Origin of the sequence: Paenibacillus alginolyticus DSM 5050 = NBRC 15375 (assembly GCF_000422905.1) — a bacterium.
GTDB lineage: Bacteria > Bacillota > Bacilli > Paenibacillales > NBRC-103111 > Paenibacillus_E > Paenibacillus_E alginolyticus.
Genome location: NZ_AUGY01000066.1, coordinates 1 through 48,013 on the forward strand (window position 1 = coordinate 1; position 48,013 = coordinate 48,013).

General features: G+C 43.9%; 59 protein-coding genes. 7 read left to right on the forward strand and 52 right to left on the reverse strand.

The annotated features are described in order from the left end of the window. Positions 1-332, forward strand: a 332-nt coding sequence (locus tag G519_RS0125665) for a transposase (RefSeq protein WP_029197129.1), incomplete at its 5' end; no start/stop codon positions are given. Here the strand turns inward: G519_RS0125665 and G519_RS0125670 are convergent. The 35 genes from G519_RS0125670 to G519_RS0125840 form a co-directional block, all read right to left on the reverse strand. Then, positions 329-640 carry a hypothetical protein gene (locus G519_RS0125670; protein WP_154669614.1) on the reverse strand — a complete coding sequence of 104 codons (312 nt, stop codon included), beginning with the start codon at positions 638-640 and terminating at the stop codon, positions 329-331. The genes G519_RS0125665 and G519_RS0125670 overlap by 4 nt on opposite strands. 216 nt (positions 641-856) lie before the next feature. Further along, on the reverse strand, positions 857-1,342 hold the full coding sequence (locus tag G519_RS0125675) for an NUDIX hydrolase (protein WP_244280221.1): 486 nt from the start codon (positions 1,340-1,342) through the stop codon (positions 857-859). Between the two features lie 33 nt (positions 1,343-1,375). Beyond that, a complete protein-coding gene (locus G519_RS0125680) occupies positions 1,376-2,176 on the reverse strand; it encodes an ExeA family protein (RefSeq protein WP_029197132.1) in 801 nt (266 codons plus the stop codon). After that, a complete protein-coding gene (locus G519_RS0125685) occupies positions 2,169-3,521 on the reverse strand; it encodes a DDE-type integrase/transposase/recombinase (protein WP_029197133.1) in 1,353 nt (450 codons plus the stop codon). Before G519_RS0125685 ends, G519_RS0125680 begins: the two co-directional genes overlap by 8 nt. Positions 3,522-3,545: 24 nt before the next feature. Continuing rightward, complete coding sequence (locus G519_RS49280) at positions 3,546-4,103, reverse strand: DUF6431 domain-containing protein (protein ID WP_084160343.1); 558 nt, start codon at positions 4,101-4,103, stop codon at positions 3,546-3,548. A 213-nt stretch (positions 4,104-4,316) separates the two neighbouring features. Continuing rightward, positions 4,317-4,952 carry an NUDIX domain-containing protein gene (locus G519_RS47805; protein WP_051253684.1) on the reverse strand — a complete coding sequence of 212 codons (636 nt, stop codon included), beginning with the start codon at positions 4,950-4,952 and terminating at the stop codon, positions 4,317-4,319. A gap of 464 nt (positions 4,953-5,416) precedes the next feature. Continuing rightward, entirely contained in the window at positions 5,417-5,833 is a 417-nt protein-coding gene (locus G519_RS0125700) for a NucA/NucB deoxyribonuclease domain-containing protein (RefSeq protein ID WP_029197135.1), read from the reverse strand. A 20-nt stretch (positions 5,834-5,853) separates the two neighbouring features. After that, positions 5,854-6,345 carry an SMI1/KNR4 family protein gene (locus G519_RS52395; RefSeq protein ID WP_051253685.1) on the reverse strand — a complete coding sequence of 164 codons (492 nt, stop codon included), beginning with the start codon at positions 6,343-6,345 and terminating at the stop codon, positions 5,854-5,856. 78 nt (positions 6,346-6,423) lie between these two features. After that, positions 6,424-6,627, reverse strand: a complete 204-nt coding sequence (locus tag G519_RS52400; protein ID WP_029197136.1) for a site-specific integrase — start codon at positions 6,625-6,627, stop codon at positions 6,424-6,426. A 178-nt stretch (positions 6,628-6,805) separates the two neighbouring features. Then, on the reverse strand, positions 6,806-7,600 hold the full coding sequence (gene spo0A / locus G519_RS0125715) for a sporulation transcription factor Spo0A (RefSeq protein WP_029197137.1): 795 nt from the start codon (positions 7,598-7,600) through the stop codon (positions 6,806-6,808). A 234-nt stretch (positions 7,601-7,834) separates the two neighbouring features. After that, complete coding sequence (gene spoIVB / locus G519_RS0125720) at positions 7,835-9,175, reverse strand: SpoIVB peptidase (protein ID WP_029197138.1); 1,341 nt, start codon at positions 9,173-9,175, stop codon at positions 7,835-7,837. Between the two features lie 118 nt (positions 9,176-9,293). Next, positions 9,294-11,021: a DNA repair protein RecN gene (gene recN / locus G519_RS0125725; protein ID WP_029197139.1), complete on the reverse strand. Its 1,728-nt coding sequence runs from the start codon at positions 11,019-11,021 to the stop codon at positions 9,294-9,296. Positions 11,022-11,036: 15 nt separating this feature from the next. Then, on the reverse strand, positions 11,037-11,486 hold the full coding sequence (ahrC, locus tag G519_RS0125730) for a transcriptional regulator AhrC/ArgR (protein WP_029197140.1): 450 nt from the start codon (positions 11,484-11,486) through the stop codon (positions 11,037-11,039). Positions 11,487-11,488: 2 nt separating this feature from the next. Then, positions 11,489-11,941, reverse strand: coding sequence for a hypothetical protein (locus G519_RS0125735; RefSeq protein ID WP_029197141.1), 453 nt, complete (start codon positions 11,939-11,941; stop codon positions 11,489-11,491). A gap of 140 nt (positions 11,942-12,081) precedes the next feature. Next, on the reverse strand, positions 12,082-12,915 hold the full coding sequence (locus G519_RS0125740; RefSeq protein WP_029197142.1) for a TlyA family RNA methyltransferase: 834 nt from the start codon (positions 12,913-12,915) through the stop codon (positions 12,082-12,084). A gap of 37 nt (positions 12,916-12,952) precedes the next feature. After that, the gene (gene dxs / locus G519_RS0125745; protein WP_029197143.1) at positions 12,953-14,839 is read right to left on the reverse strand and encodes a 1-deoxy-D-xylulose-5-phosphate synthase; all 1,887 of its coding nucleotides are present in this window, start codon (positions 14,837-14,839) and stop codon (positions 12,953-12,955) included. A gap of 114 nt (positions 14,840-14,953) precedes the next feature. Beyond that, positions 14,954-15,811, reverse strand: coding sequence for a polyprenyl synthetase family protein (locus tag G519_RS0125750; RefSeq protein WP_051253688.1), 858 nt, complete (start codon positions 15,809-15,811; stop codon positions 14,954-14,956). 49 nt (positions 15,812-15,860) lie between these two features. Further along, a complete protein-coding gene (xseB, locus tag G519_RS0125755; RefSeq protein WP_029197145.1) occupies positions 15,861-16,115 on the reverse strand; it encodes an exodeoxyribonuclease VII small subunit in 255 nt (84 codons plus the stop codon). Beyond that, entirely contained in the window at positions 16,102-17,472 is a 1,371-nt protein-coding gene (gene xseA / locus G519_RS0125760; protein WP_036633760.1) for an exodeoxyribonuclease VII large subunit, read from the reverse strand. Before xseA ends, xseB begins: the two co-directional genes overlap by 14 nt. An 8-nt stretch (positions 17,473-17,480) precedes the next feature. Next, entirely contained in the window at positions 17,481-18,347 is an 867-nt protein-coding gene (gene folD / locus G519_RS0125765) for a bifunctional methylenetetrahydrofolate dehydrogenase/methenyltetrahydrofolate cyclohydrolase FolD (RefSeq protein ID WP_029197147.1), read from the reverse strand. A 70-nt stretch (positions 18,348-18,417) separates the two neighbouring features. After that, positions 18,418-18,876, reverse strand: a complete 459-nt coding sequence (gene nusB / locus G519_RS0125770; protein ID WP_029197148.1) for a transcription antitermination factor NusB — start codon at positions 18,874-18,876, stop codon at positions 18,418-18,420. 142 nt (positions 18,877-19,018) lie between these two features. Beyond that, a complete protein-coding gene (locus tag G519_RS0125775) occupies positions 19,019-19,246 on the reverse strand; it encodes a DUF2273 domain-containing protein (protein WP_029197149.1) in 228 nt (75 codons plus the stop codon). Between the two features lie 14 nt (positions 19,247-19,260). Beyond that, positions 19,261-19,821 (reverse strand): alkaline shock response membrane anchor protein AmaP, encoded by a 561-nt coding sequence (gene amaP, locus G519_RS0125780; RefSeq protein ID WP_029197150.1) that lies wholly within the window; start codon positions 19,819-19,821, stop codon positions 19,261-19,263. A gap of 87 nt (positions 19,822-19,908) precedes the next feature. Beyond that, entirely contained in the window at positions 19,909-20,322 is a 414-nt protein-coding gene (locus G519_RS0125785) for an Asp23/Gls24 family envelope stress response protein (RefSeq protein WP_029197151.1), read from the reverse strand. A 128-nt stretch (positions 20,323-20,450) separates the two neighbouring features. Beyond that, the gene (gene accC / locus G519_RS0125790; RefSeq protein ID WP_029197152.1) at positions 20,451-21,809 is read right to left on the reverse strand and encodes an acetyl-CoA carboxylase biotin carboxylase subunit; all 1,359 of its coding nucleotides are present in this window, start codon (positions 21,807-21,809) and stop codon (positions 20,451-20,453) included. 104 nt (positions 21,810-21,913) lie between these two features. Further along, complete coding sequence (accB, locus tag G519_RS0125795) at positions 21,914-22,411, reverse strand: acetyl-CoA carboxylase biotin carboxyl carrier protein (protein ID WP_029197153.1); 498 nt, start codon at positions 22,409-22,411, stop codon at positions 21,914-21,916. Positions 22,412-22,567: 156 nt separating this feature from the next. Continuing rightward, positions 22,568-23,314: a SpoIIIAH-like family protein gene (locus G519_RS0125800; protein WP_029197154.1), complete on the reverse strand. Its 747-nt coding sequence runs from the start codon at positions 23,312-23,314 to the stop codon at positions 22,568-22,570. Positions 23,315-23,349: 35 nt separating this feature from the next. Continuing rightward, entirely contained in the window at positions 23,350-23,988 is a 639-nt protein-coding gene (gene spoIIIAG / locus G519_RS0125805) for a stage III sporulation protein AG (protein WP_029197155.1), read from the reverse strand. Between the two features lie 4 nt (positions 23,989-23,992). Further along, positions 23,993-24,742: a stage III sporulation protein AF gene (gene spoIIIAF, locus G519_RS47815; protein WP_051253686.1), complete on the reverse strand. Its 750-nt coding sequence runs from the start codon at positions 24,740-24,742 to the stop codon at positions 23,993-23,995. 12 nt (positions 24,743-24,754) lie between these two features. Next, a complete protein-coding gene (spoIIIAE, locus tag G519_RS0125815; protein ID WP_036633761.1) occupies positions 24,755-25,954 on the reverse strand; it encodes a stage III sporulation protein AE in 1,200 nt (399 codons plus the stop codon). 23 nt (positions 25,955-25,977) lie between these two features. Then, on the reverse strand, positions 25,978-26,367 hold the full coding sequence (spoIIIAD, locus tag G519_RS0125820; RefSeq protein WP_029197157.1) for a stage III sporulation protein AD: 390 nt from the start codon (positions 26,365-26,367) through the stop codon (positions 25,978-25,980). Between the two features lie 10 nt (positions 26,368-26,377). Next, positions 26,378-26,581 (reverse strand): stage III sporulation protein AC, encoded by a 204-nt coding sequence (spoIIIAC, locus tag G519_RS0125825; RefSeq protein ID WP_029197158.1) that lies wholly within the window; start codon positions 26,579-26,581, stop codon positions 26,378-26,380. Positions 26,582-26,643: 62 nt separating this feature from the next. Continuing rightward, a complete protein-coding gene (gene spoIIIAB / locus G519_RS0125830; protein ID WP_029197159.1) occupies positions 26,644-27,162 on the reverse strand; it encodes a stage III sporulation protein SpoIIIAB in 519 nt (172 codons plus the stop codon). A gap of 6 nt (positions 27,163-27,168) precedes the next feature. Continuing rightward, entirely contained in the window at positions 27,169-28,152 is a 984-nt protein-coding gene (gene spoIIIAA, locus G519_RS0125835) for a stage III sporulation protein AA (RefSeq protein ID WP_029197160.1), read from the reverse strand. 72 nt (positions 28,153-28,224) lie between these two features. Then, entirely contained in the window at positions 28,225-28,488 is a 264-nt protein-coding gene (locus G519_RS0125840; RefSeq protein ID WP_029197161.1) for a YqhV family protein, read from the reverse strand. A 335-nt stretch (positions 28,489-28,823) separates the two neighbouring features. Here G519_RS0125840 and comA point away from each other — a divergent pair, with 335 nt between their 5' ends. From comA to G519_RS0125855, 3 genes are all read left to right on the forward strand, one after another. Further along, the gene (comA, locus tag G519_RS0125845) at positions 28,824-29,627 is read left to right on the forward strand and encodes a phosphosulfolactate synthase (protein WP_029197162.1); all 804 of its coding nucleotides are present in this window, start codon (positions 28,824-28,826) and stop codon (positions 29,625-29,627) included. 3 nt (positions 29,628-29,630) lie between these two features. Beyond that, positions 29,631-30,350 (forward strand): 2-phosphosulfolactate phosphatase, encoded by a 720-nt coding sequence (locus G519_RS0125850; protein ID WP_029197163.1) that lies wholly within the window; start codon positions 29,631-29,633, stop codon positions 30,348-30,350. 76 nt (positions 30,351-30,426) lie between these two features. Beyond that, entirely contained in the window at positions 30,427-30,891 is a 465-nt protein-coding gene (locus G519_RS0125855) for a DUF441 domain-containing protein (RefSeq protein WP_029197164.1), read from the forward strand. An 8-nt stretch (positions 30,892-30,899) separates the two neighbouring features. Here the strand turns inward: G519_RS0125855 and G519_RS0125860 are convergent, their stop codons facing one another. The 5 genes from G519_RS0125860 to G519_RS0125880 form a co-directional block, all read right to left on the reverse strand. Beyond that, positions 30,900-32,156, reverse strand: a complete 1,257-nt coding sequence (locus G519_RS0125860) for an aspartate kinase (RefSeq protein ID WP_029197165.1) — start codon at positions 32,154-32,156, stop codon at positions 30,900-30,902. 137 nt (positions 32,157-32,293) lie between these two features. After that, positions 32,294-32,857, reverse strand: coding sequence for an elongation factor P (gene efp, locus G519_RS0125865; protein WP_029197166.1), 564 nt, complete (start codon positions 32,855-32,857; stop codon positions 32,294-32,296). 15 nt (positions 32,858-32,872) lie between these two features. Next, the gene (locus G519_RS0125870) at positions 32,873-33,946 is read right to left on the reverse strand and encodes a M24 family metallopeptidase (RefSeq protein ID WP_029197167.1); all 1,074 of its coding nucleotides are present in this window, start codon (positions 33,944-33,946) and stop codon (positions 32,873-32,875) included. Between the two features lie 18 nt (positions 33,947-33,964). Beyond that, positions 33,965-34,396 carry a type II 3-dehydroquinate dehydratase gene (gene aroQ, locus G519_RS0125875; protein WP_029197168.1) on the reverse strand — a complete coding sequence of 144 codons (432 nt, stop codon included), beginning with the start codon at positions 34,394-34,396 and terminating at the stop codon, positions 33,965-33,967. A gap of 79 nt (positions 34,397-34,475) precedes the next feature. Continuing rightward, complete coding sequence (locus G519_RS0125880; protein ID WP_036633762.1) at positions 34,476-34,967, reverse strand: YqhR family membrane protein; 492 nt, start codon at positions 34,965-34,967, stop codon at positions 34,476-34,478. A 201-nt stretch (positions 34,968-35,168) separates the two neighbouring features. Here G519_RS0125880 and G519_RS0125885 point away from each other — a divergent pair, with 201 nt between their 5' ends. Beyond that, positions 35,169-36,062, forward strand: a complete 894-nt coding sequence (locus G519_RS0125885) for a DUF1385 domain-containing protein (protein ID WP_051253689.1) — start codon at positions 35,169-35,171, stop codon at positions 36,060-36,062. Continuing rightward, the gene (locus G519_RS0125890; RefSeq protein WP_029197171.1) at positions 36,059-36,316 is read left to right on the forward strand and encodes a hypothetical protein; all 258 of its coding nucleotides are present in this window, start codon (positions 36,059-36,061) and stop codon (positions 36,314-36,316) included. The genes G519_RS0125885 and G519_RS0125890 overlap by 4 nt, the downstream gene beginning before the upstream one ends. 15 nt (positions 36,317-36,331) lie before the next feature. On the opposite strand, the gene G519_RS0125895 is transcribed toward G519_RS0125890, so the two are convergent. Further along, positions 36,332-37,291: a patatin-like phospholipase family protein gene (locus tag G519_RS0125895; RefSeq protein ID WP_029197172.1), complete on the reverse strand. Its 960-nt coding sequence runs from the start codon at positions 37,289-37,291 to the stop codon at positions 36,332-36,334. Positions 37,292-37,404: 113 nt separating this feature from the next. Next, positions 37,405-37,830 carry a transcriptional regulator MntR gene (gene mntR, locus G519_RS0125900; RefSeq protein ID WP_029197173.1) on the reverse strand — a complete coding sequence of 142 codons (426 nt, stop codon included), beginning with the start codon at positions 37,828-37,830 and terminating at the stop codon, positions 37,405-37,407. A gap of 163 nt (positions 37,831-37,993) precedes the next feature. On the opposite strand from mntR, the gene splB reads away from it, so the two are divergent. Beyond that, positions 37,994-39,055, forward strand: coding sequence for a spore photoproduct lyase (splB, locus tag G519_RS0125905; RefSeq protein ID WP_029197174.1), 1,062 nt, complete (start codon positions 37,994-37,996; stop codon positions 39,053-39,055). Here the strand turns inward: splB and G519_RS0125910 are convergent, their stop codons facing one another. The 10 genes from G519_RS0125910 to G519_RS47820 all read right to left on the reverse strand — a co-directional run bounded on the left by G519_RS0125910 (position 39,056) and on the right by G519_RS47820 (position 47,759). Then, positions 39,056-39,769, reverse strand: coding sequence for a cytochrome c biogenesis CcdA family protein (locus G519_RS0125910; RefSeq protein WP_029197175.1), 714 nt, complete (start codon positions 39,767-39,769; stop codon positions 39,056-39,058). It lies immediately after the preceding gene. A 1-nt stretch (position 39,770) separates the two neighbouring features. Further along, the gene (locus tag G519_RS0125915) at positions 39,771-40,571 is read right to left on the reverse strand and encodes a metal ABC transporter permease (protein ID WP_029197176.1); all 801 of its coding nucleotides are present in this window, start codon (positions 40,569-40,571) and stop codon (positions 39,771-39,773) included. 54 nt (positions 40,572-40,625) lie between these two features. Continuing rightward, complete coding sequence (locus G519_RS0125920) at positions 40,626-41,405, reverse strand: metal ABC transporter ATP-binding protein (RefSeq protein ID WP_029197177.1); 780 nt, start codon at positions 41,403-41,405, stop codon at positions 40,626-40,628. A gap of 41 nt (positions 41,406-41,446) precedes the next feature. Further along, the gene (locus G519_RS0125925) at positions 41,447-42,367 is read right to left on the reverse strand and encodes a metal ABC transporter substrate-binding protein (protein WP_029197178.1); all 921 of its coding nucleotides are present in this window, start codon (positions 42,365-42,367) and stop codon (positions 41,447-41,449) included. 164 nt (positions 42,368-42,531) lie between these two features. After that, a complete protein-coding gene (locus G519_RS0125930; protein ID WP_029197179.1) occupies positions 42,532-42,960 on the reverse strand; it encodes a hypothetical protein in 429 nt (142 codons plus the stop codon). A 125-nt stretch (positions 42,961-43,085) separates the two neighbouring features. Next, positions 43,086-43,979: an IS3 family transposase gene (locus G519_RS0125935; RefSeq protein ID WP_084160342.1), complete on the reverse strand. Its 894-nt coding sequence runs from the start codon at positions 43,977-43,979 to the stop codon at positions 43,086-43,088. Continuing rightward, positions 43,949-44,251 (reverse strand): helix-turn-helix domain-containing protein, encoded by a 303-nt coding sequence (locus G519_RS0125940; protein WP_029197181.1) that lies wholly within the window; start codon positions 44,249-44,251, stop codon positions 43,949-43,951. Before G519_RS0125940 ends, G519_RS0125935 begins: the two co-directional genes overlap by 31 nt. A gap of 112 nt (positions 44,252-44,363) precedes the next feature. Beyond that, entirely contained in the window at positions 44,364-46,361 is a 1,998-nt protein-coding gene (gene metG / locus G519_RS0125945) for a methionine--tRNA ligase (RefSeq protein WP_029197182.1), read from the reverse strand. 370 nt (positions 46,362-46,731) lie between these two features. Continuing rightward, positions 46,732-46,980, reverse strand: coding sequence for a membrane protein insertion efficiency factor YidD (yidD, locus tag G519_RS49285; protein ID WP_082562511.1), 249 nt, complete (start codon positions 46,978-46,980; stop codon positions 46,732-46,734). Between the two features lie 89 nt (positions 46,981-47,069). Next, the gene (locus tag G519_RS47820) at positions 47,070-47,759 is read right to left on the reverse strand and encodes a transposase (protein WP_051253687.1); all 690 of its coding nucleotides are present in this window, start codon (positions 47,757-47,759) and stop codon (positions 47,070-47,072) included. Positions 47,760-48,013 lie beyond the last annotated feature (254 nt).

The window sequence follows — 48,013 nt, forward strand, 5'->3', positions numbered from 1 at the left end:
CGCTTCTACGAAATGTTTGGGAATGGAAAGAAACCTTTACCGCTTGGTATGATTATTCTCCGAATGTCGAAGTCGCAACGCATGGTTTTAATCGTTGGCTTGAGCAGGGTGAACAAATCGCTCACACAGCTGTCAAAAGTGCGCTGAAAACGATGCGTAACTGGCAGGACGAAATCCTCAATTACCACCATTGCCGTTGGACAAATGCTACTGTAGAAGGTCGTCATAACCGTATTAAAGCATTTCAACGACGTCATTATTTCTTGCGTAACCCAGATCGATACAAAGCGGGCATTTTAGTTGAATGTAATCTTCATCGACTTTCAAGCTAAATATTCAAGCACTGATTTTGAGGTTGAGCCTCAAAATTCTTGGAGAATTCGGTACGATATGGTGGAATTATTTCTTTCCCATACCTCCAAGCATTTTGTTCTCCAATAAATTTAAATTCAAGTTCAGGATAATCATTCTCCATTCTTACAGAGTGCCTGTCCTGATTCTTTTTATAATCCAAGTAATGTCCCAATTCATGATATATGCACACTTCAAAGAATTCCTCGTCAGATAGATGTTTTAGTGGGCTATTTTCTTTCATTTTCTCTAGAGAAGCTAGGTTATATTTAATAACATTATCTTTCAAATGATACGCCATAGAAAAAGTATGTTCGTGTTCCTCTAGTAATTTACAAGAATTATTTGTATGAATACTAATCGTATCTTGTATAAGATTTAGAAAAAAAGAGCTTATGATAAATATTCTATTCACCTCATTAGATCAATTTATTACAATTATATTTATATAATTGAAGTTGGTCACAATGCTGCCCCACCTCATCAGCTAAATAAAATCCATGTTTTATGTAATGTCTTTAAGCAGTTCAGTTAAGCCATTAGGATATAAAATCTTATGTCCATGTTCAAAATCATCAACAGGTATCCATTTAGCGTATGTAGTCTTATTACCTTCAATAACTTTGAAATGTTCTTCCTCATATAAATTGGGGTCATTAAATTCAACAAGGTATAATTGAGTTATTTCATGTCCTATGTTCTCTTCGATCTTGAAAATGTTCTCAATACATTTGATATAACTTTTAATTGTTATTTCGATGCCAAGTTCCTCTTGAAATTCTCTTACAAGTGTCTCTTGCGAGTGTTCCCCAAGTTCGATTGTTCCACCTATTGGTCTATAATATAAACCATTTCCTTTTGAATAGATTCCTGATTGTTCTTCAACAAGTATTTGTTTGTTGCAAGTAACTATTCCTAAAGTATTAGTGTTAGTGCTAAGCCATACTGTCCGCCAACTGACGGCGTATGCTGTCCTTAACCTGACGGACAAGCTGTCCATTCAATGGTTTGAAAAAAGGGAGAATCATGAACATTCTCCCTGGATGACGCGTTTGACCATGTGATCATCGATGATGCGATGACCGTTCTGAGCGCCGTAGATTAAACTGTGTGTACAAACTTTGTTGACGAGTCTTGCAGAACCGCTAGAAAACCTATATATATCCTCAATCGCTCCATCCGAGAAGATCTCATTCTCAGCCCCAGCATACGTCAAATGTCGCTTTATATAATCCCCGACCTGTGCCCGATCATAATGCGGAAGCTTGCATTGTAAGTCGATCCGTTGCCTGATCGCAGCGTAAGCTTGAAGCCCTATCCGATCCCAAAGTTCACTTTGCCCCACCAAGATAAGCGTCATCGGACTTTGTGCATCCATTTTGAAATTCAACAAGAAACGAACCTCTTCAAGCATTTCACGGTCCAGTAAATGAGCTTCATCGACTACTACGACAGGCTGCAATTGATGAATGCCTCGCATGAGCTCAATTTCCCGATGTAACTGCCTTTTAGCGTCACCGCGATAAAATTTGGACTCACATCCGAGTTGTTCGAGTAAGCCTTTATAGAAATGCCGAGGCGTCAGCTTCGAATCTGACAGATAGAGCACCTTGTACTTGGCTTGATCCAAAACTTCCGTGAAGCGGCGAATGGTCGTTGTTTTGCCCGTTCCACAGTCGCCCGTCACAACGGCAAACCACTGTCTTTGGGCCGCATATTCCAGTCTGCCTAACGTTTCTTCGAGTACGACCGATTGATACAGTTCGCTTGTTGGGATATCCCTTGAAAATGGTGAATGCCGGAGCCCATAGAATGTCTCAAACATGATCCTGCTCCTTCCGCACGGCACGGTAGGACACAGCAGGTGCTTGCTGCTCTTTGCGCTGTTCATTACGCGTTTCGGCAGCATCCAGTAGTCTTGACGATGAAGCAGGCGACGGTCCTAGATGTTCCGGTAATGTAGGGCGTTTCCCCGCTCTTTCACCAATGACAAGTTCCCGCACATGCCATGGTGGATGCGCTTCGTACTCAATGGTCAGCTCCGTTATATCTGCTGGATCGAAGATGACTTCGACCGTGCAGCCGATGAACGGAAGGCCAACTTCGTACTTTCGATCCATGAAGCTGATGCAACCTGACTTGTCTACTTTTCGCGATTCACAATGCAAGAACGCATTCGTCAGTACGTCCGGGTCCACGAAGCGTAGCGCCTTCTTGTCGCTGCGAAACGTCGTTTCTGGACTTTGTTTGTTCACTAGTGCTGAATGAGGTTTGTACTGGTAGCACTCGCTGAGCCATACCTGAAACAGCTCATTAAGCCGCTCGAGCGTCTTCGGTTTCTCGAGCGTAGCTTCACTTAAAAAGCTATCTACAACGCGATTAAATCGTTCCACTTTGCCCGTTGCTTCAGGCGAATAAGGCTTAGCGAATACAAGCCTAATACCGAGTTTGGAACAAGCTCGCGTCATCCACTTCGTTCGGTATTGCTTCCCGTTGTCGAAGTACACCGCCTCGGGTACGCCATATTTCTGAATAGCGCTACGGAAACAGTCCTCGATGATGGATTTGTCCATGACGGGGTAGAACTCACCGTGCAGCATAAAACGCGTAGCGTCGTCCACGAAAGTAACCAGAAACACTTGCTTCATCGCTCCACCTGGACCAATGGGCAGATACGGACCGTACTTGATGTCTGAATGCCACAACCGATTGCGATGGCGCTGCTGAAAGCGCCTTGAAGCCACACCTGAGTCTGCATACATGCGCATATGGCGGCTACTGTAACCGCGCTGCGTGAGTTTTTCTTGCAGCGTGCTGCGCTTAATCTCACCTGGTGCAATGCGGCCTTCCCATTCCAAAATCTGAATGATTTGAGCGACACTGCGGCCCGGTACTTCACGACGCAGTAGAATAGCCTGCTCCATAAGCGGCTCTGCAATAACGGCTTCAGATGGTTGTCTTCCCTTACTCATTGGCTTCAGTCCGCCGAAGCCTTCTTGCCGATAGCGTTCTAAATAGCGACGTAGCGTCCTCTCAGAAAGGCCCGTTTGCTCGCAAATTTGTGCTTTTAGCTCCTTGGCCTTCGCGGGATCCAGTCCTTCTGCCAGTAGCGGTGACAACAGTTGCACCCGCTGAGCGGCAATCTCTTCCGCTTTCTGCTTATCTTTCATTCATGCTCATCTCCTTTTGCTAGACTACGAACTGAGTCTACCAAAAGCACCCGTGGACAAGAATGCAGAACGGGTATGTAGCCATAAATTCACATTGGCAATGGGACGGACAACTCTAGCCAGCCATCCAGGCGCATCGCCAACGATTTGTCCAATTCTCTGGTGTGTAGACAATGAAGGGGTGGACGAAACCTCCAAGGGTTGTTGATGAAAACGAACTGCGATCGAGGAAAGAGCGCCACACCAGTAAGTTGCTAGTTCGTTGTACCAGCTTTTCCAGCGGTACAACGTAGAGTCGTCTGCTGCAACAACAGCTGCATCCGTATCCTCTGAAACCACATCTTCCACACAAGTAGATTCGTAACGCTTGTAAGGAACCAAACAATCTGGTAGTTCATGATGGATCTTACAACAACCAGTACAGCGTAATCTTCGAAGAGATAACACCTTGGCTTCTCCGGTAGCATTCCTACTGATTCGTTTCCGACTACCAATGACCTGGAGCTCTTCCCCACAACAGGGGGAGGGAACCACTTCCGCACACCTAACAAAAAACGCCGGTGATCTTCTCAACCAGCACATAATTTGATACAATGACCATGTTATTTTTTTGTGAGAGGATGTCTCCGGTGAACCTGCGTCAACAGGTACACGTTTTATGGAGGCATCCTTTTCCTTTACTATGATACGGTCATTATATTCGTCAATCCGTGGACAGGCAATTCCGTCAGCTTTTGTGCATTATGATTCAGCGGCAACAGTATTAGCACGTGGATACAAATCACTTTCACTCCTTTAAATAAACAAGTAATTTAAATCACTTGTAACATATTTAAGCCACTCATATTGTGGAGACATAATCTCAGGTAACTTATCAAGTGGCGACCAAAATAATTTAAACAGATGATTATCTGCTTCCTGTGTCCATTGGTTAAGATTACATTCTGTATGTAAGTGGTAAAAATGTCTTTCAACTGTTGAAGCTAAATCTGTTTCCTCCACCCAACCTGTTATTTGATATGTTGTGTAGCTTGGCTCTGGATATTTATCTCCTTCTATATAGGAAATTTGTATAAACTCTCCATGCTTGCGTTCATGTTGGACAGCTGTCCCCCTTCTAATTTCAGCCCAATTAAAACTTGATAACTCTGGTCTTGAATAGACCCTAGCATTTTGATATATAACGTACTTATCGTCTGAAAGATTTATCTCTTGTTTTCCTATGTGGATACATGTAAGAAACTCATTTAACCCTGTTTCTTCAAAAGCTTCACGCAAGGCGGATTGTTTGAAATCCTCATTCATCTCAACAGTTCCTGCTGGAAATTGAATACCTGCATTTGGATGCTGAATAAGAAGCAATTCAATCTTCGCATCTTTTTCCCTAGTGATAAAACAAGTGACCTTGCCTAAAACGTTTCGTTGTATCATTCTTTTCCTCCAAAACTAGATACTTATTCTATTAACTTATTTGTTTAGGACTCATATGCGCTACCTCATACAAGTCATTTTCTTACTTCATAATGACTATCAAAATGGTAATGATGACTGATTGGGAAAAAGCGATTATCAAATCATTTCTCCAATATGTCTTAGCAAATGGACTGAACAATCTAAAAAGTAGAAAACTGCAAATGAAAATGCTTAGCCAAGTAAAAATTAAACCATTAACGATAGACAGATAGGGTTCTCTCCTTCAACGCCTAGTCCACACAAACACCAAAACGGAAATCCCAATAGCTGCAAACAATATCGCAATAATTCTCTGCATCACGAAATATGATTTGGTGGTTAGCTTTCCAACCTTGTGTGGTCTTCCATAATGCATATGGAGCAATCGCCCTTAGATCTATCCTTTTAAAGATAGCTTACCTGTTAAAATTCACTTAGCTATTCTACTTCACTACAATCTTTACTTTCTTTCCATCCTCAAACTTCTCTAACTGATTTGCAATATAGGAACCTGCACCACGATTATCAGCAGGAGTTACATACTCAATATCTGCACCTTTACCACCTTCAGCACACATTGCCATAGGATACTCGTCACGATCATAGCCCTTCTTAGTTGGCACACCCTTCAAGGATTCTTTTCGGTTTTCATCTGCGCCCTTACGGTCAATTGTACAGATATTTGATTTACCATGTTCTTCTGCTGCTTTTATATGTGCAGCGGTTTCTGGGAATCTATCGCTTGGAACGATTATTGTAGCTACAACTGAGCCATCTGTGGATTTAACTTGTGCGAAATAGTAAAATGTTACTGATAAAAGAATTATTGCTACTAGGAATGAGTATATTCTCTTTGTCATTAATTAGTCCTCACATGATGTTATTTAGTTGCCTTAAAATCGAAATCACCACTATCAAAAACAAATTCAGCATCATTTCCTTCAAAATTACAAACAAGATATTCAAACCATTGTTTATAACTCGCAGCTAAAACTTCTCGTTCTGCTGAATCGTGCCACATACTTATGATTTGACCTTCCGTACCTTTTGCAGTTGGTGCTAAATCAAGACAATGATGGTCTCCACATCCATTATATGTTAAAGGTATCCACGATTGTTGCCACCACACATTTGTAATCCCCTCTTGAGATTCAACATCCCACTCGTTAAATGTCCCTTTATCACTTAGTTCCTTCCAAACGTTCCACTCGTCAAAGATGCGTTGTGTAGATAGCAATTCCCATCCTGCAATAAGCCATTGGGAATCACCCTTTTGACCATTATGTATTTTTTTTGCTAATTCACGCTCAATCTCAAACAAATAGTTGAAGAATACCTTGATGTTACGTACATAATTAGCGATTGTTGTCATTGACACTGGCTTGTTGAAATCAGTTCTTCGATCGGGATAATTAATTTGTTTTCCACTTTCACGAACTACAACAGTATACTACCCACGCTCTTTGACGAATTTGATGTAGTGTCTAATGTGGGCGGTCTGGACTTTAGTTGCTTCAATGATCTTGAAATGCTCTTGAAGATACGAAAGAAATAATTTTAGGGATTGTTCATAACTTGCCAACGTCTTCTTTGACAAGTTTTTTGATGAGCAATAGAGCATGAAACTTTCCAAATGAAACTCAATGTTTGTCATAAAATAAAAAATTCCTCCTGTTCAGTGAGTTTTAATGCAACCCAATGAATAGAAAGAATTAGTTGGTTAGCCACAAAAAGTTTATTGGCTTTCAAAAGCTATTAGTTGGTATATCCGTCTAGGCTGGATTCCATTTCCAAAACCCCAAATCCCTTACATGACAAAGATTCTAACCCTCTCAAGAAACCTTATGCTCGATGCGAAGCTTATCAGCAACCATTGCGATGAACTCCGAATTGGTCGGTTTGGACTTCGAGATGTTAATCGTATACCCGAAGATAAATGAGATGGAATCAATGTTGCCGCGCGTCCAAGCGACTTCAATCGCATGACGAATGGCACGCTCAACGCGGCTAGGTGTAGTCTTGTACTTCTCAGCAATAGCTGGGTAAAGGGTTTTGGTGATCGCACCAAGGATTTCGATATTATTGTAGACCATCGTGATCGCTTCGCGAAGATATTGATATCCTTTAATATGCGCAGGAACGCCGATTTCATGTATGATGCTAGTGATATTAGCATCTAAGTTCTTACCTTTAGGCATATGTACAATATTTGCACGTGTCGTTGAAGTCGTTGCGGATGCTTGATTGTTGCCAACAAGCTGGCGAATACGGTTCGTTAACGTTTCCATATCAAAAGGCTTGAGAATGTAGTAAGAGGCTCCAAGTTGCACAGCTTTTTGAGTGATATTTTCTTGCCCAAAAGCGGTTAGCATGATGATTTTCGGTTGTGTGGGAAGATTCATCTCACGCATTTTTTCAAGTACACCCAGGCCATCCAAGTGAGGCATAATAATATCTAAAATGAGTACATCCGGCAATTCACGTTGTTGTTCAAGAAAACGAAGAACTTCGTTGCCATTGTACGCCACTCCTACAATTTCCATATCCTCTTGCTCACCAATGAACTCTGATAATAAATGGGTAAACTCACGATTGTCATCTGCTAGTAACACTTGAATTTTTTGCAACTTAAAATCCTCCTTTAGCTACTCAAACAAGTTGGTATTTTCTCTCTTAAGTAAAGGTATTCGACACCCCAACTTAAATTCCTTCTGTCGAATATTATTTTTCTTTTCTTTTAATTCACTTTCTTATATAATTATAAATTTATCTTCTATTTCCAACATTCTTCGACAAATTCATTGTAAATCGTGTTTTTCCTTGTAGAATGAGGTTAAGATAAAATAAAGAATCAAAGGCTGTTAACTCGCCTTTGATTCTTTGTAAGAGGCTCCTGAAGAAGGTCTAAGGATAATACCTGAGTCCTGAAGCATCCACTCTATGAAACAACCGTAACCACTTGTAGGATCATTTACAAATACGTGAGTAACGGCTCCGATTAACTTGCCATTCTGGATAATGGGGCTGCCACTCATTCCTTGCACAATACCACCTGTCTTATCTAACAATCGTGGATCTGTGATTTTAATGACCATCCCTTTTGTTCCTGGAATGTCTTGTTTGGACACATGGACGACTTGAATGTCAAATTTCTCGACCTTCTGTCCTTCCACGACCGTATAAATTTGAGCAGGGCCTTCTTTCACTTCTTCTGCAAAAGCAACAGGTATGGCTTCCTTATCCAGGCTGTGGTCAGGAGCAGCATACATTTTTCCAAAAATACCGAATGCTGTGTTTCTTTCAATATTACCAATGACTTTACTATCTTTGTACAAGGTAGCATGTTTCTCGCCGGGATCTCCATTATGGCTCTTGGAAATAGAGGTCACATTCGAATACACTATATCGCCGTCACCAACGATAATTGGCGTTTGGGTATCCATATCTGTGATAACATGTCCAAGTGCCCCGTAGACGCCTTGATCGGGTGCGTAGAAGGTTAGAGTACCAACACCCGCCGCTGAATCTCGAATGTACAAACCTAAGCGATAGGACTTATCTACGACGTCATAGACAGGCTGCAGCTTAACAAGAATCTCTTCATTGTTACGAAGGATTTTTAGCTCCAGCGGTGTTTTGCTTTCTCCGGATTTGGCGACAAGATCAGCAACTTTACTAACATCCTTGGAGTCTTTGCCATTGATCTTAGTAATTAAATCACCAACTTGAATTTTCGCTTCTTCACCTGGTGAAACTTTTTGGTCTTGGGCAACAGTTACTAAATGATGACCTACAACCAAAATACCGGCAGACTTAATTTTCACTCCGATTGTCTGACCACCTGGGATAACTTTCAAATCCGGTACGACATTGACTTTAACGGTCTTGATGGGGATTGCACCGAACAGCTTGAGCTTCATTTCTGTTTGCCCAGAGTGATCGGATTGCAAAGAGATGGGTTCTTTCAAATTAACTTGAAATGAGTGCTTGGCATTGCCATTAACCTTTACAATATCCGTATCTTTTACCGTGACTTGGGCGTTGACCGGCATTGTTAGTTGGAGCTGCTTCCCCTGACCGCTGAATAAGCGAAGTTCCTGGGGGAAGGAGGCAAAGCTTTGAAAAGGCGGAGACAAACTTACCATACAAACGAAGAAGACGAGCAGGAGTCCGAACAATCTTTTTCTTTTGCTGGATTGCAATATCTTCACGCTCCTTCACACTTCCTTGAGCCCTGACGATTGTCGTCGTCAAATGCGTACCTATAAGTTAACCCCACTCTCTTCGTTTTATAACTGAAAATGCTGACTATCTATACTTTCATGCCCTTGCTTTCTTATTTCTTGCCATGGCAAGCATTTCCCCTGCATGATGCAGGGTGGTTTCCGTCACTTCGACACCCCCGAGCATTCTCGCTAATTCCTCAATTCGTCCAGAATCAGGCATATCTTGAACTCGCGTAAATGTACGTTCTTGATCTACTTCTTTACGAATGTAGAAATGAACATCTGCGAAGCTAGCCACTTGAGGTAAATGCGTAATCGAGAAAACTTGGCAGTTTGTCGACAATGCGGATATTTTTTCTGCAATAGCTTGCGCCGCGCGGCCGCTTACACCTGTATCTACTTCGTCGAAAACCAGCACAGGAATTTGATCAATGCGTGCAAATATGGTTTTCATTGCGAGCATAATACGAGAGAGCTCGCCGCCTGAAGCAATTTTACTAAGACCGCGTAAAGGCTCTCCAGGATTGGGTGCCATGAGAAACTCAATTTGGTCGATCCCTTGCCGTGAGTAGCGTACTTTGTTGCCTTCAACAAGAATGCCGCGTTCGTCAAGTATTTGTTCCACTTGTACACGGAACTGCGTGCGTTCCATCTGCAGATCGCGAAGTTCATGCTCAATTTGATTTGCAAGCTGTTCAGCAATCCCTTTGCGCAAATTGGAAAGATCCAACGCCGCTACCCCCAACTGCTTTTCCTCAACCGCAAGCTTGTCTTCTAAATTACGAATATGCTCATCTTTATTTTCAATAGTATCGACTTCACTTTTAATTTTATCCAAATAAACGAGTATTTCTTTAATATTCTCTCCATATTTTCGCCTTAGAGACGTGATCATATCTAATCTTTGTTCAATAAAATCCAAACGCGAAGGGTTAAACTCAATACCATCTCGGTAGTCACGCAGTTGATAAGCAGCGTCTTCCATTTGATAATAAGCGGATTGCGCCTGCTCGAGAAGTGGACTTAGCTTCGTTGGATCCAGTTGAACGATATCCTGCAGTCTGGAAACCGCCTTGCCGGCAGCATCTAAGCCACGGTTCGTTGCATAGAGAAAATCATAAGCCTCAGAAGAGCTTTGAAATAGTTTCTCCGCGTTAGCCAGCTTTCGCTTTTCTTCGATTAACGTCTCATCTTCTCCGACTTTGAGCTTTGCAGCCGAAATCTCATCGATTTGAAAACGATATAAATCTAGCATTTGAAGCGCCTGTTTGCTTGTTTCTTGAAGATCTCGCAGCTCTTTTTGCAGCTTCATATATTGATCATAGCTAGCTTGATAGCTTTTCTTTGCAGCCACAACTTCGGAATCTCCGAATAAATCGAGAGAATCAATATGTTCATCCACATTCAACAGGGATTGATGCTCGTGCTGACCATGAATATTAACCAGCCACTCCCCTGTTTGGCGAAGCATCGTCAAGTTAACAAGTTGACCATTAATTCGGCTGGAGCTTTTGCCTGATGCGGTGATTTCTCTACGAATGACCAAATGCTCACTCGCATCTGCACTTATACCGAGCTCTGTAAGCGTATGCCAAACTGGATGCGTGGGCGGTAATTCGAACATCGCTTCAATCTCTGCCTTGTCCGCGCCATAGCGTACCAGCTCCGAAGATCCTCTCCCCCCAACAATGAGTGTTAAGGCATCGATAATGATGGATTTACCTGCACCAGTTTCTCCTGTTAAGACATGAAAACCTGCTTTGAAACGAATATGTACATGTTCAATTACAGCCAAATTACGAATCGAAAGTTCTGTAAGCATGTGCTCCTCCTGAAATTAAGATAGTAATGACATGACTTCATCCACAAAAGTTAGGCTATTCTCTTTGCCGCGGCAAATCACAAGAATGGTATCATCTCCGCAAATCGTTCCCATAACACCGTTCCACTCCAGATTATCAATAAGTGCGCATATCGTGTTCGCGGTGCCTGGCAAACATTTCATAACGACAAGATTGTCGGTATGGTCAATGCTAACAAAATGGTCACTCAAAGCTCTACGCAGTCTCTGCATCGGGTTAAACCGCTGGTCAGCCGGCATGGAGTACTTATATCTGCCATCGTCTAAGGGAACCTTTATCAGATGAAGCTCTTTGATATCGCGTGAGACTGTCGCTTGTGTGACGTGAAAGCCGGCAGCTCGAAGAGTTTCTACCAATTCATCCTGCGTCTCAATCTCGTGGTTCGTAATAATCTCTCTGATTTTCACATGCCTTTGACCTTTCATCCTTACACCTCTATATGAAATGTGATTTTTTTAATTTTGTTTAGGGCCATATCCACATAAAGCAAGCCATCAGCTTCTGGATAAATCAGACTATAGGCTAGCAGCATGTCGCGAACGGCACTACCTGTCATTTCAAGCGGTTTTCGTTCCTTTGCTACTTTCACGAGGTAAATGTGCTCTTCTTTCTGAGCAAAATAGTCGATAAATAACCGGCTTTCCAGCTGTTCTCTTTCATTGATCGTCATCCTGATGGGAATTTTGGTTTTACCGGCAAGTACATCGAAGCCAGCTCCTTCAAGCAGCTCCACGACTTCATCCTGCGGGATGTCTGAGTGTCTAGGAATCCTTCTTCGCTTCTTATTCGGTCCGTCCAGCCACCGTTGGAATCGCCAAAAGATAATGCCTACAACTATGATCAGGATTAACAAAATGACTTTAACATCGCCTTGTTCCATGTCCTCACCTCGCCATAGTATTCGCGGATTTACATGGAAAATCCTTCTTTATGAAGCAAGGATAAACGACTCCGTTGTCCCTTAGGGACGAAGTGAAAAAACCCATCTCTGGGCCGCAAAAGGCGTTCTCAAAGATGAGTTTATTTGCCATGCAATTTTTGTGCTTCTTTGACCGTCTCAGCAATCAAAGCTTTCAGAGAAGAAGCATTAGCAAGAGACGTATTGTCATCCGTATCACTTGACCAATAGGCAAGGAATTCAATATTCCCTTCCCCTCCGGTGATTGGTGAGTAGGTCAGTCCTTTCAGGCGAAAACCTAACTCTTCTGCAAAAGTTAACACAGTGGTCAGCACATCCACATGCACATCTGGATCGCGTACAACACCGGATTTGCCGACTTTCTCTCTACCTGCCTCGAACTGAGGTTTAATAAGGGCAACCACTTGCCCCTGATTTAATAAGATCTCCTTCAGTGGCGGTAAAATAATGCGCAACGAGATGAAAGATACATCTATGCTTGCAAAGGTAGGTCGCGGACCGTTCAAATCCTCCATTTTCGTATAGCGAAAATTCGTTCTCTCCATCACATGAACACGTTCATCATTACGAAGTGACCAGTCTAATTGATTATAGCCAACATCGACGGCGTACACAGAAGCAGCACCATTTTGCAGAGCACAGTCGGTAAATCCGCCTGTTGAGGCTCCGATATCTAGCATAACTGCTCCGGTTAAGTCGATATCAAATTGTTTCAATGCCTTCTCTAACTTAAGGCCGCCTCTGCTTACATAAGGATGAATGGCACCTTTCACTTTCAAAACAGCCTTCCGGCTAATCTTCATTCCCGCTTTATCAACAGGTTCTTCATCAGCAAAAACAAGGCCAGCCATAATGGCGGCCTTTGCTTTTTCTCTGCTTTCGAAATAGCCTTGCTCAAGAAGCAATAGATCTAATCGTTCTTTATCCGATGACATTGTGTTTGTGTTACTCCTATTCTTATCATCCATAGCCTTAAGCTCGTTGTCGTTTACGCGGCACTAGCTTCTTCACTTCAGCGATTAAGTTTTGTGCGGTAAGTCCAACTTCTTCACGTTGTTCCTTCACGCTACCATGCTCTACGAAGTAATCCGGGATACCCATAATGTGAACGTTCAATCCAACAACCCCTTTGGCTGCATAGAATTCCATTATGCTGCTGCCAAGTCCGCCTTGGATTGCCCCTTCTTCCATCGTGATAATTGGAATAGACTCGCTTGCTAATTGAAGTAAGCAGGCTTCATCTAGCGGTTTAATGAATCGTGCATTGACAACGCGAAGGTTGATGCCTTCCTTAGCTAATTGTTCGGCTGCTTCTTCCGCAATCTGCACCATCGGTCCAACTGCAAGTACAGCAGCATAATCCCCGTCGCGCAAAGTCTCCCACGTACCAATTGGAATTGCTTTGGGCTCATCAACAGTGCTCGCTCCCGTTCCACTATTTCTAGGATAGCGGTATGCGATAGGTCCATCATTGTACTCAAGAGCAGTCTGCATCATATCTCTTAACTCACGTTCGTCCTTCGGCATCATAAGCACCATGTTCGGAAGCGTCCGTAAAAATGTAATATCGTAAGCGCCATGATGGGTCTCGCCATCTGGACCTACAAACCCTGCACGGTCAATAGCAAACGTTACGTTCAGCTTCGGACGGCAAATATCGTGGACAACTTGATCGTAAGCTCTCTGTAGAAAAGTAGAATATACCGCAAATACAGGTTTCAGACCTTCACTCGCAAGTCCTGCACATAGTGTTGCTGCATGCTGCTCCGCAATACCGACGTCAATCATCCGATTGGGGAACTGCTTCGCGAACTTCAGTAACCCAGAGCCTCCCGGCATAGCTGGCGTAACTGCAACAATTCTGGTGTCCTTCTCAGCAAGCTCGATTAACGTATTCCCAAAAATTTCTGTATACATAGGAGGACCTACGGATTTAAGCACTTGACCTGATTCGATCTTGTAAGGTCCTGGACCATGCCAACTGTGCGAATCCTGTTCAGCAGGCGTATACCCTTTACCCTTGGTCGTAACGACATGAACAAGCACAGGACCGTTGACTTTCTCGGCCTGTTTAAGCGTATCAAGCAATACCGGCAAATTATGTCCGTCTACAGGACCAATGTATGTGAAACCTAATTCCTCAAACCAAACACCGTTCAGTACAAAATATTTGAGACTGTCCTTCAGCTTTTCCGCGGTTTTGGCCAAGGTGCCGCCGATGGCAGGAATTTTCTTAAGTAAATGTTCAACTTCTTCTTTGGCCTTTAGATAATGACGATCCGAACGAATTTTGCTCAAATAATTATGAATCGCCCCGACATTGGGCGCAATCGACATTTCATTGTCATTCAGAATGACCATAATATTTTTCTTCTCATGACCAATGTGGTTCATTGCTTCTAACGCCATACCGCCAGTAATAGCCCCATCACCGATAACAGCAACAACTTTATTATGTTCACCTTTAAGATCGCGGGCCATCGCCATTCCCATAGCGGCTGACAGCGAGGTACTGCTATGCCCGGCTTCCCAGACGTCATGTTCACTTTCAGAGCGTTTTACGAATCCACAAAGTCCCTTGTACTTGCGCAGGGTATCGAATTTATCTTTGCGACCAGTTAAAATTTTGTGGACATAAGCTTGATGACCCACATCAAAAATAAATTTATCATACGGGCTGTGGAACAAGGTATGTAAAGCAATGGTGAGCTCAACCACACCTAAATTGGAGGACAAGTGTCCACCTGTAACGGACAGCTTCTCTATCAGAAATTGACGGATTTCACCAGCCAATGTCTCAAGCTCCGTCAAGGATAAACGCTTCAAGTCCTCAGGCCGATTGATTTGTTCGAGCAGCACGCTTGTTTCCTCACTTTCAATGTGAAAATGCTAAGATTTCACCATTATATCATAGTTTTGGGTATTACGTGTAAAACGGCAACAAACACAAGGGGTAGTACACCTTATAAAGGACTAATGATCCCTCTGCATCAAGTAATCCGCCAGTTGGAGAAGCCTCTCCGGGTGCGCAATCTGTGCACGAAGCAACGTTTCTTTGGCGTGATTCGTTAAATCCTTGACCTTCTGCTCCGAAGCTTCCATTCCAATAAAAAAGGGATAAGTTACCTTTTGCTGCTTCTCATCGCTCTTCACGGGTTTACCTAACTTCTTCTCATCTCCGATAATATCCAAAATATCATCCTGAATCTGAAAAGCAAGACCAATCGCATTGCCGAATTCACTAAGTGCACTCAGTTGCGCTTCCGTTGCGCCCGCAATATGACCGCCAGCACGTAAGGAGAAAACAATGAGATCACTTGTCTTATGCGTATGAATGAAAGCTAATTCTTCTAGCTTTGTAATGCCTTGCTCCCCGAGCATATCAGCGGCTTGACCGCCAACCATCCCTCTTGCTCCTGCATATACGGCAAGTTCTTCTGTAATGGCTAGCACGCGTTCTGCTGGAATTCCATGACTTTTATGAGCTTGCGTAATACTGAAGAATGCTTGAGTCAGCAGTGCATCGCCAGCTAGAATGGCCATGGCCTCACCATACACCTTATGGTTCGTCAGCTTGCCACGGCGATAATCATCATTATCCATGGCTGGCAAATCGTCATGAACCAGGGAGTATGTATGAACCATCTCAATGGCTAGAGCAACAGGCATCGCTGCTTCTAGAGAACCCCCAAGCACTTCAGCTGCTGCAAGTACCAGAATGGGGCGCAAGCGCTTGCCCCCAGCCATTAAGGAATAGTTCATGGACTCACGAAGTGAACCAGGAACGTCCCATACTGCAGGCAGCGCTTGGATTAAAGCCGCTTCGACCATTTCTGCATGGGAAGCTATATATTCATGAATCGTTGACGTCTTATTCAACCTAATTCCCCTTATCTTCCAAGACAGGTTGGAAAGGCTTCCTGCTCACAGTGCCCGTTTCACCTTCAACCAGCATCTCAATTTTCTTCTCTACTTGTTCTAGCTTCACACCGCATAGATGGGAGAGCCTAACGCCTTCCTGATATAGCTCAATGGCTTTCTCCAGAGGCACATCACCGCTTTCCAATTGGGCAACAATGCGCTCCAGCTGTTCAATGGCCAATTCAAAACTAACTTCCGTTTCACTCGTTGACATCTTTGTTCTCCTCCATCCCCGATACCTGACAATTCAATCTTCCGTCCTTCAGACGAATCTTAACGAAATCCCCCACCTTCACTTGGGAGACTGAACGAATGAGCTGCTGCTCATCTTCATCGTACGCTAAGCTGTAGCCCCGCTGCATGACCTTCAGCGGGCTGAGGGCGTCCAAATGACGGACGCCGGACTGCCACTCCTGCTTCTTCGTACGCAGGAGGGTCTGCATCGCCGTGAGCATCTGCCGCCCCGCCGTATCCAAGCGGCGCCTTGCCGACACGGCCTGCTCTTTGGGATTGAAGCTGGATAAGCGGCGCTCCAGCTTCGATCGCCGTTCCGCCAGCAGCGTTAGGCGCTGGCGCATGCGAAACCTAAGCTGCTCCGCCAGCCGGTCGAGCCGCTCCGCAGGCTGCATCAGCAGCTGCCTGCGGGGGTTCGTCAGGAACGGGGAGCGCTTCGCGCGCTCCAGCCGTTCCTGCTTGCGGCGCAGCTGCTGGAGCAGCCCGTAGTGCAGCCGCTGCGCGAGCTGCGACAGCTGCTGCCTCAGCTCGTGGTGGTGCGGCACCGCGAGCTCGGCCGCCGCCGTAGGCGTCGGCGCTCGGAGATCGGCGACGAAGTCCGCGATCGTGAAGTCCGTCTCATGGCCGACGGCCGAGATGACGGGGATCGCGGAGGCTGCGATAGCCCGCGCAACGGCTTCCTCGTTGAATGCCCAGAGTTCCTCAAGCGAGCCGCCGCCGCGGCCCACGATGAGCACGTCGGCTTCACCGAGACGGTTCATCGCTTCGATCGCCTTGACGATCGAAGGCGCCGCTTGCGCCCCCTGTACCAATACCGGGTACAGGAGAATCGGAATCGATGGGAAACGCCGCTGCAGCGTGATGATGACATCACGAATAGCGGCTCCCGTCGGAGATGTGATCACGCCGATCGCGCGCGGAAACCGAGGAATCGGTTTCTTGCGCTCCGCCGCGAACAGCCCTTCCCCTTCGAGCTTCTTCTTGAGCTGCTCGAAGGCCAAATACAAACTGCCGATGCCATCCGGCTGCATCGCCGTCACATAGAACTGATACGCTCCGTCTCTTTCGTATACGGAAATATTACCGCGAGCGATCACTTTCGTTCCCTCTTTCGGTATAAAACCGAGCTTCTGGTTATGCGAAGCAAACATAATGCTTTTGAGCCTGCCATCCGCATCTTTGATCGTAAAATACATATGACCGCTGGAATGGTGAGTAAAATTAGAGATTTCCCCGCGAACCCAAACATCCTGCAGACGGGAATCGCCCTCTAGCATGAGTTTAATATACCGGTTCAAATCCTTAACAGATAAAATCTTCGTCTCGTTTCTCGCCATACTCCTGATTAAACACTCACATTCGCTTTAGCTGCGCGACTTGCTGCATCAACGGTGTTTCGAAGCAGCATGGTAATCGTCATTGGACCTACGCAACCGGGTACGGGTGTGATTGCACTTGCAACCTCTTTAACCGCTTCGAAATCAACATCCCCGGTCAATTTACCGTCAGCAGGACGATTCATCCCCACATCGATAACGACGGCACCAGGCTTCACGTGATGAGCTTTAATCAAATGCGCTTTTCCGACAGCAACAACAAGAATATCCGCTTGTTTCGTAATTTCCTCCATATTCGGAGTACGAGAGTGAACAACGGATACTGTCGCATGCTCGCGCAGAAGCAGCATAGCCATTGGTTTGCCTACGATGTTGCTTCTTCCTACTACAACAGCGTGCTTACCAGCTATTTCTACTCCCGTGCGTTTTAGAATTTCGATAACACCATGCGGGGTACATGGCTTCATGCCGTCTTTGCCAATCATCAAGTTACCGACATTAATGGGGTGGAAACAATCTACATCCTTAAGCGGATCAATTTCATCAACAACAGCTTCTTCATTGATATGCTTAGGCAGCGGTGATTGAACAAGAATGCCGTTAATTCGGTTATCATTATTAAATTTATGAATAAGTGCGATTAACTCTTGTTGCGTTGTATGTTCTGGCAAACGATTAACTTCGGAATAAATCCCTACATCATCGCAAGCCTTCGCTTTGTTTCTTACATATACCTGTGAAGCCGCATCTTCTCCCACAATAACAACTACAAGACCAGGCTGGTTGCCTTGCGCAGTTAGCGCGGCCGCATCCGACCTGATCTCCTCACGTATGGAACTCACGAGTTCTTTCCCATTAATAACTTGTGCAGACATGTTATTTCCCCCTAAGAGTTTTGTGAAAAACTTAATGGCTATATATAAATGGTTGAATAATCAATGTTAATTAGGACGGTGTAACTTTGCCCTTTAAATCTTCAACTTCTTTAATCATTTTACCAAGTACACCGTTAACGAACTTACCTGACTCCTCCGTGCCATAATGCTTGGCTAAATCAATCGCCTCATTGACGACAACTTTAGGTGGAACATCGTCCCTATACAGCATTTCATACACTGCCAAACGCAGCACTTCACGATCAATCCGTGAGAGCCTGTCCATCGCCCATCCTTTTAAGTACTCTTCAAGCAGTTCATCAATTCTAACTTTGTTACTGTATGTACCCTCAACGAGTTCAATAATGTAAAGAGGGTCAATTTTATCGCCGGAAAAATTCAACTCAGTTTCATTATCATTCTCTGCTTCATGAATCGCAATTTGGACAGCTTCCTGAGGTGTAGCCTCATTCATCTGGATTTGGTAAAGGCTTTGTACAGCAATTTCTCGTGCAACTCTGCGTTTCATTGTGGTCCTCCTAAAGTTTTCGCCAGAAAACTGACTTTCGTAAGCATTCGATTGTGTAATTCGTCCTAAAAAACTCTTTTTACTAGTATACGTCATATTGGAATGAATCCAAACAAAAAAATCCATGGTAGAACCAGGGATTTTAGCGAAACATTCTCCATTTTTGCGTGAGATAGCGCCAAATGTCTTCTAGAATGACGAATCTTTCTTTCCGATCCAGTTTGTTCCCTACATACAAGCCGAGCAGAACAATGAATCCAAAGATCAACATATCCCAAAAACCAAAAAATAAATAAATGAAGCCGAAGAAAACGCCTGCTGCCACTCCGATCACTTTGCCCCTATGGGACTCCCACAGCTCATTCCACATGAGTGGGTTCACCTCTATTCGACTCGGCTTTTAAAAGTTGGGGCTGATTGCACGATGTTCGCTACGAATACGGTTACGGAAGCTACAGGAATGCCAGTAATATCTTCAATGTAACTTTTCACAGTACTTTGCATCTCTTCAGTAAGCTCAGGAATCGAACTTTCCCCGTCCACAATCGTTCTGATCGTAATCTCTAAACCTGATTGATTCACCCTAACACGGGCGCGAAGATCTTTGGCACCTTTGATACGACCAGCAGCTTTCAAAGATAAATTCTCAACGGTTTCAATCGAGATACGAATATCTCCGAAATCCGTTCGTTGGTCGATAGATGGTGCCTGAGAACGGCCACGACGCAGTGTTAAAATGAGAAAACGAACAGAGATCAACAGCATGATCAAGCTGATGATTATCGCCGGGTACGCAAAGCTTTTTTCGAAATAAAAATTACTTAGCATTTGGCCTGCTTGTTCTAACGGGATCCAGCTTGAAGCTGTGAACAAAACAACGATAGAAGCAACTAGAATAATTAGGCTATAGAGAAGTAGCAAGAGCCTGTCCACAATTTTACCCACGTAAGCTTGTCCCCTTCCTATAGTTAGAGGAAACCCCCTGCAACCTGTAGGGGGTTTCAATTGATCCATATGGTTGCAGCAATCCGCCTATTTCACACGATGGGCAGCTGCTGTTTCTTCTTCAACCGGTTTATCTGCCTGTTTAAAATGAACATCATGAATATGAACGTTGACTTCAACAACGTTTAAGCCAGTCATCGATTCAATTGACTGCTTCACGTTATGTTGAATGTCGCTTGCAACTTCTGGAATGCGATTGCCATATTCAATAATGATGGAGACGTCAATGGCTGCTTCACGTTGCCCGACTTCTACCTTTACGCCTTTGGACAAATTCTTGCGTCCAAGCAATTCAGCAATGCCGCCAGCTAATCCGCCACTCATCCCCGCTACTCCTTGCACTTCCACCGTTGCCAAACCGGCAATGATTTCGATAACCTCGGGGGCAATTTGGATGCTGCCCATGTCTGTTTTGACGTAGTCCGGAGCGATTGTGCTCATTGTGGCACCTCCTTAGAGTTTGTAATGCAAACTTACTTCGTAAGAATTTTTTTGCTTAATCCATGGTTTGGATAAGCCATCTTAATTTATAACTATACCATTTCACCAAAAATATGACAAATGTTTGTCTACGATTCTGGATCATTCACATCGTGCTCTTCCAAGAACTTAATATCATGGTCACCCTTGATAAATTTCTTGTGCTCAAGCAGCTTTAAATGGAATGGAATCGTCGTGTTCACACCGTCCACTGCAAATTCGGTGAGCGCTCTTTTCATACGGGCAATTGCTTCTTCTCGCGTACTTCCCCAAACAATGAGCTTAGCGATCATGGAATCGTAGTGCGGTGGGATTGTGTAGCCCGGATATACCGCGCTGTCAACACGAACGCCAAAACCACCTGGCGGCAAGTAAAATTTCACTTGACCCGCTGAAGGCATGAAGTTCCGGTTCGGATCCTCCGCATTCACACGGCACTCGATGGCCCATCCATTGATGCGGACGTCCTCTTGTGCAAAAGATAAGGGATTGCCCTCAGCTACACGAATCATCTCTTGGATGATATCGATCCCCGTAATCATTTCGGTTACCGGATGCTCAACCTGAATTCTCGTGTTCATTTCCATGAAGTAGAAATTACCATCAGGGCCGAGTAGGAACTCAAGAGTTCCAGCACCGGAATAATTAACGGCTTTCGCTGCACGAACGGCCGCTTGCCCCATCGCCGTGCGTGTTTCAGCTGTCAGAATCGGGCAAGGAGCTTCCTCAACAAGCTTCTGTCTACGGCGCTGTACGGAACAGTCACGCTCACCTAAGTGAACTACATTACCGTGTTTATCAGCTATAATTTGAATTTCAACATGCTTCATGCCTGTTAAGTATTTCTCTAAATATATACCTGCATTGCCAAAAGCATTTTGTGCTTCTTGCTGCGCTGCTGTAATTTGCTGAACAAGTGTTTCCTCATTCTCGGCAATACGTATACCTTTACCGCCGCCGCCTGCTGTTGCTTTAATGATGATCGGGTAACCGATATCTCTCGCAATGACAATCGCGTCGTCAATGTTCTCAACCAAACCGTCAGAACCAGGAATGATCGGTACTCTCGCTTCTTTCATCGTTTGCTTGGCAACCGCTTTATCACCCATACGGCTAATCGCATCCGGGGATGGACCGATAAAGGTAATATTGCAGCTCTCGCAAATTTCTGCGAAGTCCGCATTTTCTGCTAAGAAGCCATATCCCGGATGGATAGCATCACATTCCGTTAGTGTAGCAACACTCATCAAGTTCGTGAAGTTCAAATAGCTGTCTTTGGAAGCAGTCGGCCCAATACAATAGGCTTCGTCGGCTAGACGTACATGAAGCGCATCACGATCAGCTTCTGAATAAACAGCTACTGTATAAATGCCAAGCTCACGACAAGCCCGGATAATACGAACAGCAATTTCTCCGCGATTCGCTATTAGGATTTTATGAAATTTCATTATTTTTCCTCCTAAAAGTTTTCCGTTAGGAAAACTTGCATCATAAGCGTGTACTGAGTTTTGCTCAAGCAAAACTGCGTCATAAGCATAAGCTTACTGATCGCTTACTCTGGTCTAACTAAAAATAAAGGTTGTCCGTACTCAACAAGTTGACCGTTATCTACAAGCACTTCAACGATTTCACCTTTAATTTCAGCTTCGATTTCATTCATCAATTTCATAGCTTCCACAATACAAACGACGTTTTTGTCGCCTACTTTGGAGCCAACACTTACGAAAGGAGCAGAGCCAGGAGAAGCAGACTGATAGAAGGTTCCTACCATCGGTGAAACTATCTTATGTAAAGATGAGTCCTCTTGCTTAGCATGTCCAGTAGTCGTTGGAATAGAAGCTTCGATAGCGGCTGCAGGCGCTGTGTTAGCAATGCTTGCTTGACCGATCGGAGCATACGTGTGTTGAACGGGGGCCGTTACGTAGACTGACTCCGTTTTATTCGGCTTGCGAATAGAAAGGCGTGCACCTTCATTTTCGATTTCAAGCTCTTGTAAAGAGGATTGATCGACGAGTTTGATCAACTCTTTGATTTCACTCAATTTGAACATTCATGTCACTCCTTCAAGGTTGGTGAACCAGTAAAAAATGCGGTTTCATAGCCGCAACGTATGTATTATACCCATAAACGCAAGAAATGGAAAGAGTCCAGTTTGTCCGGACCCTTTCCATTGCCATCCTAGGCAGGCTAAACTCACCTCATTTTACTAAGGACGAACATATTGAATCTTGATATTTTCCGGACCTGTGCCAAGCTCTTTCATCACCAAATCAACGATCGTTACACCTTGGCTTTTCTCCAATTTATCGCTTTGAACTGTCACTTTCCACTTGTTACCATCTTGATTAATGATGGCTTGCGGGAAATCTTTCATAAGCACAGCTTCTATATTTTCTACTTTATCTTGGATATCTGTCAGCTTCGCTAAGTCATTCGTCGCTTTTACTACAGCTTCTGGCGACTTCTTCGAGTCGGTAATAATCTCCATCAAAGCAGTGGACGTTTTGCTAAAATAATCACTTTGTTTCATTTGCTCAGTCGTGAAATAATCGCTAGCTGATGTCGTTTTCGCTTGCTCTTCAACGATCTTGAGAACTTGATCATCCGTTTTGGCCGTATTTGGATTAGTTGTCTTGGAAGCATCTTGCGTCGTTGTTGTTTTAGCATCCGTTTTAGCATCGGTTTTCACGTCTGTTTTTGTTGAATTTTGTGGAGTCACAGCTTTTGTGTCGACTTTTGCATCTCCGCCAGTTGTCGCTTTCACATCAGTTTTGGCTGCATTCGCAGGGTCAACCTGACTCATATCAATCTTCACTTCTTGTGATTTATTGATCGTTTGTGTTGATGCTAAATCAAGCTTATTGACATCTTCTGTGAACAGATAATAGGCAGAGAGTACCACCATTAAACTAAGCATAGAAACGAGCCAAATTGTTTGTCTTTTCGCATTCATTGAAATTCCTCCTCAATTTTGATTAACTACTACATTCATCCCCCAGTTTTGCGGGGTAAAATAGAGATCCTACTTGCTTGCACATCAAGTCCCCGCTCTACAGCTTCTGTAATCATTTTTTTTACCGTGAGATTCTCGGCGCCTTTGGCGACAACGATGACGCCTCTGATTTTCGGTTTAATGTATTTGAGCACAAGCGGTTTCTGGTCACCGGAAACTTGATAGACAACCACTTCTCCGCTCCGCGTTACCTGGGATATATTCCGTGTTGCTCCGCCATTGTCACGTTCTGTCGTCATTTGCTGATTGTCATTGTAATTTTTGTCGACGGTCATTTCTTCCGTTGACTCAATTGTAACGAGCACTTCAACATCGCCTACGCCAACAATTTTTTGCAATATCTCCTTCAACTGTGTTTGATAGGCCGCTTCATAGTCGTGAAAGGCAGAATTTTCTTTGGAATTACTATTGAGAAATGTTTCTTTGCTGGGTTGCGGAGAGGCTCTGCCCGCATTGATGGGATCAACTTCTTTTACAGTCATAAATGCATTCATAATCAACAGCGCAGCCCCCAAGAGTCCAATCATGACGACCCACAAGAGCGTGTTCTTGCGTTTGGGTCCTCCTGGACCTCCGCCGAATTTGTGCTCCATCCATTGCAGCAATGTTCCCATCGATTCACCTCGCAATCCTTCCATTCCGCTGATTCATTTGGATATCAATCTGTGCAGGCTCCACGATCCAATCACGCACGATTTTTTGCTTGAGTTGGTCTACCTCTTGCTCGATTCGTGACGATAACTTAGGCTGAGCTGATGCTTCTTTGTCACTTGAGTTACTTCCCTGAAGCTTTGTTGCTGGTTCGATCCGTATCGGATCAATCGGCTTGACTGGCTCCATGACAGCTATGCTTTTGGAGGCTGACGTTGATTGTACCTGTTTCGTCTTTTCTATATCATCAAGGGTTACCCTGACTTTCGTTATCGCGGGTTTCCCGTTATTGTCGATTTGCGCCAGCACTTGAACATCTTGGACGATTAGCTCTGTTTGCTTTTGTAAATCCTCTTTCATCAGTCCTGCAAGCTGTGTTTGAATCATTTGCTGTGTTTGCTTTTGTCCTGCTTCTTGTAGCTTCTGGGCATCTTTCGTAATCACATCGAGCGATTTCATAAATGGTTTTCCACCGTCGCTGCTCGCAAGCATTGTTTTCTCGTTTTGCCGCTGCTCCGCTTGACCGATCAATTGATCGATGTTCCAATTCTTCTGAAACAATTGAAGTACAGGAGATAGCAGTGTTAGCAAGATGAATAAACTCATAACCGTTTTGACATACCGCTGCATGGTATTACTAGGAAGCAGTAGATCAACGAATGTAGCCAACATAATGACCATGATGACGCTCTTTAGCCAACCCGCTAACCAATCCATAGCTGCCTCCTTTCACCGCATCATCACGGAGACATTACTGATCGTAATCATGATCGTCAGAGCTAAAAAGAACATCAAGCTGACGGCTGCCAGTGCCGCAAACACATAAACTAAACTCTTTCCAATCGTTTGCAAGCAAGCGATTATCGGACTATCTCCCAAGGGCTGCATGATCGCTGCGGATAAGTTATAGATGAAAGCTAGTGTTAAAATTTTGATAGCCGGAAATGCACACAGCATAATTAGAATGACAACCCCAACGAGTCCGATGGCATTTTTCACAAGCAGCGATGCCCCAATTACGGTCTCTGTTGCATCTGAGAATAAGCGTCCCACAACGGGGACAAAGTTACCGGTAATGTACTTTGCCGTTCGAATCGCTACGCCATCTCTAACCGCTCCCGCAGTCCCTTGAATCGAAATAACGCCGAGGAAAACAGTGACGAATACGCCTAGCATACTCAAACTTATTGTGCGCAGCAGGTTCGCTAGCTGGGTGACTTTGTATTTCTCGCTTAGCGAACTCACGATGTGCAGGACAGCTGAAAAGAACAACAAAGGGAATATAAACACATAAATCGCTGTGCCAACGGAATGAATCATGAACACAATCAGAGGATGTAAAATCGCCACAGAAGTGACATTTCCCATCGACGCCAAAAGGGTTAACAGCAAAGGAACAATGGCAATCATGAATTGAATCATGGATGAAATAGCCGACTTGGCGTAACCGATTGCGACGCTGAAGCTGTTGATGGCTATAATGATCAGAACCATATAGGTAATTGAGTATCCAAGCTTGCTGACCGTGTTTCTTTCAAAGGAGCTTTGCAGCGTTTCGAGTATCATACTGAAAATCGTCAGGATCACGATCGAAGCAAGCAGCTTTCCATTAATGATGATTTCATGGAACACATAGCTTAGCAGCCCTTTGAAAATGCTCTTCATGCTAATGCCCTTCGTTCCAAGCAGCAATTCCATGAACGTTGGCGTCTTGCTTTCAGGGAAGTAACCGCCATAATCCTTCATGAGCTTATCCCAATATTGCTCAACAGGTTCCGTATTCAGATGGTTGGCCTGCTCCTTGATCATGATATCGGTAGGGGATTCAGCAGCCATTGTGCCCGTCAAGCCAAGCCATAAGCCCATTGTCATTATGATCAAAAGGATCCAGCGGTTGTTCAGCTTCTGGTGCGAATAAAGTAGATTCATTTAGGTCACTCCTCATGGATCATCTAAGCAGGGAGTAGTTTAACAACGGTCTCAATGATGACAGATATGATGGGAATTGCCATCACCATAATGAGTACTTTCCCAGAAAGTTCGATCTTGGAGGCAATGGATTCTTGACCGGCATCTCGCACGATTTGGGCACCGAATTCAGCGATATAGGCAACACCGATGATTTTCAGAATTGTTTTAAGAAAAACCATATTGATACTTGATTTTTGAGCTATGTCCTCAAGCACCTGGATGACAGAGGAAATTTTACCGATCAGGAACAAAAAAATCATGATGCCCGTAAATGCTGCCAGCAAGAAAGCGAACATTGGCTTCTGCTCTTTGATGATAAGCGTTAATATGGTAACGATGAGTCCTAAACCTACGATCTGGATGATTTCCATCAGGCCCACCTCATTGGAATAGGAAGATCGTTTTGATTTCTTTAAACAAATGATCGAGCATACTGACGACCATAAAGAGCACGACCACGAAGCCAATGACCGTGACCCAGTGTGCCATATCCTCTTTGCCCATCTGCTTGAGCACCGAATGGATCATCGCGATGATGATGCCGATGCCGGCGATCTGGAAAATGGCATTCACATCTACGTTCATTCCAGGCACCTCACTCTGTTGACAAGGAACTCACTTGTACGGCCAAGTATCCCTTGCTACCCTTAATACATCAATATCACGATCAATGCTCCGATTAAGACACCGAGGCTTTTCCACATCTTCTCATAGCGCCGCTGCTCTTCCCTAGACTCGTTTTCTTCCGTTTGAAGTTGGCTAATTGCGAGCCGTAAATGTTTGATTTGATCACTTCGATCTGTGAGTCCAAGAACGGCTCCCAACTGCAGCACCACTTCTTGTTCCGCTTGCTTCATCGAAGTTCTTGTCCATACATCATTGACACTCCATTGCCAAATCTCACGGGTGGATTTACCGTCACTCTTCAATAACCGTTCTGAAGTTAATCGAAATAAGGAAGAAAGCGGTTCTGCGACCTGCTTGCTCAGTGAGGCAAAAGCTTCAGGCAGCGGTGTGAGTGCGTACATAATTTCCGTTTCCATTCTCCCTAACGCGCTGATAAGGGTACGGATTTGCTTGGGACGCCTTACATAGTGCGCAGCCTTGAGGAAGCCAAACAATGTGGCAGCACCGATAATAAGAACCCCACCGACAAATTTCAGCATCTAACATCATCCTTTACGCACAGGATAGAGCTCCAAGGACTTGCCCTGATAATCCAAGATGCGATAGGAAGCTGGTGCACCTTTTCTTCTATGCAGGATGACATATCTTGTGAATACCCCCTCATCCAACAGCTGCTTCAGAACCGGCCTCCTGCGTACATCCTCATAATCAGCGCCATGCGCAGTGGCTACGACGCGAATCCCGGTGTGTACAGCCTCATGGATGGCGTTCGCATCTTCTGGACGCCCAATCTCATCCACAATCAGGACATCCGGTGATAACGACCTGATCATCATCATCATGCCTTCCGCCTTCGGACAACCATCCATGACGTCAGTCCGTGGCCCCAGATCGAATCTGGGTACACCTTTAACACAGGCAGCCAGTTCCGATCGTTCATCCACTACTCCCACTTTCTTACCAGACGCCGAGACGTTATTCGCCCCCCAGTCTCCCCGGCTAATCAATCTAGCCAGATCGCGGATCAACGTTGTTTTCCCATGCTGCGGCGGTGAAATGATAAGCGTATGATGGATGCTTCTAAGCAAAGGATCGAATAGCTGTGGTAAGACCTCTTGGCCAACCCCTTGAATCTCACGGGCAATCCTGATGTTAAAAGAACTCACATCCCGTATTTGCTTGACATGTCCCTGATCCAAAACAGTTCGCCCTGCTAGTCCTACTCGATGACCGCCAGCAATCGTGATATAGCCTCTGCGCAGCTCTTCCTCGAAGGTATACAAGGAATGATTCGTGAGCATCTCTAGCAGCGTCAGACAGTCCTGCCGTGAAGGCTTGTATGCCTTCGTTTCCTGAGTCACCATCTCCCCCCGTTCACCTACAAAGGTATAACGATCCCCCCAGCTAATCTCAAGGGGCCGTGACTCTCTCACCCTGATTTCTTCAACACTAGCTTGTACGTCTGGCGGCAGTGCGGCTAAGAGAAATCGGAAAGTTTGAGGCAGCAAGTACATAATCGAATCGAGCATAGGGAGACATCCCTCCAAGTTGTCCAGTCTTCTATACTCATTTCTATGCTTAATAGAAAGAAATATGACCGATTACTTTTTTAAAATGCCTATAAACAGACAGCTAACACCTGCAATCACCCAAAGCATCTTACCCATTGATAGTTTCTCTGCGATCCCTACCAATCCAATCGTCGTTGTTGCTAGTAATACTAGAGGACCTACTAGAGCCAAACCCGAGTTCACCAGCAGCGCTTTCTCCACCGTCGCGAGCCTCAGCATCAAGATCGCAGCAATAATTTCGATACTCCCCGACATCATCCTCAGCGAAGCCATCGTTAGGACAATTTTGTTCATTTCTTCTACTCCTCCTCGTAAAAATGTTTGAGCTCTATGTGTCGTCGAATATTTAGTGGAGCGGATTTATAAAAGGCCGGAAGAACGACTTTTGTAAAGCTGTTCCTACCAACTTATTCCAATAAAAGGAACAGCTTTACAATGGAGTCCTGGAGGTTTTTATAAATTCGCGGAGCGACCATTCATTCGACAGAACGCAAAGGATAGGGTCAAAGCTTTTTACCCTACCTTATGCAAGCTCGTCTGATTTTAGGCATGCTGGGCACCTCCATTTGTGAAGATGCATATGCTGAACACAGAATTGAACCTTCAAAGGACAGTGAGGAGAATTACCGATGGAAGTGACCTCTCATTTGAAATGGAACCCCGTTCTAGCCGACCCCACAGGACAAAGGCAGGCTAAACCAAGAACGCTGGGCAAAACGATGGTGATGGATAAAGGATTAGGATTGAACGCTTTTCAAGACCTGCTCAGCACGTCAAGCAGCCATCTCGATATGATCAAAATTGGCTTCGGTACCTCGCCGCTTTACCCGTTACCCGTACTTAGAAGTAAAATTTACTCTGCAAAAGAAAACGGCATCTGTATTTATCCAGGCGGTACCTTTCTGGAAGTCGCTATCAGACAAAATGCTGTAAGTTCTTTTTTTGACATGCTTATCGCGCTTGGTTTTAATGGTGTGGAAATTTCGGACGGGACGATTGAGATGGAGCGCAGACTACGAAATGAGCTTATTTCCAGAGGATTGGAAGAGGGTTTTGAGGTCATTACCGAATATGGCAAGAAAGGCTGGGGATCCTCCATTGAGTTGGAGGAATTAATTGAAACCGTCTTGATCGACACGGAACTCGGGGCAAAAATGGTTACCATTGAAGCCCGGGAATCGGGTATGGGCGTCGGCATTTTTGATCAGAACGGGAAATGCAAAGACGACGAGCTGCAAAGAGTACTTTCCGCAATCCCCGGAGAACTGCTCTTATGGGAAGCTCCGCTCAAAAGTCAGCAGGTACATTTAATTAACATGCTAGGCCCAAACATCCACTTAGGTAATATTCCACCGGATGAGTTGATTGCGTTGGAAGCATTACGGAGAGGACTCCGTTCCGATACGTTGTCGTTGGGTACCAGAAAGGATTAAAATATGCATATCGAGGTAGTCGCCAACATCGGCGAAGCTAGAAGTGACGAGTTTCTTCATAAAACCGTCATTGTCGTTGATGTTTTACGTGCAACTAGCACGATCATCACCGCACTGATGAACGGTTGCAAAGCCATTGTTCCTGTGGAAACGGTTCTGAAAGCCAAGGAGTTATTCCGAGAGGGTGATTTGCTTGGTGGCGAGCGTTTTTGCAAAAAGATTCCTGGTTTCGATTTCGGTAATTCGCCACTGGAATACTCAAAAGCTGCCGTCCAAGACAAACGAATTATTCTCACAACCACGAATGGAACAAGAGGCATTCAGAAAGCGATGAGAGCCGATCACGTGCTAGCGGGAGCTCTATTGAATAGCAGAGCCTGTGCGAGGGCTGCGGTCGATTTCAAACGGGACACCGTTATTTTGTGTGCAGGCACCCAAGATGTTTTCTCTTTGGAAGATGGGCTTTGCGCAGGTCTTATTCTCGAAGAATTGTCAATTCTGCTCGGTGATAAACATATAGCAGTCAATGATTTCGGCATGGCCATGCGAGGGTGTTATCTGCAATCGAGGGATAAGTTGTATGAAACTATATTAAGCTGCAGTAATGGAAAGAAAATGTATAAGTCTGGTTTCCAGGCCGATTTGTTTTTTTGTGCAAAACCGAATTCCACAGATCATGTTCCCATACTGGAACAAGATCAGATGGTACTGCTTCACCACTGACAGACTCGCCTGCGTTCTAAATACAAGCCCTTCTCATAAACTAAGATAGAAGTTATGAGGATAAGGGGTTTTGATTATGAATGGCGATTTGCTCTTAGTTATTCTCATTATTATTGGACTTATTGGCCGATCACCAATAATTACGACCGCGGCTTGCATCTTACTTGCAATCAAACTTATTGGTTTAGATCGTTATTTCCCCACAATGGAGCGCAGAGGATTGGAACTTGGGCTGCTGTTTTTAACAATTGGGGTCCTTGTACCCTTTGCCAGCGAACGCATATCCATGAAGGATATCCTATCGGTATTCACTACTTGGCCAGGTATCGTCGCACTACTTGGCGGAGCTATTGCTACTTATATGAATGGAAAAGGGTTGGAACTGCTAAAAATAGACCCACAATTAATTGTGGGTCTTGTGATTGGTTCTATATTCGGCATTATATTTATGCGCGGCATTCCGGTTGGCCCTTTAATGGCAGCCGGAATAACGGCTTTTTTATTAAAGCTAGCTTATTTTATTTCGGATAAAATCGGCTAAAATTTCGGTTATCTGCGATCTTCTGGTCCACCAACAAACGCTTGCTCCATTGTGTCCAAGCCGTACGCCGTGTGCAGAGCACGGATGACTTCGGTTAAGTTCGTGTTGTCAACAACACACGACATTTTTATCTCGGATGTGCTAACTAAGGAAATAGAGATACCCAGGTCAGAAATCACTTTGAACATCGTCGCAGCAACGCCAGGTGTACTTACCATACCAGCGCCAACAATGGACACTTTCACGAGGTTCACTTCAGAAGTCACTTCACGATATCCAATTTCACGGCGAATTTCTTCGATGACAGTCAATGCTTTTTCACGATCGGCAAGGGTTGTTGTGAAAGAGAAATCAGCCGAACCGTTGATCACACCGCTTTGGACGATGATGTCGACATCAATTTGCTCTTCGGCAAGCGCAATAAATACTTTCGCCAGCTGTCCTGGTTTCTCAGGAACACCCAGAATACTAATTCTTGCCACATTCTTATCATAAGCGATGCCTCGAACGACGATTCCTTGCTCCATCACTGCTTCCTCCTTCACGTTGGTACCTTCATTGTAAGTAAAGCTGGAACGCACCACTAAGGTAACGTTATAATTTTTGGCATATTCTACAGCTCTTGGATGCAGAACAGCAGCCCCTAAATTAGCAAGCTCCAACATCTCATCGTAGGAAATCTCATTTAGCTTTCTCGCTACCTTCACGATGCGCGGATCTGTCGAATAAATCCCATCTACATCGGTATATATCTCACATAGGTCCGCTTTAATAGCAGCAGCAAGCGCTACAGCCGTTGTATCCGACCCGCCGCGGCCAAGTGTGGTAATCTCACCCGCTTCGGTCATCCCTTGGAAGCCGGCTACGATGACAACATTGCCTTGTTCTAGTGCGTTCAAAACACGATGCGGCTGAATATCCGTAATTCTCGCCTTACCATGAATCGGTTCCGTAAAGATACCACTTTGCCAACCGGTATAAGAAACGGCCAGCTCACCCAAATTATGTATCGCCATCGATAAGAGAGCTACCGATACCTGCTCTCCTGTCGTTAACAGCATATCCATTTCACGAGCCGGAGGGGCTCCATCGTAAATTTGCTTAGACAGGTCGATCAAATCATCCGTTGTATCTCCCATCGCCGAAACGACAACAACGCAGCTATGTCCTGCTTGTTTTCGCTCTACGATTCTTTTTGCAACACGCTTCATTCGCTCTGCATCACCAACAGAGCTTCCGCCAAATTTCATCACTATTAGAGACAAAGCTGACCCACTCCCAACGCATCAAGTAGCATAACAATTCAATATTATAGCATATAAACGCCTTGCTGTGGTAAGAGATCCACGTGAAATGAAAAAAAAGCCTTTTGGACTCAAAAGAGTCTGAAAGGCTTTAGTCATTAGTTGCTCGCGCGGGAAAGGTATTTTCCATCATCTGTATCAACGGAAAGAACATCGCCTTCGTTGATGAAAAGTGGCACCATCACATTAAGACCTGTTTCCACTTTCGCATTTTTCAAAGCACCTTGAGCTGTGTTTCCTTTAACGCTTGCATCGGTTTCGATAACTTTCAAGTCAACGCTCTTCGGAAGGTTAATCCCAAGAATTTCACCTTGATAGCTCATGATTTTGATGTTCATGTTTTCTTTCAGAAAGTTCAATTCCCATTTCAATTGTTCGTGGGAAAGGGAAATCTGATCATACGTCTCTGTATCCATGAATGTGTACTCGTCGCCAGCTGCGTACAAGTATTGCATTTCACGGTTTTCGATGTGCGCTCGTCCAACGTTCTCGCCAGCACGGAATGTACGTTCAACGGTATTCCCGTTTCGCAGGTTTTTTAGCTTGGAACGTACGAATGCCGCGCCTTTACCTGGTTTAACGTGTTGGAAATCAAGAACTGTAAAAATGTCGTGCTCAACTACAATTGTAAGACCTGTTTTGAAATCATTAACTGATATCACTTGTGAATCCCTCCGCTAGTCAATAATAAGAAAATCTTTGGTAGAATGTGTAAGTATTTTAATGCCGGTGTCAGTAATTACTGCGTCATCCTCAATTCGAACTCCGCCAAAGTTGGGGAGATAAATACCAGGTTCAACCGTAACCACCATACCAGGTGTTAAAATCATATCCTCGGTTTTCGACAAGCGTGGATTTTCATGTACCTCCATGCCTAAACCATGTCCGGTACCGTGACCGAAGTAATCGCCATAGCCATGCTTCACAATCACGTCTCGTGCGTAAGCATCGCCTTCTCTGCCAGTGATACCCGGTTTGAGGTTAGCTAAACAATTTAATTGGGCCTCTAGAACAATGTCATAAATTTCTTTATGTTTGTCTGTCGGCTTACCTAGCATAACCGTTCTAGTAATGTCAGAGCAATACCCTTTATAATACGCTCCAAAATCCAATTTGACAAATTCGTTTAATTGTAGCACGCGATCGCTCGCTTTACCATGAGGCAGCGCAGAGCGTTCACCAGAAGCAACGATGGTTTCAAACGACGTTGAAGTCCCGCCATTTTTGCGGATAAACATTTCAATCTCAAGTGCAATGTCCTTCTCTTGCACGCCTGGCTTGATATAAGACAGGATGTGTGTGAATGTTTGATCAGCCAGATCAGCAGCTTCCTGCATAATCTGCAATTCAGCCTCATCTTTAACCATTCGAATCAACTCAATAACGCGTGAAGTAGGCACCAATTCGATACCCGCTAATCCTTCTTGGTAGCTTAGGAAATCGCCGTAGGAGACATCCACTTGCTCGAAGCCAAGCTTCGTAATCCCTTGCTGCTGCAAGAGTTCCTTCACTGTTTCGATTGCTTTTGCTTTATGCTCAACAACTTCAAATAGCTTTGCTTGCTGAGGAGCTTGCGTCATATAACGAAAATCAGTTAACAATAAGGCACGGTCTAACGTAATAAGAACATAACCAGAAGAACCAGTGAAACCAGATACATATGTACGGTTGTATGCGTTCGTGATGAGTATAGCCGGTAAATCTTGCTGTTGCATAACCTTGCGAAGACGTTCAATACGTTTCTCCTGCACTCAGATCACCATTCTTTCTTACAGATGGGGTAATAATGCTCTTAAACCAAGTTCATAGCTTTGTGCACCGAATCCACAGATTTGACCGATAACGACAGGTGCTGTAACCGAATGATGACGAAACTCTTCGCGCTTATGAATATTCGAAATGTGAACCTCTACAGTTGGCAATTGAACCGAGGAAAGTGCATCGCGAATAGCATAACTATAATGCGTGAAAGCACCTGGGTTGATCACAATACCATCTTTTGTGCCAAACGCTTCATGAATTTTATCAATAATATCGCCTTCATGATTCGATTGAAAGCTCTCAAGCTCGATCGACAGCGTCTCGGCTAATTCATTCAAACCTTGAATAATCGTTGAAAGCGAAAGCGTTCCGTATACACCAGGTTCACGTACGCCGAGCATATTTAAGTTCGGACCATTAATGACTAGAACCTTTTTCAACAGGAAATCACTCCCAAGCATTTTCATTGAAAAATGGGCGCTACAAGCCTATTTAACCTTTGATATTTTACCATAACTTTCATGTCTTGTGTATAGGTCGTCTTGTTCTTGCATCTGTGTATTCAATCGAAATGGAATAACCAATAAACATCCCCCAGAGAAGGAACAAACAAAAATCACTAAGAACTGTATCTATGTCCAGATCCTGAATCCAATAGGTCATCCCCGATAAAGGTCCTAAAAGTAGATAGATCACTGCCCACCATAAAGCTCCATACCCGAGCCCCCACCATGGCCCCTGCAGTTTCCACATTATGACCATATAGATGAATGCGGCAATGATTGAAAATACGGTGAAGAACCCCCAACCAATCAGCGTTCCTTGCCAAGTTTGCAGAAAATCATGTTTAAAAAAAGGCTCCACAAGAAAACCGATTGTAATCTTAGTGAACTTTAAATAGTACTCAACAATTTTAATTGCTCCCCAAATGAACCCCGCGAAAAAACCGATGTAAATGACAAACAGCCAACGATTTGTCAGGAGTTCCCCTTCCTTTTTATCACTCACCATCCATTGTCTTCCTTTCTCTGCAGATGTTACTTGTCTTTCCTTAGGTAAGGATAGTATGTTCTACCGCTATCGGTAGCATTCAATCTACGAATCCGTTACAATAAGAAAGTACAAATAATTGAATTTGAGAAAGATAAGAAGGTGGATCTTGTGGCAGAACAAAACAGTATATACGGAGGACAAGCCGTCATTGAAGGCGTCATGTTCGCAGGAAAAAATGTGCATGTAACCGCTGTGCGCAAAAAAGACGGTTCCCTTGATTATTTAGAAGTACCGAAGAAAGTGATCCCTTGGGTCCAAACACTCAAGAAAATTCCGTTCATTCGCGGTATTGTGGGAATCATAGAATCAAGCGCTAAAGGCGCTCAGCATTTGAATTTCTCGGCTGAATCCTTCGCTGAACAAGAAGGTGAGGATGCAGACAGCGCCAAGAAAGAGGAAAAACCCGGCTTCTTTTCTAATATTTCGATGATTCTTGGGGTAGCTGTTGTGGGTGTGATTTCGTTTCTATTCGGGAAATTCGTATTCACATTAGTTCCCGCTGTCATTGAACAGTTTTTGTTTCAAAATGTATTTAGCAATCAATTTCTTCATAATCTTATAGAAGGTGTTATTAAGATTATTTTACTTGTCGGATATATTTATTTCATATCTTTGACACCTATGATCCGCAGATTGTTTCAATATCACGGCGCAGAGCACAAGGTCATTAGTGCTTATGAGGCTGGCGTAGAGCTTACAGTCAGTAACGTACAGAAATTCAACACACTCCACTATCGTTGTGGCAGCAGTTTCATCGTTTTCACTGTATTGATCGGGGTCGTCATTTACTCCTTCCTTCACTATGACGGATATGTTGAACGCATCGTGCAGCGTCTAATATTGCTGCCTGTTGTCATCGGTGTTTCTTACGAGGTATTACGATTTACAAATTCACTCCGTGAAGTTCCAGTCCTTCGTTACTTAGGCTATCCTGGACTATGGCTTCAATTGCTTACAACTAAGGAACCTGAAGATAGTCAAGTTGAGGTGTCGATTGCTTCTTTCAACCGCATGCGTGAAGCAGAACAACGAATTTTGGAGGGACGGGCATGAGAAGAAAATTTTCCCCGATCGAGGTCGCTATTGCGATTTTGATTGCGATTGGTTTGCTGGTAAGTTTGCGAACTTTATTCATTCCTATTCTCGTGTTAGGGATTATTTTTCTTCTATACAAATTCCCGCCTTCTCGTTGGAGAAAGATTTCGACGGGTCGGGGGCCTGCCAAAGGGAAAAGGAAAAACGCCAAGTTCCGTGTTATCAACGGGAGTAAAGATTCTGATTCGGATGATTTCCCCAAATATCATTAATATCACCAGGCGTTATTAGCGTCGCAATACTAACTTGTCATAATTCTGTTCATATGTCTCAGCGGACCAATTGTTGAAGTAATCATTGGAAGCTTGAAAGCCTGAATCGTATAAAGACATACTAAGTTCCTTCGATAAGTTAAACTGTGTATTTCCAACACCTAAAGTAGGGATTTTGACTGTACGGAATCGGTTCTTTTGCTCAATGTAGCGCTCGTCATGAGCACTAAGCATTGTTCCAAATAAGGCTTCCAGCATGGTTATCGGTCCTTTAATTTTATGTGTGGATATATCGCTTTTACCGACTAACTGGAAACCAATAACAGGGATGATATCTTCACGATCCGTTTCCTGGTCGAACACCCAAAGTGGATAGTTGCTCAACAAGCCGCCATCTACAATATAATAAAATTGCTCTGCGAAAGGCGCTGCCTTTGCAGAGCTTTTTAATTTGCGCCGAATCATGACTGGATCGAAGAAATAAGGAATGCTAGTGCTCATGCGAACGGCTTTGGCAATAGAGAATTTGCGAGGATCGATCCCATACTGCGCGATATCATCAGGTAATATCAAAAGCTTACCTTGAGTAATATCTGATGCTATAACACGCAGCTGATTGTGTCTCAAGTCACCAAATGTACGAATTCCTTTGGCTGCCAATTGTTGACTGACCCAATCCTCAAGCGCCGCTCCGGAGTACAATCCTTTCTTGAGAACCAGCCGCGCGGCTGGACCAATAATTTTCGTATTAAAAATGGGAGAACGCTGCATAAACGATCTGAAAGGCGATCTCAGGATCATTTCTTTCATGTCTTCTCCCGTATAACCTGCGGCCAAAAGAGCGGCTACGATTGCCCCTGAGCTTGTACCTGCGACTTCATTGAAGACATGCCCCTGCTTCATCGCCGCGCTCACACCGCCAGCCAGCGCAATCCCCTTTACGCCTCCACCTTCAAATACTCCATTGATCTTCAAATCGCACCCCTCCTACTATATCGACTACAGGGCTTCCATAGTTATGTATGCGGAGGCAGTTTGTTTATATACCCATAAAAAAAAGACAGAGCACCGCGAATAGCGGTCTCTGCCTAGCTTTCAGCTTCTAATTCTTTGCGAACATTCATTAAATCATCCATCCGGTTCGGTTCTCTTCGAAAATATTCTAATAACGTTTCAATACAAGTAATGGAATCCCAGCTTAAATGATGCTCGATTCCTTCTACATCCTTATATATATTGTCCTCTTGGACACCAATAGTCGTTAAGAAATTTTCTAGAAGTTGATGACGCTCCACTAAACGCTTTCCCATTTTCTTCCCTTTAGGAGTTAACATGAGTCCGCGATATTTTTCATAGATCAAGTAATTATCTTTATCCAGCTTTTGAATCATTTTAGTTACAGAAGAGGGGTGAACCTCAAGCCCTTCAGCAATGTCGGAGACACGAGCGTAACCTTTCTCGTCAATAAGCTTGTATATTCTCTCCAAATAGTCTTCCATGCTTGGCGTTGCCATTGCTTTATTTCCCCCTGCTTTTCCTTTATTTCCTGCCTACTGCTTAACTATCATAATGCATCAACCCAGATGCGGTCAAATCTCCCATGATTAATTAAGTTATGTCGTTGGCACACTATTGAATAACAAAGTTACAAACAGATCATGGTGAAAGGAGCTTATCATGTCTACGGAATTATTCTCTAGACCCGTGCCAAGCTCAGCTATTTTCCTGCCGGAGCTTGTTTATTTTGAACCTGACGCGATGAATTATCCTAAGGGGCAACACATATATGAATGGGCCAAACAGCAAGGCTTAGAGATTCATATGACGACCTCTCATAATCAAATTCGTGACTTACCAGGTGATTCGGAACTCGAAAAGTATCGAATTGCAAAACGCACCCTTGTCGTTGGCATTCGAAAAACGCTCAAGTTTGAAACTTCTAAACCTTCTGCGGAATATGCAATTCCAATTGCTACAGGCTGCATGGGACATTGCCATTACTGTTATCTCCAAACGACAATGGGAGCCAAGCCTTATATACGTATCTATGTGAATATGGACGATATCCTTGGAGCCGCTAAACAGTACATCAAGGAGCGAGAGCCGGAAATCACCCGCTTTGAAGCCGCATGTACCTCTGACCCAGTCGGTCTGGAGCATATCTCAGGCTCATTAAAACAGTTAATTGAATTTATGGGTCAGCAGAAATATGGTCGTCTGCGTTTTGTAACTAAATACCATCATGTAGAACCATTGTTAGATGCCAAACATAACAAACATACCCGGTTTCGATTTAGCGTGAATGCGGATTACGTCATTAAAAACTTTGAGCCTGGCACTTCCAAGTTCCAAGAACGCATCGAAGCAGCAGGCAAAGTAGCCCACTCAGGCTATCCACTTGGTTTTATTATTGCGCCAATCATTTGGCACGAAGGATGGGAAGAAGGCTATACCTCTTTGCTAGAACAACTTTATAAGGAACTGCCTGTTGAAGCAACGAAAGACTTAACATTTGAATTGATACAGCATCGTTTCACAAAAACAGCCAAAAATATCATCGAAAAAAGATATCCAAAAACGAAACTAGAAATGGACGAAGAAAAGCGAAAGTACAAATGGGGAAAATACGGAAAAGGGAAATACGTATACAAAGATGAACAAGCAAACGCACTAAGGGAATTTATCACAGAACAAATCTTTGATAAATTCCCAGATGCGAAGATCGAATATTTCACATAACTAAAATTTTAACCAATCGGGGGTTATGGAGTTTAGCCAAAGCGTGATTTGCGTCATTTTGCCTGTATAGAGCAGAACCGCAATGACGATCATCAAGCCCCCTCCTATTTTCATTATCAGGCTTGAATAGCGCAGTATCCATTTCGTAGATCCAATAAAAAAAGATAATACAAAAAATGGAATCGCAAAGCCAAGCGAATAGGCCGTCGTTAATTGAAACCATGTTCCAGGTTCCGTTGTAGCAAGCGCAAGGATGGCGGACAGAATCGGCCCAACACAAGGGGACCACCCTGCTGCAAACCCCATTCCAACAAGAACAGAACCAATATAACCGGCAGGACGAAATTTGATATTGAATTTACGTTCCTTCATTAACCATTGAGGCTGAAAAATGCCGAGTAGGAACAATCCCATGATGAAAATTAATAAAGCTGCGATTTGACGAAGCAAATCACGATAATCGATGAAGAAATTGCCCAGGAAGCCCGCTGTTAAGCCTAACGCATAAAAAATGATCGAAAACCCAACGATAAAACTTAATGTATGAAGCATCGTTTGACGCCGAACTGCCGAAGAAGATTCCCCTAATTTCAATTCACTTACTGAAATTCCCGTTATGTAAGAAAGATAAGAAGGATATAAGGGCAAACAACAAGGTGATATGAAGGAAGCAATTCCTGCCCACAAGGCAATCCACAAATTTACAGAATCCATATTAAATCCTCAATCCTCTTTTCAAAATGATCCCGATCAGTATCGCTATGAGTGTGAGTACAACCGTTCCACCTGGAGCAAGATCCCATACACCCGCTACGACTAATCCAATGACAACAGCAATTTCAGAGAACAGAATCGCTAAAAAGACCGAGTGTTTAAAGCTCCGAGCGATTAATAAACTGCACGCTACCGGTATAGTTAATAACGAGGAAACGAGCAGTGCTCCGACAATTTTGATAGCGACTGAAATCACAAGAGCTGTCAGCATTGTAATCATCATATTATAATATTTAAGCGGAAGTCCACTTACACTCGCTGCATCTTCATCAAAGAACATCAGGAAGAACTCTTTGAAATGCGCCGCGATTACGCCAACCACGAGTACACAAACCGTAAAAACAACCCATAAATCCGTTGAATCCAATGTGTATATACTGCCGAATAAATAACTCATTACGTTCATATTAAAGCCTTTGCCAATCGTAAAAAGGAGAGTAGCCAGTGCAACGCCGCCTGACATAATAATGGCAATGGAAAGCTCGGCGTAAGTCTTATAGGCTTTGCGCAAGCGTTCAATAGCAAACGATGCAAGCAAAGCAAACACGAGGCCGACACCCAAAGGATACACGTTAATCAGAAATCCAAGAGCAACACCTGCAATTGAAACATGCGCAAGCGTATCCCCAATCATAGACAACCGTCGAAGGACAAGAAAAACGCCCATTAAAGGCGCTGTAAGCCCAATCAGTATGCCACCTAATAATGCACGTTGAAAAAAGTATTCCGTAAATATGTCCAAAAATGCCCGCTCCTATTGTAGGGAACTTTGTTCGGAGAACAAAGCCTCTCCTCTTTATTGAACTCCGATCATCTCACGAATCTGGCCGATGGAATGTGTCAAATTCGTCTCACGGCAATCCTCCGGATCATGAGTATGCTTTACATAAAACTTAATGCCGCCACTTACCTGTTGCGGCTCTGTACCTAGATATGACTGCATCATGTCCATATCATGGGACACCATGATGAAGGTCATATGATGATGCTGGTGCATATGGCGGATCATCCGAAAAAATCCGACCTGCGTTTCAGCATCGATGCCAACCGTCGGCTCATCAAGAATGAGCAGCTCAGGGTTGTTAACAATCGCGCGTGCGAGAAAAGCGCGCTGCTGCTGTCCGCCCGACAGCTGGCCGATGCGACGGTCAGCTAAATCCTCAATGCGCATGGCAAGCATCGCATCCTCAGCCTTTTGAATGTCGGCTTTGGTCAACCGACGATAGACCCGCTTCTTGCTATACATGCCAGATAAAACGATTTCCCTGACAGTAGCTGGAAATAAAGGGTTAAACGCATTTTTTTGAGGAACATAACCAATACGTTCCCAATCTTTGAATTGGCTCAACGGGTGATCAAACAGTCTGATCTCCCCTTCTGTTGGTTTCAACAGACCGACAAGCATTTTAAGCAGTGTGGTTTTCCCCGCGCCATTGGAACCAATAACACCCACAAAATCTCGTTCAAGAACATCAAAATGAAGCTTTTCTATCACTTTTTTATTATCATAGGAGAATGAAAGGCTATCAATAGATACTATCCTCCGATGGCAAAAGTTTTTACTGTTATTCTCCATCTTTTTGCTCCTCACTCATTAAGAATGAAATTACTCTTACTTTATTGTAAGGCAATTACTAGGTTTTTCAAATTATCGTCCATAATTGAGATATAATCTTTGCCTGCTTTCATTTGTTCGTCCGTTAATCCCTCAAGTGGGTTAAGTACCATCGTGTCCACTTTAGCATCTTTGGCTAACGTTTTGGCTAATTTATCGGATACCAATTCTTCAAAGAAAATATATTTCAAATCATGATCTTTCAAAAACTCATTCATTTTTTTCAAATCCTGAGCCGTCGGCTCAGCATCCGGCGATAATCCCATTATCGACATTTGAGTTAAACCATAATCCCGACATAAATACGCAAAAGCTTGATGGGAAACCGCAATTTCTTTCTTCGAGGTACGAGCAATTTCTTTTTTGTACCGTGCATCCAAATCTGTTAATTTCGCTGCATATTTCGCATAATTTTGCTCAAAAGCATCCTTATGAGCAGGATCCGCTTCAATCAATGCCATTTTAATATTATTAGCCATTTTCACAGCATTTAACGGGCTTAACCATGCATGTGGATCATATTCCTCTTTATTTTCTGTCGTTTTAATTAAATCTGCCCCTTTACTGGCCTCAACTACCTTTAAAGTGGAGTCTGCTGACAAACTACCGAGGAAGTCCTGCACCCAGCCTTCAAATCCTGCTCCTTGATACACAAACACCTGAGCTTGGGTCATATTTTTGATATCTTTGCTCTTTGGCGACCAATCATGCGGCTCTACGCCAGCTGGGACCAAATTGATCGCATTCACATACTCTCCGCCAATATTGCGGGTAAATTCATAAAGAGGATAAAAACTGGTTACCACATTGACTTTACCTTGGACCATCTTTGCTTTCGAACTTGACGTATTTCCACAACCAGCCATGACAACAGTTAAAATAGCCAACAATACTATGTAAAGAACTCTCTTATTTCTTACCATTATAATCAACCCACCCATTTCTAAATCGTAATAATTTTTATTAACGAATTGATTATACGAGTCCACTTAATTGAAGTCAATACATCGAAGCGTAAAAAACAAAATAGCCAGCTGTAGAATTCACAGCATGGCCCCATCTGTTGCAAGTAATTCGTTCGTGAAGGTTATTTCGATTGATCTCCACTATCATCTGAGTTTTTCGAACTATCTGAACTCCCATCTTTTGACCCGTCTGATTCTTCACTTGTCTTTCCACCTGAGTCCTTTTTACTTGAATCCCCGCCTGACTTAGAATCAGATGGTTTCTCACTTTCCGCTTTTAATTTCTTATAACGTTCTTCTGATTGTTTAATAAGTTTTTGATCCTGTTCAATCTTATATTGGAGAATCTCATTATAGATCTGGTATTGCTTTTTCAACTCTTGATCAATGATACTCCCTTTCCCCGTCGTACTCTGAGCATTAGATTTCGATTGATCTTTTTTGGCATCCTCCTTCTTCTTAGCCGAGTCGCCACCGAAAATCGAACAAGCCGATATAAGAATAACCATTCCTGTCATACACATCAATTTCACTAGAAACCGAACATTCATATGCCTCACTCCGTGGTTAGTTTCCTTTATCATGCCCCACTCACTTTAAAATCACCCATACAAACAGAAACACCCCACCCCGGAAAAATGGTCAAGACCCCATATAGTAGACATTGTTAAAACACCTAGGCTACAAGCTGATTCCTGTATTCAACAGGAGTCAGCTTGTTTAGTTTTCGTTGCGCCCTATCTTCGTTGTAAAAACGGATGTATTCCTCAATTCGTCTTTGTGCCTCATCGATCGATCGTATATCATATAGGTAGAGTGCTTCGACTTTCAGGTGAGAGAAGAAGCTCTCCATTGAGGCGTTGTCATAACAATTGCCTCGGCGTGACATGCTGATTTGGGCGCCAACCTGTGGCAGCATGTCGTGGTAGGCATGAGACGTGTACTGGCTTCCTTGATCGCTGTGAACGATCAATCCAGTCACGTCTTTATGTTTGTCAAAAGCCTTTCTAAACGTCTCTAAGACCAACGGATTGTCATTGTGACGACTAATGTGATACCCAACGATTTCATTGTTCCACAGATCCTTGATAGCTGATAAGTAAATCTTCTCATCGAACACGCGATATTGTGTAACATCCGTAACCCATTTTTGATTCGGCTTATCCGCCTTGAAATTTCTTTGTAAAGTATTCTCTGCGATTCTGCCATCCGATACAGCCGCTTCGTAGCTCGTTCTATGGACGTATTTACGACGTATGATCGCTTTAATGCCCAGCTCCTGCATTAATCGCAGAACCTTCTTGTGATTGACGACAAGGCTGTATTGGCGGTATAGCTCATCCTGTACACGACGGTATCCTACAGTCTTGTTACGTTGTTCGTAAATGGCTTTGATTTTGAGCTTTAGATCTTCATCTGGATTGTTCACTTTGCGCTTTAGATAGGCATAGTAACCACTTCTGCTTATCCCCAGGTATGCACATAGTCCCTTTATACCTTGCTTATCCTTCAGTTCGTCTACGACATTATGCTTGCTTTTCAGCCCTCCCGATTCAAGATTTGTAACCACTTTTTTAGGACGTCTACCTCCAAGTACAGACGACGTAGTTCACGCTCTTGCTCCGTTTTAGTCCGATGGGGATCTCCACGTCTATCCTCGAATACTGTTGCTCCCTTTTCACGATACATTCTCATCCAGACTTTAACTCGATCCCTATCATGTACTGCCAAGTGATTTGTGATCTTACTGTAACTCCACCCCAAATCAACATGTAACCGAATTGCTTCCAACTTAAGAGACTCAGGATAATGCTTAAACTTTTGTCCTTTCTTTGCTGGCATAATAAAATGCACCCCCTAGAATATCATCGGATACCCATAGGGTTTTTCCAATGTCTATTCTAAGGGGTGCACTTCAAAATAAGGGATGAGGTGTTTATTCGTTTGATTCCTATTATTTAACAATTGCTCCGTTTGGCATTGATTCAGGGACAGTAGCAAGTGTCAGCTGGTCGCCATGTGAAGCAGCGAGAATCATACCTTGTGACAGTTCGCCGCGCAGCTTGACGGGCTTTAAATTCGTTACGCAAATCACTTTGCGTCCAGCAAGCTCATCTGGCGAGTAAAACTTCGCAATGCCTGATACAACCTGGCGCTGCTCGTATCCGAGGTCGAGCTGCAGCTTGAGAAGCTTATCGGCGCCTTTCACAGGCTCGGCCGATAACACCTGTGCTACGCGCAGCTCCACTTTGGCAAAATCGTCAATCGCGATTTCGTCCTTTGCCTCTGGCGCGGGCACTGCGTTGGCAGCGGCCGCAGGCGCTGCCGTTGTCGATTCGTCGGCGTTAACTGCAGCGCCGCCACCCATGGCCTCGACGATGTAGGCGACTTCTGCCTCCACGTCCAGCCGAGGAAACATTGGCTCCCCCTTCTGCACCTTTGTGCCGGCAGGGAGATGACCGAAGGTCTGCACGCTCTCCCACGCTGTCAAACGTGGCAGGTCTTCTACAGCTAAGCCTAGCTGCTGCCAAATCAATTGCGGCGTCTTGGTCAAAAACGGACGCAGCAGCACAGATGAAATGCGCTGGGATTCAGCCAGCACATACATCACGGAGCCAAGTGTCTCTCGCTTGGCTTCATCCTTCACCATCGACCACGGCTGCGTCTCGTCGATATATTTGTTCGTGCGGCTGATAAGCTGCCACACGGCAGATAGCGCAATGGAAAACTCCATTTTTTCCATTGCTTCCTCGTACTTCGCTACCGTAGAACCAACAGTCTCTATGAGACTTTCGTCATATTCGGTAGCCCCCGCAACATATGCGGGAATCTTGCCTGCAAAGTACTTATCGATCATCACGATCGTACGGTTCAACAGATTCCCGAGATCATTGGCGAGATCATGATTGACTCGCTCAACAAAACTTTCCGGCGTAAATGTTCCATCGGCCCCAAAAGGCACTTCGCGCATGAGATAGTAACGCAGCGCATCTAATCCATAACGGTCGATCAAAGTAACCGGATCGACTACATTCCCTTTGGACTTAGACATTTTGCCGTCCTTCATGAGCAACCAGCCGTGCGCAAACACCTTTTTCGGCAAAGGTAAGTCAAGAGCCATCAGCATAATTGGCCAATAAATCGTGTGGAATCGTACAATCTCCTTACTCATTAAATGAACATCCGCAGGCCAATATTTCTTAAATTTACTTTCATCTTCTGAGCCATAGCCAAGCGCAGTAATGTAGTTGGAAAGCGCATCGATCCAGACATAAATAACGTGTTTCGGATCCCCAGGAACTTTGATTCCCCAGTCAAACGTCGTTCTAGATACAGCCAAATCCTCAAGACCTGGTTTAATGAAGTTATTCAGCATTTCGTTTTTACGAGATTCTGGGTGGATGAAATCTGGATTTTCCTCATAATACTGCACTAAGCGATCGGCATACTTGCTCATCCGGAAGAAATAAGTTTGCTCCTTCATTTTCTCCACAGGACGCCCACAATCTGGACACTTCCCATCTACCAGCTTGCTTTCCGGAAAAAAAGATTCATCGGGAATACAATACCAGCCCTCATACTCGCCTAAATAAATGTCTCCTTGATCCAGTAACCTTTGAAAAATTTTACCAACGGCATCTTTATGACGATCTTCGGTTGTTCGAATAAAATCATCATATGAGATATCCAGCTTCGACCAAAGCTCTTTGATTCCTGTAACAATATCATCAACAAAATGCTGAGGCGTTGTTCCTTTCTCTTGAGCCTTACGCTCAATCTTCTGACCATGTTCATCCGTACCTGTTAAATACCTGACATCAAAGCCGCGCAGTCGCTTGTAGCGCGCCATAGCATCACCAGCTACCGTGGAATAAGCGTGACCAATATGCAGCTTATCACTCGGGTAATAAATTGGTGTTGTAATGTAAAATGTTTTCGATTGGGTTGACATCATTCGTTCCTCCTAGCAAATAGTAGAAAACACAAAAAGCCCTCATCCATCTTGGGACGAGAGCTGAACTCACGCGGTACCACCCAGGTTCCCCCGCCTTTCACAAGCTCGGGGCTCAGTAAGTCGATTACGACTTGCCCATTAACGCTGGGACACGAGGCCAGCTTACTCCCATTTTGCCATTTGCTTCACAAATGCAATCTGAGCAGCTCGAAAGCCTATTCTCCGGGACCATATTCCAAACCTACTCCTATACCGGCTTTCACCTAACCCGGCTCTCTGTTTATAGGCCTCCGTTTGTACTTATCCGTTCATCGAAACCATATTATTTACAACTTAAGGCAAATATATCGAAAATATGAGCCGCCTGTCAAGCAGACTGATCGTTATGAGATAAATTTTCCGCACGTGCCGGCACATGATCCACACCACCCGGATGAAATGGATGGCATTTACAAATCCGTTTCACCGACAACCACGATCCCTTCAACGCACCGTGAACTTCAATTGCTTCTAGAGCATATTGCGAACAAGTAGGATAGAATCGGCAAGTTGGCGGCTTCAACGGAGAAATAAACTTCCGATAGAAATGAATAGGTACTTGTAAAGTCTTTTTCAACTGAGCCACTCTCCTGCTCCATTGTTTTCAAACATGCTGTCCTCCCATCATGCCTGAAAATAAAGAATGAGTCAATTCATGCCATTGAGCTAAGCAGAGAGTTGAAAACACTTTAGAAAAGTAGGATAAAAATACACCGATACAAACGTCTTAATCCATTTATTAAACGTATACCCAGATCTATTCATATTACGTAAATATATTTGGTGCTCCTTAGGTAAAATACTCCGTATCATCAATTTGGAATTGAGTCTATTTATTTTGGATTCTAGGTAAGAGCGTAAATTCCACTCGTTAGGGGAGTTTTGACTTAAATTGGTTTGAGGTTTTTCTTCAATTGAGTCCTGATCATTAAATAATGGAGTTATAGTTGTTGATTCTCTTAATTTTTGGAATACATTAAGTCTATTCTCTTTAACCAAATTTGCATAATGAATTTTCTGAAGCAACAATTGAGCACTTCTATAATTAATTTCTAGGATATGTGATAAAGAACTCGCAGTATACTCTTTGCCTTCTTGCAATAGCAGTTGGATGGCACGGAACCAGTGGAGTAATGAGAGCTTGGATTTATGCATGATCGTCCCAGCAGTTATAGAGACCTGCATTCTGCATTCCTTACACTCTAATAATCTACGTGTACGGATTTTAAAAGCTTCATTGTGGTCACAGCGAGGACAGCAAAACCCATTAGACCAGCGCAACTTCATTAAGAAATTCTCACATTCCTCTTCTGATCGAAACGTATGAGATTGCACATCGGTAATTTGCAGTTCCATATCCTCAACCCCCTCAATTCGAACATTTGTTCTTAATTTTATAATACCAAACAAATGTTCTCATGTAAAGTATTTCTTTAAAAGAACTCTCTCTGTAAAAAGTTGAATTCTGCTATATCTACAAAAGATACCGGTTTTAGCTAGCAAGCTGTAACTAATATGAATATTTCGGTGCCATAGAGCCATCGAGTTAATGAGTGAGAGCCACCACGTTAATCTATTAGAGCCACTATGTTAGTAGAGAGAGCCGCCCC

What these genes read in the sequence shown, in the direction of transcription:
- G519_RS0125750 (WP_051253688.1), bottom strand. Translation starts at nt 15,811, where the DNA reads ATGGTCGAAGCGGCTTTAATCCAAGCGCTGCCTGCAGTATGGGACGTT.
- accC (WP_029197152.1), bottom strand. Translation starts at nt 21,809, where the DNA reads ATGAAATTTCATAAAATCCTAATAGCGAATCGCGGAGAAATTGCTGTT.
- ahrC (WP_029197140.1), bottom strand. Translation starts at nt 11,486, where the DNA reads ATGAAAGGTCAAAGGCATGTGAAAATCAGAGAGATTATTACGAACCAC.
- G519_RS0125800 (WP_029197154.1), bottom strand. Translation starts at nt 23,314, where the DNA reads ATGAATGCGAAAAGACAAACAATTTGGCTCGTTTCTATGCTTAGTTTA.
- G519_RS0125940 (WP_029197181.1), bottom strand. Translation starts at nt 44,251, where the DNA reads ATGCCAGCAAAGAAAGGACAAAAGTTTAAGCATTATCCTGAGTCTCTT.
- spoIIIAC (WP_029197158.1), bottom strand. Translation starts at nt 26,581, where the DNA reads ATGAACGTAGATGTGAATGCCATTTTCCAGATCGCCGGCATCGGCATC.
- xseB (WP_029197145.1), bottom strand. Translation starts at nt 16,115, where the DNA reads ATGTCAACGAGTGAAACGGAAGTTAGTTTTGAATTGGCCATTGAACAG.
- G519_RS0125850 (WP_029197163.1), top strand. Translation starts at nt 29,631, where the DNA reads ATGCATATCGAGGTAGTCGCCAACATCGGCGAAGCTAGAAGTGACGAG.
- G519_RS47820 (WP_051253687.1), bottom strand. Translation starts at nt 47,759, where the DNA reads ATGGAACTGCAAATTACCGATGTGCAATCTCATACGTTTCGATCAGAA.
- spoIIIAA (WP_029197160.1), bottom strand. Translation starts at nt 28,152, where the DNA reads ATGCTCGATTCGATTATGTACTTGCTGCCTCAAACTTTCCGATTTCTC.
- spoIIIAD (WP_029197157.1), bottom strand. Translation starts at nt 26,367, where the DNA reads ATGGAAATCATCCAGATCGTAGGTTTAGGACTCATCGTTACCATATTA.
- nusB (WP_029197148.1), bottom strand. Translation starts at nt 18,876, where the DNA reads ATGAAACGCAGAGTTGCACGAGAAATTGCTGTACAAAGCCTTTACCAA.
- G519_RS0125910 (WP_029197175.1), bottom strand. Translation starts at nt 39,769, where the DNA reads ATGGATTCTGTAAATTTGTGGATTGCCTTGTGGGCAGGAATTGCTTCC.
- G519_RS0125775 (WP_029197149.1), bottom strand. Translation starts at nt 19,246, where the DNA reads ATGTGGAATGAGCTGTGGGAGTCCCATAGGGGCAAAGTGATCGGAGTG.
- G519_RS49280 (WP_084160343.1), bottom strand. Translation starts at nt 4,103, where the DNA reads ATGTGCTGGTTGAGAAGATCACCGGCGTTTTTTGTTAGGTGTGCGGAA.
- G519_RS52395 (WP_051253685.1), bottom strand. Translation starts at nt 6,345, where the DNA reads ATGACAACAATCGCTAATTATGTACGTAACATCAAGGTATTCTTCAAC.
- G519_RS0125840 (WP_029197161.1), bottom strand. Translation starts at nt 28,488, where the DNA reads ATGAACAAAATTGTCCTAACGATGGCTTCGCTGAGGATGATGTCGGGG.
- G519_RS0125880 (WP_036633762.1), bottom strand. Translation starts at nt 34,967, where the DNA reads ATGGTGAGTGATAAAAAGGAAGGGGAACTCCTGACAAATCGTTGGCTG.
- metG (WP_029197182.1), bottom strand. Translation starts at nt 46,361, where the DNA reads ATGTCAACCCAATCGAAAACATTTTACATTACAACACCAATTTATTAC.
- G519_RS47805 (WP_051253684.1), bottom strand. Translation starts at nt 4,952, where the DNA reads ATGATACAACGAAACGTTTTAGGCAAGGTCACTTGTTTTATCACTAGG.
- xseA (WP_036633760.1), bottom strand. Translation starts at nt 17,472, where the DNA reads ATGGCGAGAAACGAGACGAAGATTTTATCTGTTAAGGATTTGAACCGG.
- mntR (WP_029197173.1), bottom strand. Translation starts at nt 37,830, where the DNA reads ATGGCAACGCCAAGCATGGAAGACTATTTGGAGAGAATATACAAGCTT.
- G519_RS0125785 (WP_029197151.1), bottom strand. Translation starts at nt 20,322, where the DNA reads ATGAGCACAATCGCTCCGGACTACGTCAAAACAGACATGGGCAGCATC.
- folD (WP_029197147.1), bottom strand. Translation starts at nt 18,347, where the DNA reads ATGTCTGCACAAGTTATTAATGGGAAAGAACTCGTGAGTTCCATACGT.
- spoIIIAF (WP_051253686.1), bottom strand. Translation starts at nt 24,742, where the DNA reads ATGGATTGGTTAGCGGGTTGGCTAAAGAGCGTCATCATGGTCATTATG.
- G519_RS0125885 (WP_051253689.1), top strand. Translation starts at nt 35,169, where the DNA reads ATGTTCGCAGGAAAAAATGTGCATGTAACCGCTGTGCGCAAAAAAGAC.
- accB (WP_029197153.1), bottom strand. Translation starts at nt 22,411, where the DNA reads ATGTTCAAATTGAGTGAAATCAAAGAGTTGATCAAACTCGTCGATCAA.
- spoIIIAG (WP_029197155.1), bottom strand. Translation starts at nt 23,988, where the DNA reads ATGGGAACATTGCTGCAATGGATGGAGCACAAATTCGGCGGAGGTCCA.
- G519_RS0125920 (WP_029197177.1), bottom strand. Translation starts at nt 41,405, where the DNA reads ATGGAGAATAACAGTAAAAACTTTTGCCATCGGAGGATAGTATCTATT.
- G519_RS0125685 (WP_029197133.1), bottom strand. Translation starts at nt 3,521, where the DNA reads ATGAAAGATAAGCAGAAAGCGGAAGAGATTGCCGCTCAGCGGGTGCAA.
- G519_RS0125735 (WP_029197141.1), bottom strand. Translation starts at nt 11,941, where the DNA reads ATGGAACAAGGCGATGTTAAAGTCATTTTGTTAATCCTGATCATAGTT.
- splB (WP_029197174.1), top strand. Translation starts at nt 37,994, where the DNA reads ATGTCTACGGAATTATTCTCTAGACCCGTGCCAAGCTCAGCTATTTTC.
- recN (WP_029197139.1), bottom strand. Translation starts at nt 11,021, where the DNA reads ATGCTTACAGAACTTTCGATTCGTAATTTGGCTGTAATTGAACATGTA.
- G519_RS52400 (WP_029197136.1), bottom strand. Translation starts at nt 6,627, where the DNA reads ATGACAAACATTGAGTTTCATTTGGAAAGTTTCATGCTCTATTGCTCA.
- G519_RS0125680 (WP_029197132.1), bottom strand. Translation starts at nt 2,176, where the DNA reads ATGTTTGAGACATTCTATGGGCTCCGGCATTCACCATTTTCAAGGGAT.
- spoIIIAE (WP_036633761.1), bottom strand. Translation starts at nt 25,954, where the DNA reads ATGAATCTACTTTATTCGCACCAGAAGCTGAACAACCGCTGGATCCTT.
- G519_RS0125930 (WP_029197179.1), bottom strand. Translation starts at nt 42,960, where the DNA reads ATGAATGTTCGGTTTCTAGTGAAATTGATGTGTATGACAGGAATGGTT.
- comA (WP_029197162.1), top strand. Translation starts at nt 28,824, where the DNA reads ATGGAAGTGACCTCTCATTTGAAATGGAACCCCGTTCTAGCCGACCCC.
- G519_RS0125740 (WP_029197142.1), bottom strand. Translation starts at nt 12,915, where the DNA reads ATGTCATCGGATAAAGAACGATTAGATCTATTGCTTCTTGAGCAAGGC.
- G519_RS0125700 (WP_029197135.1), bottom strand. Translation starts at nt 5,833, where the DNA reads ATGACAAAGAGAATATACTCATTCCTAGTAGCAATAATTCTTTTATCA.
- G519_RS0125855 (WP_029197164.1), top strand. Translation starts at nt 30,427, where the DNA reads ATGAATGGCGATTTGCTCTTAGTTATTCTCATTATTATTGGACTTATT.
- G519_RS0125890 (WP_029197171.1), top strand. Translation starts at nt 36,059, where the DNA reads ATGAGAAGAAAATTTTCCCCGATCGAGGTCGCTATTGCGATTTTGATT.
- spoIIIAB (WP_029197159.1), bottom strand. Translation starts at nt 27,162, where the DNA reads ATGCTGAAATTTGTCGGTGGGGTTCTTATTATCGGTGCTGCCACATTG.
- G519_RS0125925 (WP_029197178.1), bottom strand. Translation starts at nt 42,367, where the DNA reads ATGGTAAGAAATAAGAGAGTTCTTTACATAGTATTGTTGGCTATTTTA.